Below are 57,671 nucleotides of genomic sequence, written 5' to 3'. Positions count from 1 at the left end.
GCACCCGCGCCACCACGTCGGCACCGCCCGCGGCGGCGGCCTTGGCCTGATTCGCCCGGCGGCGCGCGAACCGCTGCTGCGACCAACCGCCCGCGGCGGTGCGGCCCTGCACGTAGTGGGTGTCCACCTTGGACGCAAGCAGCCGCGAGCCGTCCGCGACGCCCACCGCAACCGCGGCCTTGCGGGCCAGCAGCAGGCCCAGCCGACGGGGCCGCGCCGCGGTGCGCACCAGATCATCGACCGAATCCACCGGGTCCGCACCGATGGGCGTCTCGAAACGGGCGACGGCACCGTCCGCGGCGGTGACCGTCAACCCCTCGCTCCGGTACGCGCCGTGGCGTACCGCGAAGTTCTCCAGCCAGCGCGGCAGACGGTCCGGGGCGACGTCCACCCAGCGCCCGCCGCCCGCGGCCGGCCGTCCCTTCACCGTGACTCCCCGATCGTGGTCCGTGCCCTCGCCCACTCTCGTGGTGGCCGTTCCTCATCGTGGCACAACGCCCCGCGCGGTCCGCGCACCTCACAACAAGCCGATGCCGAGCGCGGCGATCACCGCGCTGGACACCAGGGCCGTGATCAGTCTGCCCCGCGGACCGACCAGCAACCGCCCGACGAGCGACCCACCGCCGGCGAGGAACAACTGCCAGCTCGCCGATGCCAGGAACGCACCGGTCACGAACCAGGCGCCGCCCCCGCCGAACCGGCCGCCCCGGCCCAGCACCAGGGCCGCGAAATAGACCACCGTCGCGGGGTTCAGCAAGGTCAGCGCGAGGATGCCGGAATAGGCCGCCCCGGGCGACACGGGACGCGAGCGGTCCTCCGGTGGCCGGGCGCGCCGCCGGATCGCACCGACCGCGGTGACCACGGCCAGCGCCACCAGGGTCACCGCGGCGACCATCCGCAACGGCCCGGCGAACGGCGCGACGATGCCCGCCACGGCCGCGCCGCCCAGCACCGCGGCCAGCGCGTACAGCCCGTCCGCGGTGGCCGCTCCCAACCCCGCCGCGGCACCGACCCGCAACGAGTGCCGCGCGCTGAGACCGGCGATCAAGACCCCGATCGCCCCGACGGGCATCGCGATGCCGTATCCGGCCGCGGCGCCGGCCAGGAATGCCCCCATCACCTCGACATCGTCCTGGCATGCCGTTCGGTGCGACCACCGAATTTCCGGCGACCCGGCCGGGATAGGGTCGCGATCATGGATGTCGTCGCGGAACTCGTCCTCGTCCGGCACGGGCAGAGCGCGGCCAACGTGGCCTTCCCCCGGGCGGACGCGGCCGGTCGGGAAGAGTCGGGGCTCACCGGCCGGGACACCGATGTCCCCCTCACCGATGTCGGCGTGCGGCAGGCCGAGGCGGTCGGCCGGTGGCTGGCCACCCTGCCCGGCGAGCGGCTGCCGCAGGTGGCCGTCACCTCGCCGTACGTGCGTGCCCGTGAGACGTGGCGCATCGCCGCCGAGGCGTCCGGCCGGGAGCTACCCCCGCCGTCCACCGACGACCGCCTGGTCGACCGGCTGCTCGGCGAGCTGGAGATGCTCACCCGCGCCGCCATCCGGCGCCGTTACCCGGACGAGGCGGCACGCCGGAGCGAGGCGGGCGAATTCGACTATCGGCCGCCCGGCGGGGAGTCCTTCACGGACATCAGCCGACGGCTCACGTCGTTTCTCGACGATCTCAACCGGGAGCACGCCGGGCAGCGCGTCGTCGTGGTCGCGCACGACGCGGTGGTGCTGATGACCCGGTTCGTCATCGAGCAACTGGCGTGGGATGACGTGATGCGCATCACCGCGAGCGGCGGGGTGCGCAACGCTTCGCTCACCCGGTTCGACGGCTCGTCCGGCACGCTCGTGCTGCAGGAATACAACACGGTCGACCACCTGCCGTGAGTACGGCAGGCGATCAGACGTTGAACCCCAGCGCGCGCAACTGTTCCCGGCCCTCGTCGGTGATCTTGTCCGGTCCCCACGGCGGCAGCCACACCCAGTTGATGCGGAAGTCCTTGACCAGGCCGCCGCCCGGACCCTGGGTGAGCGCCTGCCGCGTCTGGTCCTCGATCACGTCGGTCAGCGGGCACGCCGCGGACGTCAGCGTCATGTCCAGCGTCGCCACGTTGTCGTCATCCACGTGCGTGTCGTAGACCAGACCCAAATCCACCACGTTGATGCCGAGCTCGGGGTCGACGACGTCCTTCATCGCCTCCTCGACGTCGGCCACGCTCGCCGTCGCGCCGGCCTGCGCGGTGCCGACGACCGGCGCGGCCTCGGCGACCGGCGCGGCCTCCGGAGCCGCCGTCGTCGCTGCGTCGGTGACGACGTCGTCCACAGTCCTGTCGGTCATGAGTTTGCTCCCTTCGACGTCCCCGCCGTCTGCCTGTCCCCCGACTCCGCCAGTGCACCGGCGCGCGCCGCGGCGTCCTTGAACGCCATCCACGGCAGCAGCGCGCACTTCACCCGCGCCGGGTAGCGCGCCACACCGGCGAACGCCACGCCGTCGCCGAGCACGTCCTCGTCCGGCTCGACCTGCCCGCGGCCCTGCATGAGGGCGACGAATGCCTCCTCGATGACGCGCACCTGCTCGGGCGTGCGCCCGGTGAGCAGCTCGTGCATCACCGAAGCGGACGCCTGGCTGATCGAGCAGCCCACACCGTCGTACGAGATGTCGGACAGGTCCGGCGTGACGCGGATGGTGATCTCGTCACCGCAGGTCGGGTTGACGTGGTGCGCCTCACCCGCGAACGGTTCCCGCAGGCCGCGGCCGTGCGGGTTCTTGTAATGGTCCAGGATGATCTCCTGGTACAGCTGATCCGTCATGGGTTGAACACCTTCTTGACCTGCTCGATGCCCTGTGCCAGCGCGTCGATCTCGGCCGTCGTCGTATACAGGTAGAACGAGGCGCGGGTCATGGCGGGCACCCCGAAGCGTGCGCACACCGGCCGCGCGCAGTGATGTCCCACCCGCACCTCGACACCGAGATCGTCCAAGATCTGCCCCACGTCGTGCGGGTGCACACCGTCGACCGCGAAGGACACCGTGCCGCCGCGCCCCTCCGGCGTGGCCGGGCCGAAGATCCGCACGCCGTCGATGTCCGCGAGCGACTTCAGCGCGTACGCGGCGATCTCCCGCTCGTGGCGATGCACCGCGTCCATGCCCAGGGCGGACAGGTAATCCACCGCGGCGCCCAGTCCGACCGCCTCGGCGATCGGCGGCGTGCCCGCCTCGAACCGGGCCGGCGGCATCGCGTACGTGGTCCGCTCCATCGTCACCGTCTCGATCATCGAGCCGCCGGACAGGAACGGTGGCATCGCTTCCAGCACCGCGGACCGGCCCCAGAGCACGCCGATGCCGGTCGGCCCGAGCATCTTGTGCCCGGTGAACGCGATCAGGTCGACGCCCAGCGCGGCCACGTCGACCGGCATGTGCGGCACGGACTGGGAACAGTCCAGCAGCATGCGCGCGCCCACCTGACGGGCTCGGTCGGCGATCCGCGCCACGTCGTTGACGGTGCCCAGGATGTTCGACACGTGCACCACGGACACGATCTTGGTGCGCTCGTTGACCAGGTCGTGCAGGCGTGACTCGTCCAGCCGGCCCTCGTCGGTGACGCCGAACCAGCGCAGCGTGGCGCCGGTGCGCTCGCAGAGCATCTGCCACGGCACGATGTTCGAGTGATGCTCCATCTCGGAGATCACGATCTCGTCCCCGGGCCCGATCTCCAGCATCCGGCCCACGCTGTGCGCGGCCAGATTGATCGCCTCGGTGGAGTTCTTGGTGAAGACCACCTCGTCGGCCGACGCCGCGCCGATGAACGCGGCGACTTTGGCGCGCGCATGCTCGTACGCCGACGTGGCCTCGGTGCCCAGGGTGTGCACCGAGCGCGACACGTTGCCGTTGTGCCGTTCCTGCAACTCGCGCATCGCGTCCAGCACCTGGCGGGGCTTCTGCGAGGTGTTGGCGCTGTCCAGATAGACCAGCGGGTGCCCGTTCACCTCCCGGGAAAGAATCGGGAAGTCGGCACGCACCTTGGCCACGTCGAAGCTCACGGCGTTCTCCCGACCGTCAGACCTGAGCGCTCACGTAGCGCTCGTAACCCTCGGCTTCGAGCTGCTCGGCCAGCTCCGGGCCGCCCTCCTGAACGATCTTGCCGGCCACGAAGACGTGCACGAAGTCCGGCTTGATGTAGCGCAGGATCCGCGTGTAGTGGGTGATCAGCAGCAGGCCGCTGTCGCCGCCCGCGCGGACCCGGTTGACGCCCTCGCTCACCACGCGCAGCGCGTCGATGTCCAGGCCCGAGTCGGTCTCGTCGAGGATCGCCATCTTCGGCTTCAGCAGCTCAAGCTGCATGATCTCGTGCCGCTTCTTCTCCCCGCCGGAGAAGCCCTCGTTCACGTTGCGCTGAGCGAACGCCGGGTCCATGTGCAGCCGCTCCATCGCGCCGCGCAGCTCACCGGACCAGGTGCGCAGCTTGGGCGCCTCGCCGTCGATGGCGGTCTTGGCGGTACGCAGGAAGTTGGCCACCGACACGCCGGGCACCTCGACCGGGTACTGCATGGCCAGGAACAGCCCGGCCCGCGCCCGCTCGTCGACCGTCATGGCCAGCACGTCGTCGCCGTCCAGGGTCACCTGGCCGCCGGTGATCTCGTACTTCGGGTGACCGGCGATGGAGTAGGCCAGAGTGGACTTGCCGGAGCCGTTCGGGCCCATGATCGCGTGCGTCTCGCCCGACTTCACGGTCAGGTCCACGCCGGCCAGGATGGGCTTGAGCTCGCCCTCCGGCAGCTTGACCGAAACCTGCAGGTCACGGATCTCCAGGGTGCTCACGGGTTCACTCCATTGCTCGGTGTCGTCGAAACATAGATGTCTCCGTCGCGGATCTCGACGGGGAAGGTCGCCACCGGCTCGGTGGCGGGCAGGCCGGTGGGTTCCCCGGTACGCAGGTCGAAGCGCGATCCGTGCAGCCAGCACTCCAGGGTGCAGCCGTCCAGTTCGCCCTCGGACAGCGCGATCGCCGCATGGCTGCACTCGTCGCGCACCGCGTACAGCTCGCCGTCGTCGGCGCGGACCACGGCGATCTCGACGCCGTCGACCTCGACGCTGCGCACCGAGCCCTTGGCGACGTCGTCCGCCGGGCCGACCAGGTGGAAGCTCACGTCCGTTACGCTCCCGCCTTGGCCAGCCGGGCCTCGATCGCGTCGCCGAGGCGCTCGCGCAGCTCCGGCCACGGAATCTTGTTGATCAGCTCGGCGAAGAAGCCGCGCACCACGAGCTTGCGCGCCTCGTCTTCGGGGATGCCACGGGCCATCAGGTAGAACAGTTGCTCGTCGTCGAACCGACCGGTGGCGCTCGCGTGCCCGGCACCGGCCACCTCGCCGGTTTCGATCTCCAGGTTCGGCACCGAGTCGGCCCGCGCGCCGTCGGTCAGCACCAGGTTCCGGTTGATCTCGTAGGTGTCGGTGCCGGTCGCCGCGGCCCGGATCAGCACGTCGCCGACCCAGACGGTGTGCGCCGACGCGCCCTGCAACGCGCCACGGTATCCGACGTAGCTGCGACAGTCCGGCACCCCGTGGTCGACGAACTGACGGTGCTCCAGGTGCTGGCCGGCGTCGGCGAAGTACAGCCCGTGCAGCTCCGCCTCGCCGCCCCGTCCGGCGTACTCGACGCTGGTGAACTGGCGAACCAGGTCGCCACCCAGCGCGACCTGCACGTGGTTGACGCGGGCGTCGCGGCCGACCCGGAACCGGAGGTGCTGGGCCTGCACCGCGCCCAGATCCCATTCGGCAAGCGTGACGAAGGTGAGCTGGGCGTTGTCGGCCAGCACGACCTCCAGGTTGTCCGCCACGGTGGCCGTGCCGAGCTGCTCCAGGATCAGCGTGACCCGGGCGAACGCCCCGACCCGGACCACGGTCCGCGCGGCGGCCGCGGTCACGCCCTGCCCGGTCACCCGGATCACCACCGGTTCGGCACTCTCGGTCTCCGGCGCCACCTCGATCAGGCTGACCGCCGCGGCCGAGCCGTGCGCCAGCGCGCTGATCCGGTCGAACGGGGTCAGCAGCGGCTCGACCTTGCCCGGGTGCACTTCGGACACGGTGACGCCGGCGGGCAGGTCGCCCATCGGCTGCACGGTCGGCGCGGCACCGTTCAGCGACGTGGCCGTGGCCAGCTCGCCCAGCCGCTTCAGCGGGGTGAAGCGCCAGTCCTCCTCCAGCCCGGTGAGGGCCGGGAAGTCGGCGACGTCGAACGAACGCAGCACCTGCGACTTGGTGCTGGGCGGTGCCATGGCCTCGGTACTCATCTCGTCCTTGCTCTGCGATTGCGCGGATTGGTTCCGGTGGGTGGACGCGGTCAGCCGACCGCGCCCTCCATCTGCAGCTCGATCAGGCGGTTCAGTTCCAGCGCGTACTCCATCGGCAGCTCCTTGGCGATCGGCTCGATGAAGCCGCGCACGATCATCGCCATCGCCTCGTCCTCGGTCAGGCCGCGGCTCATCAGGTAGAAGAGCTGGTCCTCGCTGACCTTGGACACGGTCGCCTCGTGGCCCATCGCCACGTCGTCCTCGCGGATGTCGACGTACGGATAGGTGTCGCTGCGGGAGATGGTGTCGACCAGCAACGCGTCGCACTTGACCGTGCTGGCGCTGCGGTTGGCCCCGTCCAGCACCTGCACCAGCCCGCGGTACGAGGTGCGGCCGCCGCCCCGGGCGATCGACTTGGACACGATGGTCGAGGAGGTGTGCGGCGCCGCGTGCACCATCTTCGCGCCGGCATCCTGGTGCTGGCCCTCGCCGGCCATGGCGACCGAGAGCACCTCGCCCTTGGCGTGCGGCCCGGTCATGTAGACCGCCGGGTACTTCATCGTCACCTTGGAGCCGATGTTGCCGTCGATCCACTCCATCGTCGCGCCCGCTTCGCAGGTCGCGCGCTTGGTGACCAGGTTGTAGACGTTGTTCGACCAGTTCTGGATCGTGGTGTAGCGGCAGCGCGCGTTCTTCTTCACCACGATCTCCACCACCGCGGAGTGCAACGAGTCGGAGGAGTAGATCGGCGCGGTGCAGCCCTCGACGTAGTGCACGTACGCGCCCTCGTCGACGATGATCAGCGTGCGCTCGAACTGGCCCATGTTCTCGGTGTTGATCCGGAAGTAGGCCTGCAGCGGGATCTCGACGTGAACGCCCTTGGGCACATAGATGAACGACCCGCCGGACCACACCGAGGTGTTCAGCGCGGCGAACTTGTTGTCGCCCACCGGGATGACCGTGCCGAAGTACTCCTTGAACAGGTCCTCGTGCTCGCGCAACCCGGTGTCGGTGTCCAGGAACAGGACGCCCTGCTCCTCCAGGTCCTCACGGATCTTGTGGTAGACCACCTCGGACTCGTACTGCGCGGCCACACCGGCGATCAGGCGCTGCTTCTCCGCCTCCGGGATGCCCAACCTGTCGTACGTCGCCTTGATGTCCGCGGGCAGGTCGTCCCACGAGGCCGCCTGCTTCTCGGTGGACCGCACGAAGTACTTGATGTTGTCGAAGTCGATGCCGGTGAGGTCCGCGCCCCAGTTCGGCATCGGCTTGCGGTCGAACAGGCGCAGGCCCTTGAGCCGACGCTCCAGCATCCACTCCGGCTCGCTCTTCTTGGCCGAGATATCGCGCACCACGGCCTCGGACAGCCCGCGCTGGGCGGACGCGCCGGCGACGTCCGAGTCGGCCCACCCGTACTCGTACTTGCCCAGGGCGGCGAGATGCTCTTCCTGAGTGACGATCTGGTCGGTCATGTGTCTGTCCTCACCGTGGTGTTCTGGACCGTGGTCTCTGGCGCGGTCGTCGGTCCGGTCATGGGTAGCGTGGGGATGTGCGTCGTGCACACCCCGTCACCGTGCGCGATGGTGGCGAGCCGCTGCACGTGGGTGCCGATGAGCCGGGAGATGACCTCCGTCTCGGCGTCGCACAGCTGCGGGAATTCGGCGGCCACATGTGCCACCGGGCAGTGGTGCTGGCATAGCTGCCCACCGGACGCGATCGTGGTCGCGTTCGCAGCGTAGCCCTCGTCGGTCAGGGCCTCGGCGAGCGCCTCCGCCCGCGCGATCGGGTCGCGCCCGGCCTCGCGCAACGCACCGCGACAACTCTCCTCCAGCGCCGCGACCTGGGTGGCGGCGAACGCGCTGACCGCCTCCGGGCCGCCGTGCTCGGCGATCCACCGCAGCGCGGCGGTGGCGATGTCGTCGTAGAAGTGCGGGAATGTCTCCCGGGCGGCGGCGGTCAGCACGAACGCCTTGGCCGGGCGGCCCCGGCCGCGCCGGCCGGCGACGCGCAACTCGCGCGTCTCCACCAGCCGCTCGGCGAACATCGCGTCCAGATGCTTGCGGATCGCCGCCGGGCTCAGGCCCAGTTGCGCGCCGAGCTCGGCCGCGGTGGCCGCACCCCGCTCCAGCAGCAGCCGCGCCACGCGATCGCGGGTGCGACCGTCCGTCGTGGCGGTCGCCGCCACGCCGGTCCGGACACGCACCTCTTTTTTCACTACGACAACGTTACGTATTTCGCGGGGTCCCTGCAAACCGCCGACGCGGTGATCCAGGACACCGGACACCGGACGGTGCCGCCGCCGAGCGGCCGCAGGGCCCACGCGTACGATCCGTGACGTGAGGTTCGGTCTGCTGCGTCCCCTTGCCCTGGCATCTCTGATCGCCAACGCCGCTCTGGTGGTGACCGGCGCCGCGGTCCGGCTGACCGGCTCCGGCCTGGGGTGTCCGACGTGGCCGCGGTGCACCGCCGACTCCTACACCACCACCGCCGCGATGGGCGCGCACGGGGTGATCGAGTTCGGCAACCGGGTGCTCGGCGTGGCCCTGGCCCTGATCGCGCTGGCCTGTTTCGTCGTCGCGCTGCTGCGGCCGCGCCGCCGCTCGCTGGTGCTGCTCGCGCTCGCGGTCGGCCTGGGCATCCCGGGCCAGGGCGTGATCGGCGGCATCACCGTGCTGACCGGCCTCAACCCGTGGGTGGTCGGCCTGCATTTCCTGCTCTCCATGGCGCTGATCGCCGGGGCGTACGCACTGTGGCGCCGCACCGGCGAGGGCGACGGCCCGGCGCGGGCGCTGGTGCCCGCGCACGTCCGGACGTTGGCCCGGCTCACCGCCGTGGCCAGCGCGGCCGTCCTGGTGGCCGGGGTGATCGTCACCGGCAGCGGCCCGCACGCGGGCGACCAGAATGCCCGGCGCACCGGCCTGGACCCGGCCACCGTCGCCCAGGCGCACGCCGACCTGGTCTTCCTGCTCATCGGGCTGTCCGCGGCGCTGTGGTTCGCGCTGCGCGCGGTGCAGGCGCCGCCGGCCGCGGCGCGGGCGGCGGCCGTGCTGGTCGGGATCGAGCTGGCGCAGGGGCTGATCGGCTTCGTGCAGTACTTCACCCACCTGCCGGTGCTGCTGGTGGGTGCCCACATGCTGGGCGCGACGCTGGTGTGGATCGGCACGCTGGCGATGCTGTGGAGCCTGCGAGAGCGGGCGCACGCCGTCGCCGTGCCGTCCGCCGTCGACGCGCCCGCGGCGAGCGCGCCCGCGCCGGAGACACCGATCTCCGCGTCCCCGGCGCCGGCCGGTCACGCGCGTGCCAGCACCGCGTCCGCCATCCGGTCGGCCGCGCCCGGCGCGTGATCGAAGAACAGTGACGGCTCGGTGAGCTCCAGCTCCAGCAGCAGCGGCTCGCCGTCCGGACCGGGGATCAGGTCGACCCGGGCATAGAGCAACTGTCCGGTCCCGCCGGGCACCGCGGCCAGCACCCGTTCGGCCACCGCCAGCTCGGCGGGGGCGGGGGTGCACGCGGCGATGCGCTCCCGCGCCCACGGCTCCGGGTCGCCGCCATCCGGGCCGGTCAGCATCGCGGGCTTGCGGACGCCGTGGCTGTATGCGAGCGCACCGGTGGCGTCCGGGAAGCACAGCACCGTCGTCTCCCCCACGGTGTCCACTGCCTCCAGGTAGGGCTGCACCATGACGGTCCGCCCGGCCGCGGTGAGCCGGTCCACATGTGCCGTGGCGGCGTGCGACGCGCCGGGCATCTCGTACCGGCCGGTGTCCAGGCTGCCCGCGCTGACCGCCGGCTTGACCACCCAGACGCCGGAGTCCGGCGCCGTCCACCGCTGTCCCGGTTCCACGAAGGTGGTCGGCGTGACCGGCAGCCCGGCCGCGGCGAGGTCGCGCAGATAGTGCTTGTCGGTGTTCCAGGCGACGATTGGCGCCGGGTTGGCCAGGCGGGGCACCCGGCTCGCCCAGGCCACGAATTCGTCGCGCCGTTGGGTGTAGTCCCACGTCGAGCGCAGCACCGCGAGGTCGTAACCGGCCCAGTCCACGGCCGGGTCGTCCCAGCTCACCGCGTCCACCCGGGCGCCGCGGGCGCGCAACGCCGCGCGCAAGCCCTGGTCGTCGGGGTGCAGGTCGGGCATCCGGGTGCAGGTGACAAGAGCGACCCGGGAGGTTTCCCGGGTCGCTGCGACATGGGTGGTGGAAGGGGAGTGCGCTGAGGTCATGGGTGAGAAGCTAGCCGGGCTGCGTCATCGGGCCATGCTCCGTCGGGCCATCGAGCGCCAGAGGTCGTTGCTGGGACGCATCTGCTCCATGAGCTCGCGCTCCCACTCGTTCTCCACTTGGACACCCGCCTCGTCGCAAGCCCGGCGGGCCACGTCGGTGCCGCCGGCGACGAACTGGTCAGACCACTCGCCGTCTTCGCCGACCAGGACGATGCGTGCGCCCCGCTTGCCGACGTATTCGATGACCGCACGCGCGCCGCCGTGCTGGCCGGCGAACGACTTGATGTCGGCGGTCAATGTGCCGGAACCTTCTGCCATGGGGGGCAGCCTAAGCAACCTTGGCCCCATCGCAAGTAACTTCACCCCTGTTGTGTGATGCCAATTACCAGGGAGTTTAGCCGTTCCTCACCCTGCTTTGACCGTATTGCGCCTGAATTGCGGGGTGACCGCAATCCGCCGAATGAGCTACGCCCGGTTCATCGACAAATGGGGCAAAACGGCGGGCGGTTCACTCAGAGGAGAGCGTCGCACGCCACCGCGATGAACAGCAGCGTCAAGTATGTCGTGGACAGGTGGAAGAGCCGCATCGCGTGCAGCGGCTCACCGCGTCGCGACCGCGACACCAGACGCACCGCCTCGGCGAGGAACAGACCGCCGGTGAGCACCGCCGCCACGCCGTAGACCGGGCCCATGCCCAGCGGCCACGCGGCCAGCGACGCGACCACCGTGAGCACGGTGAACACCAGGATCTCCCGGTTCACCCGGGCGGCGGACCGCACCACCGGGAGCATCGGGATGCCCGCGCGGGCATAGTCGGCCTTGTACTTGATGGCGAGCGCATAGAAATGCGGCATCTGCCAAAAGAAGACAACAGCAAAAAGCGCCCAGCCCAGCGGGGCCACCGAGCCGGTCACCGCGGCCCATCCGATGATCACCGGGGCGGCGCCGCAAATCCCGCCCCAGAACGTGTTCTGCGGCGTGCGGCGCTTCAGCCACATCGTATAGACCACGTCGTAGTACACGATCGCGGCGGCGGTCAGGACGGTGGCCAGCACGTTGGTGAAGACGCCCATGAGCACCAGCGAAACGGCCGCCAGCGCCAAGCCGAAGATCAGCACCGCCCGCGGAGTCACGCTGTGCGCGGGAAGCGGGCGCCGCTTGGTGCGCCGCATCAACTGGTCGATGTCACGGTCGATGTAGCAGTTCAGCGCGCTCGCGGCACCCGCGGCCAGCGACCCACCGATCAGCACGACCACCGCCGTGACCAGGTCGGGAAGCCCGCCCGCGGCGAGCATCATGGCGGGCACCGTGGTGACCAGCAGCAGCTCGACGATGCGCGGTTTGGTCAGCGCCACGTACGCCTTGATCACGCCGGCCAGGTCACGCCGCACCGGGGCCGCCTCTTGCCGAGGGCGGTCCGGAAGGCCGGGCTTCCCGTAGACGGGACGCTCGGTGATCATGCTCACGGACAGCCACCTTCCGGCTTCGGCACGGCCTGACACACGGGCCCTTGCCGGCCAGGGCCGGCGGCACGCTCGGACAGACTACGCGCAGCGCGGCACGCAGCCGGGGCGACCCGTCGCGGGTGCACGGCGTCACATCGGTGATCCCCGGCAGCGGACCGTCCGTGAACCATCGTGTCCGCTCTCAGCGTATGGGCCTCCCCCGTTCCCCGGGCGGGGGTTTAGCCCATGTAGATAGGGTCAAGTGCAAAAGGATTCGAACATTCCATGCCCGAGGAGCTCACCGACGTGGCTGCCAAACATCCTGCTCTCAACTGGTCCGACCTCGACCGCAAGGCGGTAGACACCGTCCGGGTGCTGGCCATGGACGCCGTGGAGAAGGCCGGCAACGGCCACCCCGGCACGGCGATGAGCCTGGCTCCCGCCGCATATCTGCTGTTCAACAAGGTGATGCGGCACGACCCGACCGACCCGAACTGGGTCGGCCGGGACCGCTTCGTACTCTCCTGTGGGCACTCCAGCCTCACCCTGTACATCCAGCTCTACCTGGCCGGCTACGGCCTGAGCCTGGATGACCTGGCCGCGCTGCGCCAGTGGGACTCGCTGACGCCCGGCCACCCCGAGTACGGCCACACGCCCGGCGTCGAGGTCACCACCGGCCCGCTCGGTCAGGGCATCGGCAACGCCGTCGGCATGGCCATGGCCGCTCGCCGCGAACGCGGCCTGTTCGACCCGGCCGCCGAGCCCGGCGCCTCGCCGTTCGACCACCACGTCTACGCGTTCTGCTCGGACGGTGACATCGAGGAGGGCGTCAGCCACGAGGCCAGCGCGCTGGCCTCGGTGCAGAAGCTGGGCAACCTCACGCTGATCTACGACGACAACGAGATCTCCATCGAGGACGACACCCGGATCGCCAAGAACGAGGACGCCGGGGCCCGCTATGCCGCGTACGGCTGGCACGTGCAGACCGTCGACTGGCGCACCGGCGACCCGGCCAAGGGCGACTACCACGAGGACGTCGAGGCGCTGCACCAGGCGATCATGGAGGCCCAGTCGGTCACCGACCGCCCCTCCTTCATCGTGCTGCGCACCATCATCGGCTGGCCCGCGCCGAACAAGCAGAACACCGGCAAGGCGCACGGCTCGGCGCTGGGCGCCGACGAGGTGGCGGCCACCAAGACCATCCTCGGCTTCGACCCGAACGAGACCTTCGCCGTCGACGCGGAGGTGATCGAGCACGCCCGCCAGGTGTCCGCCCGCGGCGCGCAGGCGCACGCGGAGTGGCAGAAGTCCTACGACGCCTGGGCCGGGGCAAACCCGGACGCCAAGAAGCTGCACGACCGGATGGCCACCCGCACGCTGCCCGACGGCTGGGCCGCCGCGCTGCCGGAGTTCCCCGCCGATGCCAAGGGCATCGCGTCACGCGCCGCCTCGGCCAAGGTACTGGAGGCCCTCGCCCCGGTCCTGCCGGAGCTGTGGGGCGGCTCGGCCGACCTGGCGGAGAGCAACAACACCACCATGAAGGGCGAGCCGTCGTTCATCCCGTCGGAGTACGCGACCAAGTCGTTCCCGGGTAACGAATACGGCCGCACGCTGCACTTCGGCATCCGCGAGCACGGCATGGGCGCGATCCTCAACGGCATCGCGCTGCACGGCGGCACCCGCCCGTACGGCGGCACGTTCCTGGTGTTCAGCGACTACATGCGTCCCGCGGTGCGGCTGGCCGCCCTGATGAAGCTGCCGGTCACCTACGTCTGGACGCACGACTCCATCGGCCTGGGCGAGGACGGCCCGACGCACCAGCCCATCGAGACGCTGTCCGCGCTGCGGGCCATCGTCGGCCTGGACGTGGTGCGCCCGGCGGACGCCAACGAGACCGCCTGGGCCTGGCGCGGCGCGCTGGAGCACACCGACCGCCCGACCGCACTGGCGCTCAGCCGCCAGGGCCTGCCGACCATCGACCGGAGCACGTACGCCTCGGCCGAGGGCGTGCTCCGTGGCGGCTACATCCTGTCCGAGGCGTCCAGCGGCACGCCCGAGGTCATCCTCATCGGCACCGGCTCCGAGGTGCAGCACTGCCTCACCGCCCAGGAACGCCTGGAGGCGCAGGGCACGCCCACCCGCGTGGTCTCCATGCCCTGCCAGGAGTGGTTCTTCGAGCAGGACACCGCGTACCAGCAGCGGGTACTGCCGCGGGGCGTCAAGGCCCGGGTGAGCGTCGAGGCGGGCATCCGGATGAGCTGGGACCGGCTGCTCGGCGAGGCCGGCGAGGCGGTCAGCATCGAGCACTACGGTGCCAGCGCCCCGGCCAAGACCCTGTTCGAGCAGTTCGGGTTCACCGCGGACAACGTGGTGGCCAAGGCCAACGCCGCGCTCGCCAAGGTCGGCGAGATCACCGGCGGAACCACCGGCAACTGAGCCACACTGCACAAGACGACTGAGGAGCGATCGCGATGACCGATAGGCTGGCCGAGCTCTCCGCCGCAGGGGTGGCGGTGTGGCTCGATGACCTCTCCCGTGTGCGCCTGTCCAGCGGCGGGCTGGACCAGATGCGCCGTGAGCAGCATCTGGTGGGCGTCACCACCAACCCGACCATCTTCGCCAAGGCGCTGGCCGACGCCGACGCCTACGACGCGCAGGTGCGCGAGCTGGCCGCGCAGGGCGTCACGGTCGAGGAGGCCGTGCGGCTGATGACCGGCTACGACGTACGCTGGGCGTGCGACGTGATGCGTCCGGCGTACGATGCGTCCGGCGGCGTGGACGGGAGGATCTCCATCGAGGTGGACCCGCGCAAGGCCCACCAGACCGAGAAGACCATCGCCGAGGCCAAGACTCTGTGGTGGCTGGTCGACCGGCCGAACCTGTTCATCAAGATCCCGGCCACCAAGGCCGGGCTGCCCGCGATCACCGCCACCCTGGCGGCCGGAATCAGCGTGAACGTGACGCTGATCTTCTCGCTGGAGCGCTACCGCGCGGTGATGGACGCGTTCATGTCCGGTCTGGAGCAGGCCAAGGAGAACGGACACGACCTGACCAAGATCGGCTCGGTGGCGTCCTTCTTCGTCTCCCGTGTCGACACCGAGGTCGACAAGCGCCTCGACAAGATCGGCAGCGACGAGGCCAAGGCGCTCAAGGGCAAGGCGGCGATCGCCAACGCCCAGCTCGCGTACGAGGCGTACACCGAGGCGTTCGCCACCGACCGCTGGCAGGCGCTGGCCGACGCGGGTGCGCACCCGCAGCGTCCGCTGTGGGCGTCCACGTCCACCAAGAACCCCGACTTCCCGGACACCATCTACGTGGAGCAGCTCATCGCCCCCGGCACGGTGAACACCATGCCGGAGTCGGTGATCACCGCGTACGCCGACCACGGCGAGACCAAGGGCGACACCGTCACCACCGCGTACGACGCGGCCCGCCAGGCCATGTCCGATCTGGCCGCCGTCGGCGTCGACATGGCCGACGTGGTGCAGGTCCTGGAGGACGAGGGCGTGGAGAAGTTCGAGAGTAGCTGGGTGGAGCTGCTCGAGGACGTCGACAAGTCGTTGAAGGCCGCCGCCCAGGGTGCGGGCAACCCGAGCGACGCCGCCGCGAAGTAACCCGCGCCACCGGCGCACTGACTGCCGGGCCCGTCGTCACACGGCGGGCCCGGCGGTGCGTCCACGCCCCAGCAATCGAGTCGACGCGGGCAATCGCGGCGACTCTTCGACGTAACCCTGCATGACCGCAGGAAACTGGCAGGATGGCAGACGTGGGTAATCCGCTGCGCAGCGCACAGGACCGTCGGCTACCCCGGATCCCCGAGCCGTGTGCTCTGGTGATCTTCGGAGTCACGGGCGACCTGTCCCGAAAGAAACTCATCCCGGCCGTCTACGATCTGGCCAACCGCGGCCTGTTACCCCCCGGTTTCGTGGTGCTCGGCTTCGCCCGGCGCGACTGGGGCGACGGCGACTTCGAGTCGCTGGCCTACGAGGCCGCCAAGAAGGGCGCCCGCACGCCCTGGCGTGAGGACGTCTGGCAGCGGCTGGCCAGCCAGTTCCAGTTCGTGCCCGGCTCCTTCGACGACGACGCGGCCTTCGACCACTTGGCCGCCACGCTGGACGATCTGCGCGAACGCAACGGCATCGCGGGCAACGCCGCATTCTATTTCTCCATCCCGCCCGCCGCGTTCCCGCTGGTGCTCAACCAGCTCAACCGCACCGGGATGGCGGACAACGCCAAGTCCGGCGGCTGGCGCCGGGTGGTGGTGGAGAAGCCGTTCGGCAACGACCTGAAGACCGCCAAGGCGCTGAACCAGCTCGTCGACGAGGTGTTCACCCCGGAGGACGTCTTCCGCATCGACCACTATCTGGGCAAGGAGACGGTCCAGAACATCCTCGCGCTGCGCTTCGCGAACAGCCTGTTCGAGCCGGTGTGGAACTCCAAGTACGTCGACTCGGTGCAGATCACCATGGCGGAGGACGTCGGCATCGGCACCCGGGCCGCGTTCTACGACGCGGCGGGCGCCGCCCGTGACGTGTTGCAGAACCACCTGCTGCAGTTGCTGGCCCTGGTGGGCATGGAAGAGCCGACGAGCTTCGACCCCAACGAGATCCGGGCCGAGAAGCTGAAGGTGCTCAAGGCGATCAGCATCCCCGACGACATCGCCACGGGCACCGTACGCGGCCAGTACCTGCAAGGCTGGGTGGCCGGCGAGCGTGCGGTGGGCTACCTGGAGGAGAAGGGCGTGCCGGACGACTCCACCACGGAGACGTACGTGGCGGTGCGCCTCGGCATTCAGAACCGCCGCTGGGCCGGCGTGCCGTTCTTCGTGCGGGTCGGCAAGCGCATGCCGCGCCGGGTGACCGAGATCGCGATCATGTTCAAGCGGGCGCCGCACCTGCCCTTCGACCCGGCCGACGTGGAGATGCTGGGCAACAACCAGCTCGTCATCCGGGTCCAGCCGGACGAGGGCGTGGTGCTCAAGTTCGGCTCCAAGGTGCCCGGCACCACGATGGAGGTCCGCGACATCGCGATGGACTTCCAGTACGGCGAGGCGTTCACCGAGTCCAGCCCGGAGGCGTACGAACGTCTCGTGCTGGACGTGCTGGTCGGCGACCGGACGTTGTTCCCGGACGCGGCCGAAGTGGAGCAGAGCTGGCGCGTCATCGACCCGTTGGAGACGGGGTGGGCGGGCACCAAGCCGGAACGCTACCGCGCGGGCGAATGGGGACCGCGCGCATCCGACGAAATGCTGGCCCGCGAGGGCCGCGCGTGGCGGCGAGCCTGATGGCAGGGGGAACGAAGTGATCGGCTTGTGGGACACCACCGGCAACGAGGTCGTCAAGGCCCTGGCGGCCGAGCGGCGCAGCGCGGGCGGTGTGGCCTCCGGCCTCGCGCTGACGCTTGTCGCAGTGGTCGAGGAGAAGAAGGTCCGGGAGGCGGAGGCAGCCGCCACCATCGCCGCGGCCGCACACCCGTGCCGCCTGCTCATCGTGGTCCGCTCCGATCTGGAGGGGCGCAGCAGGCTGGACGCGGAGATCGTGGTCGGCGGGCGCCTGGGACCGGCCGAGGCGGTGGTGATGCGGATGTACGGGCGTCTGGCGCTGCACGCCGAGTCCGTGGTGATGCCGCTGCTGGCGCCGGACGTGCCGGTGGTGACCTGGTGGCACGACACGCCCCCGGACGTGATCGCCAACGACTTCCTGGGCGTGGTGGCGGACCGCCGGATCACCGACAGCAAGCTGGCCGACGACCCGGTCGCCGCGCTGCGTCGGCGGGCGGACGACTACGCGCCCGGCGACACGGACCTCACGTGGACCCGGATCACCCTGTGGCGCACGCTCGTCGCGGGCGCATTCGACACCACCGAGGAGCGGGTCACCGGGGCGACGATCGTGGCGCCGCCGAACGACCCCACCGCCGCCCTGATGAAGGGCTGGCTGCAGTCCCGGCTGGGCGTCGAGCCGGTGTGGGAGCCGACCGACCGCGCCCCGCGCATGCATTCGGTGCAGTTGCAGTGCGCCAACGGTGACTGCGTCACGGTCACCCGGGATGAGGGCACGGCGCTGTTCAGCCGCAGCGGTCAGGAGGACCGGTACATGCCGCTGCCGAAGCGGCCGGTCGGCGACGAGCTGGCGGAGGAACTGCGCCGGCTGGACCCCGACCAGATCTACGGCGACGCGCTGGGCGCGATGGCCGGCGTGCCCGGCTTGAATGCCCGCTCCCCGATGCGGGTACACGTCTGGAAGGACCCGGCGCTGGCGGCCCGGTCAGGAGACGCGACCGGTGCCTTCGCCGGACCGGGCGGCAGCGCGGCCTGAGACCGCCACCCCTTTTGCGTACGGATGAGGAGATCATGAGCGAGACCACCGTAGTTGTCGTGCCGGACGCCGACGTGTTGGCGTCCTCGGTCGCGGCCCGGTTGGTGACCAGAATCGTCGACGCGCAGGCCGAGCGGGGCACCGCCGCCGTGGTGCTGACCGGCGGACAGATCGCGGCCAAGGTGCTGGCCGCGGTGGCCGAGACGCCGGCCGCCCGCGCCGTGGACTGGTCCCGCGTCGACCTCTATTGGGGCGACGAGCGGTTCCTGCCGGCCGGCGACCCGGAACGCAACGAAACCCAGGCGCGCGCCGCGCTGCTGGACCAGTTGCCGCTGGATCCCCGGCGGGTGCATGCCATGCCGGCGTCGGACGGTCCGGACGGCGACGACGCGGAGGCTGCGGCTCGCCGGTACGCGGCGGAGCTCACCAGTGGCGGCTCGGCCGTGCCGCGGCTGGACGTGTTGATGCTCGGCGTGGGCGAGGACGGCCACGTGGCGTCGATCTTCCCGGGCCACCCGGTGCGGGACGCCACCGGAATCACCGCGGCGGTGCACGACAGCCCGAAACCACCGCCGGTGCGAGTGACCCTGACCATGCCGGTGATCCGCGGTGCCGACGAGGTGTGGCTGATCGCCGCCGGCGACGGCAAGGCGGACGTGGTCGGCGCGGCCCTGTCCGGCGCCGACCTGCCGGCCGCGCACGCCACCGGCGGCCGACGGACGCTCTGGATGCTGGACGAGGCGGCCGCGGCCAAGCGCTGAGCCGCCCGGCTCCGGTCCGCGGCCGGATCATCGCGGGCTCCTAGACTGCGACGCGTGCAACCGATGATCCGGACCTACCGCCCCGCCGACCTCGACACCGTCTACGACATCTGCGTGCGCACCGCCGACAGCGGCGGTGACGCCCGTGGGATGTACTCCGACGACAGGTTGATGGGTGACCTGTTCGCCGCGCCGTACGTGACGCTCGAACCGGAACGCGCCCGGATCCTCGACGACGGGGACGGCACCCCCGTCGGTTATGTCGTCGGCACGGCCGACAGCGCCGGATTCGCCCGTCGTTACCGCGACGAGTGGATTCCGGCGCTGCGTCGGCCGCTGCCGCCCGACCCGCCCGTCACCCGGGAGCACCGCATGCTCTGGATGCACCACCACCCGGAACGGATGGCGGTTCCGGAGCTCGCCGATTATCCGGCGCACCTGCACATCGATCTGCTGCCGCCGTGGCAGGGACGGGGGCTCGGGCGCAAGCTGATGGCGTCGTTCCTGGCCGGCCTGCACGACGCCGGCGTCGCGCGGGTTCACCTGGGCATGGCCCCGGACAACACCGGCGCCCGCACGTTCTATCACCGGCTCGGATTCACCGAGTTGCCGGTCGGCGATTCCGGCGTGATCTATCTCGGCCGGGACACGCGCCCGCTCTGAGCCGCCGCCGTCACTCGCCCCGGCGCTGGCGGCACCCTACTCGCCTCGGCGCTGGCGCACCTTGGCCAGCGCCTCGGCCAGGATGGCCTCGGCATCGGCGTCGGAGCGGCGCTCCTTCACATAGGCCAGATGCGACTTGTACGGCTCGGCCCGCAACCGGCCGGGCGGGTTCTGCTGGTCGAGGCCGGCGGGCTGGCCGCAGCGCGGGCAGTCCCAGGTCTCCGGCGCGGCCACGTCGGCGGCAAACCGCACCTCCGCCTGGTGACCGGCGGAGCAGAAATAGGTGACTTCTCGCCGCGGGGCGGGCTCGCTGCGCTCGTCGGGGCGCATGGGGCTGGAGCCGATGCGGCTGCCACGAATCGCGCTGCCACTGGACACCGTTGTCACTCCTTGAAGGAGGCGGGCACGAAGGGGTGAAACCTGTGCAAGAAAAGCGCCGCGCGACCCGGGGTGGCCGGACCGCGCGGCAGAGTATAGGGGCTTCAGGATGTCTGGGCCAGCTTCAACCACAGTCCGAGGCCGACGATGCAGGCGAACCACACGACACCCACCAGGACCGTGTAGCGATCGAGGTTCTTCTCCGCCACCGACGAACCGGCCAGGCTGGACGACACGCCACCGCCGAACATGCTCGACATGCCGCCGCCCTTGCCACGGTGCAGCAGGATCAGCAGGGTCAGCAGAACGCTGGTGATGATCAGCAACACGATCAACGTGTATGCGAACGCGATCGGCATGGTCGGGTTCGTTCCTCTCGAAGGGGCAGATCCGCGGACCCACAATAGCCGTACCCGGCCGCCGTCGGACGGCCGGGTACGTCAAACACACCCTTAGCGCGCCACGTGCTCCCGGAAACGCGCGATCGACGCGAACTGTTCGGCGTCCAGGCTGGCGCCGCCGACCAGAGCACCGTCGACGTCCGGCTGAGCCATGATCGACGCGATGTTCGCCGCCTTCACCGAACCGCCGTACTGGATGCGTACCGCGTCGGCGACCTCCTTGCCGTGCCGCTCGGCGATGCGAGCCCGCAGCGCGCCGCAGACCTCCTGCGCATCCTCCGGGGTGGCGGTCTTGCCGGTGCCGATCGCCCAGACCGGCTCGTACGCGACCACGATCTGCTTGATCTGCTCCGGCTTGAGGCCGTCCAGCCCGGCGTCGAGCTGAGCGGTGCAGTGTGCCACCTGCCCGCTCTCCTCCCGGACCGGCAGTCCCTCGCCGACGCAGAAGATCGGCGTCAGCCCGGCCGCGAACGCCGCCTTGATCTTGGCGTTCACCAGCGCGTCGTCCTCGTGGTGGTACTCGCGACGCTCGGAGTGGCCGACCACCACGTACGTGCAGCCCAGCTTGGCGAGCATGGCGCCGGAGATGTCCCCGGTGTACGCCCCGCCCGCATGCGGAGACAGGTCCTGCGCGCCGTACACGAGGTGCAGCTTGTCCCCGTCCACCGCGGTCTGCACACTGCGCAGGTCGGTGAACGGCGGCAGCACCGCCACCTCGACGTCGGCGAGCTGCTGCTCGGTGAGACCGGCAGCGAGTTTCTGCACCAGGAGGATGGCCTCGAAGTGGTTGAGGTTCATCTTCCAGTTGCCGGCCATGATCGGCCGGCGGGTCTGGTCGCTCATGCCTCAGCTCTCCAACGCCGCGACGCCGGGCAGCGTCTTGCCCTCAAGGTATTCCAGGGACGCGCCGCCACCGGTTGAGATGTGCCCGAAGGCGGACTCGTCCAGGCCGAGGACGCGCACGGCGGCGGCCGAGTCGCCCCCGCCGACCACCGAGAACCCGTCGATCTTGGTGATCGCCTCGGCGACGCCCCGGGTGCCGGCCGCGAACGGGGCAAGCTCGAACACGCCCATCGGGCCGTTCCAGAACACCGTCCGGGCCGAGCCGACGGCGTCCGCGAACAGCGCCACCGACTCCGGACCGATGTCCAGACCCAGCCGGTCGGCGGGGATCTGGTCGGCGGGCACGGTCACCGCGTCCGCCTCGGCGGAGAACTCGGTGGCCGCCACCACGTCCACCGGCAGCACGATCCGGCCCTGCGCCTGCGCGAGCAGGTCGCGGCAGGTGGCCACCATCTCCTCTTCGAGCAGCGACTTGCCCACCTCGTGTCCGCGGGCCTTGAGGAAGGTGAAGCACATCCCGCCGCCCACGAGCAGCTTGTCGACCTTCGGCAGCAGCGCCTGGATGACGGCGAGCTTGTCCGAGACCTTGGAGCCGCCGAGCACCACCACGTAGGGCTGATCCGGGGCCTGCGACACGCGCCGGAGCACCTCGACCTCGGTGAGGACGAGACCGCCGGCGTAGTGCGGCAGGCGAGCAGGCACGTCGTACACCGATGCGTGTTTGCGGTGCACCGCGCCGAACGCGTCGTCGACGTAGACGTCGGCGAACGCGGCGAGCTGGTCCGCAAAGGCGCCGCGGGTGGCGTCGTCCTTGCTTGTCTCACCCTCGTTGAAGCGGAGGTTCTCCAGCAGCAGCACCTGGCCGCCGTCCAGCGCGCCGGCCTTGGCCTGCGCATCCGGGCCGACGGTGTCCGCGGCAAACGCGACCGGCGAGCCGAGCAGCTCACCGAGCCGGGTCGCCACCGGGGCGAGGGTGTATCGCGGGTCCGGCGCACCCTTGGGACGGCCCAGGTGCGAGCACACGATCACCTTCGCGCCCGCGTCGCGCAGCGCCACCAGGGTGGGCAGCACCGCACGGGCACGGCCGTCGTCGCTGATGGTGCCGGGATTCGTCTTGTCGAACGGGACGTTCAGGTCGGCGCGCACGAGCACGCGCCGACCCGAGACCCCCTCGCCGAGCAGGTCGTCGAGAGTCTTCACGGCAGGATCAGGCCCCGACCAGCTTGACCAGGTCGACGAGGCGGTTGGAGTAGCCCCACTCGTTGTCGTACCAGCCGACCACCTTCACCTGGTTGCCGATGACCTTGGTCAGGCCGGCGTCGAAGATGCAGGAGGCCGGGTCGGTGACGATGTCGGCCGACACGATCGGCTCGTCGGTGTAGGTCAGGATGCCCTTGAGAGCACCCTCGGACGCGGCCTTGATGGCGGCGTTGACCTCGTCCACCGAGGTCTCCTTCTTGGCGGTGAAGGTCAGGTCGGTCGCCGAGCCGGTGGGGATCGGCACCCGCATCGCGAAACCGTCCAGCTTGCCCTTCAGCTCCGGCAGCACCAGGCTGACGGCCTTGGCCGCGCCGGTCGAGGTCGGCACGACGTTGAGCGCGGCGGCGCGGGCACGGCGCAGGTCCTTGTGCGGGCCGTCCTGCAGGTTCTGGTCCTGCGTGTACGCGTGGATGGTGGTCATCAGACCCTTGTCGATCCCGATCGCGTCGTTCAGGACCTTCGCCATCGGCGCCAGGCAGTTGGTGGTGCAGGAGGCGTTCGAGATGACCGTGTGCTGGGCGGCGTCGTAGAGGTTGTCGTTGACGCCCATCACGACGGTGATGTCCTCGTTCTTGGCGGGCGCCGAAATGATGACCTTCTTCGCGCCGTTGTCGGCGTGCACCTTCGCCTTGGTCGCGTCGGTGAAGAAGCCGGTCGACTCGATGACGACGTCGGCGCCCAGGTCGCCCCACTTCAGGTTGCCCGGGTCGCGGTCGGCGAAGGCCTTGAAGGTGCTGCCGCCCACGGTGATCTCGTCGGCGGTGGCCTTCACCTCAAGCGGCAGACGGCCCAGGATCGAGTCGTACTTGAGCAGGTGCGCCAGCGTGGCGTTGTCGGTGAGGTCGTTCACACCGACGATCTGGATGTCCGCGCCGGAGGCGAGCACCGCGCGGAAGAAGTTACGGCCGATACGGCCGAAGCCGTTGATGCCAACCCGGATGGTCACAGGTGGGTCTCCTCGTTTCGGTCCGCCGGAATCGGGACCGGCGGAGGTCTGTGTGCCGACCTGTATGCGAGGGCCGGCGTCATGATCGGGCCGCCGCGCCCGGACGGACCGCCGCGGCCAGTCGGCGGGTCACGGCGCGGGCGGCCATGCTCCGGCAACGTCGCCGTCACAGCGACCCTATCCGAGTGACCTTCCCGGCATGCCATCGGGGCCGCAACCTGACCGTTACCTCAGGCGCGGCCCTCCGGAAACCCTCGGGAGCCTGGTCAGCAGGCCATCATCTCCGGGGTGACGGCCGCTTCGGTGTCCGGGATGCCCAGGTCCCGGGCGCGCTTGTCGGCCAGTGCGAGCAGCCGCCGGATGCGCCCGGCGATCGCGTCCTTGGTCAACGGCGGATCGGCCAGGGCGCCCAGTTCCTCCAGCGAGGCCTGCCGGTGCTCCAGGCGCAGCCGCCCGGCCGAGGTCAGATGGTTCGGCGCCTCGTCGGCGAGGATCTCCAGCGCGCGGGTGACCCGGGCCGCGGCCGCGACCGCCGCACGCGCCGAACGGCGCAGGTTCGCGTCGTCGAAGTTGGCCAGCCGGTTCGCGGTCGCCCGCACCTCACGGCGTACCCGCCGCTCCTCCCAGGCCAGCACGCTGGAGTGCGCGCCGATGCGGGTGAGCAACGCCGCGATCGCGTCGCCGTCCTTGATCACCACCCGGTCGACGCCGCGCACCTCGCGGTCCTTGGCGGTGATGCCGATGCGGCGCGCCGAGCCGCGCAGCGCCAGCGCCGCCTCCGGGCCGGGGCAGGTGATCTCCAAGGCGCTGGAGCGGCCCGGCTCGGTCAGCGAACCGTGCGCCATGAACGCCCCTCGCCATGCGGCGACGGCGCAGCACACGTTGGCCGAGACCACGTGCGGCGGCAGGCCGCGGACCGGGCGGCCACGCACGTCCAGCAGGCCGGTCTGGCGCGCCAGCGCCTCGCCGTCCTTGACGATCCGGACGATGTAGTGGCTGCCCTTGCGCAGGCCGCCGGAGGCCAGCACGTGGATCTCGCTGGGGTAGCCGTAGACATCGGCGATCTCGCGGCGCAGCCGGCGGGCCACTGAACCGGTGTCCAGTTCCGCCTCGACCACGACGCGGCCGGACACGATGTGCAAGCCGCCCGCGAAGCGTAGAAGGGCAGCCATCTCGGCCCGGCGACAGCAGGGCTTGGGAACGTCCACGCGGCTCAGCTCGTCCTTGACCGCTGCCGTCATCGCCATTGTGTTGTCACCTCGTGCGTACAGATGTGAAAAAAGTGTGACTTGGTATGCCTGATGCTTAACGAACGGCGCCCAGCAGGGGAACCAGTGCAACGCTCAACGACTCAGGATCATGCCTGGGACTGCCGTCCGCAACGGCCAAGGATGCCAGAATCAGGCGCGCACCCAGGGCTTTCGCAGCGTCACGCACGGGCTCCGGCTCCGGCACCCAGCGGGCGTCGGCCAGCACCGCGTCGGCGCGCAGTCCCGGCAGATACCAGTGCAGCGCCGCCAGATGGTCGGCCACCGACAAGCCGGCCGTCTCGTTGTCCGAGCCGAGGTTGAGGGTGATCAGCCTGCGTGCCGGGCTGGCCACGATCGCCGCGGCCAGTTCCGGCACCAACAGGTGCGGAAGGACGCTGGTGTACCAACTACCCGGCCCGAAGATCAGCCAGTCGGCATCGGCGATCGCGGCGAGCGCGGCCTCGCAGGCGGGCGGCTCCGCGGGGGTCAGCCGAACCGCCTCCACATGGCCCTGAGTGACCGCGACGGCGTGCTGGCCGCGCACCGTCACCGTCTCCCCCGGCCGGGACGGGTCTCCGCCGAACACGTCCGCTTCGATGCCCACGGCGTGCGTGGCCATGGGCAACACCCGCCCCCGCGCTTGGACCATCGCCGCGGCATGGTCGAGGGCGAGCACCGGATCGCCGACCAGTTCCATCAGACCGAGCAGGAGCAGGTTGCCCACCGCGTGCCCGGTGAGCGGATCGGCCGCGTCGAGGCCGGCGACCCGGCCGATCGGCGCGAACCGATGCTGCAGCAGGGCCGCCGTGCGCTGCGCCACCGGATCGTCGTCGGCCAGCGCGGCGAGCGCCTGCCGCAGGTCACCGGGCGGCAGCAACGCGTCCCGCTCGGCCCGGAGCCGGCCGCTGGATCCGCCGTCGTCACCGACCGTAACCACGGCGGTGATGTCCAGTTCCACGGACGACGCGCTGCGCCGCAGCGCCCGCAGCGACGCGCCGAGGCCGTGGCCGCCACCGAACGCCACCACCCGGATCGGCCGCCGGGCGGTCACTCCCGCCCCAGGTCGCGGTGCGAGGAGTGCGCGGACAGCCGGATGTCGCGCAACCGGGCGGCGAGTTCCTCGGCGATCGCCACGCTGCGGTGCTTGCCGCCGGTGCAGCCGACCGCAACGGTCAGATAGCGCTTGCCCTCGCGTTCGAAGCCGGGCGCGGTGGCGGCGATCAGGGAGGCGTAGGTGGTGACGAAGTCGGCGGCACCCTCCTGACCCAGCACGTAACCGCTGACGCCCTCCTCCAAGCCGGTGTGGTCGCGCAGTTCCGGCACCCAGAACGGGTTGGGCAGGAACCGGGCGTCCAGCACGTAGTCGGCGTCCGGCGGGAGGCCGTACTTGAAGCCGAAGGACAGCACGGTGATGCGCAGCTTGCGCGCGTCCTCGCCGCCGAACAGCTCCTCCACCCGGCGGCGTAGCTGATTGACGTTCAGATGACTGGTGTCGATGATCACATCGGCCTGGTCGCGCGCCTCCTCGAGCAGCTTGCGCTCGGCGGCGATCCCGTCGGCCAGCCGGCCGTCGCCCTGCAGCGGATGCGACCGGCGCACCGATTCGAAGCGGCGGATCAGCACCTCGTCGTCGGCGTCGACGAAGACCACGCGAGGCGAGAAGCCGCGGTCCCTGAGCTCGCGCACCGCGCCGGCCAGGTCGGTGGAGAACGCCCGGCTGCGGACGTCCAGGACCATGGCGGTGCGCCGGGCCGCTCCACCGGCGGCGAAGGCCAACTGTGCCATGTCGAGCATCAGCGCCTGAGGCAGGTTGTCGACCACGTAGAAGCCGACGTTCTCCAGGGCGCGCGCCACGGTGCTGCGCCCGCCGCCGGACAATCCCGTGACCACCACCAGGTCGGTGTCCACCTCACCCGGCTCGGGAGTGAACCCGGGCATCGCCTCGGTCACACGTGCCTCCTGATCTCGCCGTCGTCCGTGGTCGCGCCGCCGGTCTGCTCGCGCGGCGGCGGACACCGCATCCTAGGCCGACGGCGCACGCCGCGGCCCCCGGACACGATGTCGGCACCCGATCCGGTCGGGTCCGGCCCGCGGCGCGCATCCGATGTGGCCACCGCTCGTTCACCGGAGGTCGGTGCCCTCTTCCGCGACCAACGGTGCCTCTTCCGAAGCCGGCTGGGCCCCTTCCGGGGCCGACGGGGCGGGCCGCGCGACGCGGGAACGGTTCGCCCCGGCCCGGGTCCGGCCGGCACCGCCGGGCGACACTGCCGGGCCGTTCTCCTCGGCGCCGCCGGCCGCCGCCGCGCCGGCTTCGGCCGCAGGCGCCGGGTTCAGCGCCGCGAGCACCGCCTCCGCGGTACGGCGTCCCACCCCCGGCACCTCGGTGACCTCGTCCACGGAGGCCGCGCCCAGCCTCTTCATCGAGCCGAAGTGCCGCAGCAGCGCCTTGCGCCGGGTCTCCCCCAGTCCCGGAATGTTGTCCAGCCCGGATGCCGTCATCCGCTTGGAACGGCGCTGCCGGTGGAAGGTGATCGCGAATCGGTGCGCTTCGTCGCGCACCCGCTGCAACAGATAAAGCGCCTCCGACGTGCGCGGCAGGATCACCGGGAAGTCGTCGCCGGGCAACCACACCTCTTCCAGCCGCTTCGCCAGCCCGCACAGGGCGACATCGGTGATGCCCAGGTCGGACAGCACCGCAGCCACCGCGTTCACCTGCGGCGCCCCGCCGTCCACCACGACCAGTTGCGGCGGGTAGGCGAACCGGCGCGGCCGGCCGGTCATCGGGTCGATGCCCGGCAGATCGCTCGTCGCGACGTCGTCCGGGGCCGAGCCCGCGGTCTCCGGGCCGGTCTCCGGGGCGGTCTCCGGGCCGGTCTCCGGGGCGGTCTCCGACACGGCCTCGGCTTCGGGCTCGGCCCCGGCTTCGGGCTCGGCTTCGGGCTCGGGCCCGGCTTCGGGCTCGGGCCCGGCCCCGGCTTCGGGCTCGGCCTGTGCTCGGTAGCGGGCGAACCGTCGCCGGAGCACCTCGCTCATCGCGGCCAGGTCGTCGGTGCCGCCTCCGTCGGCGGTGCCGCGCACCGCGAAACGCCGGTATTCGCTCTTGCGCGGCAGGCCGTCCTCGAAGACCACCATGCTGGCCACCACGTCGGTGCCCTGGATCTGCGACACGTCGAAACACTCGATGCGCAGCGGCGCCGAGTCCATGCCGAGCGCCTCGGCTATCTCGTCCAACGCCTTGCTGCGGGTGGTCAGGTCGCCGGCGCGGCGCAGCTTGTGACGCGCCAGGGCCTCGCCCGCGTTGCGGGCCACGGTGTCCAGCAGGGACCGCTTGTCTCCGCGCTGCGGCACGCGCAGATGCACCCGGGTGCCGCGGTGCTCGGTGAGCCAGCTCTCCAGCGCCTCCGCGTCCGGCGGCAGCGCGGGCACCAGCAGCTCGCGGGGGACGTCGCCCTCGCCGTGCTCGGCACCATAGACCTGGCTGCAGAAGTGATGCACCAGATCCCCGGTGGTCAGGTCCTCCACCTTTTCCACCACCCAGCCCCGCTGGCCGCGCACCCGGCCGTCACGGACGTGGAACACCTGGACGGCGGCCTCCAGCGGGTCCTCCGCGAACGCCACCACGTCGGCGTCCGTGCCGTCGCCGAACACCACCGTCTGCTTCTCCATCGCCTTGCGTAGCGCCGCGATGTCGTCCCGCAGCCGCGCGGCCCGCTCGAACTCCAGGTCCTCGGACGCCTGCAGCATGTCGTGTTCGAGCCGCTTCACGAAGGTGTCGGTGCGCCCGGCCATGAAATCGCAGAAGTCGTCGACGATGGCCCGGTGCTGCTCGGCAGTGACCGAACCGACGCACGGCGCCGAGCATTTGCCGATGTAACCCAGCAGGCAGGGCCGGCCGATTTGGCCGGCGCGCTTGAACACCCCGGTCGAACAGGTCCGCGCAGGGAAGACGCGTAGCAGCAGATCCAGCGTCTCCCGGATGGCCCAGGCATGGGAGTAAGGCCCGAAGTAGCGCACACCCTTGCGCTTGGCGCCGCGCATCACCTGCAGCCGCGGGAACTCCTCATTGAGGGTGACCGCCAGGAAGGGATAGGACTTGTCGTCGCGATATTTGACGTTGAACCGGGGGTCGAACTCCTTGATCCAGGAGAACTCCAACTGGAGCGCCTCGACCTCGGAAGCCACCGTCACCCAGTCGACCGCGGCGGCCGTGGTGACCATCTGTTGCGTGCGCGCGTGCAGGCTCCACGTGTCGGCGAAGTAGGAATTCAGCCGGTTGCGAAGGCTTTTCGCCTTCCCCACGTAGATGACGCGACCCGAGGGGTCACGGAAACGGTAGACACCCGGAGCGTCGGGAACGGTCCCCGGCGCTGGCCGGTAGCTCGACGGGTCAGGCACGGTTCAAAGCCTAGTGCGACCCCCTGACATGATTGTCCGGCCGGAGGCCCGTGGCCGCCGCCACGGTTGCGGGCTTCCGGCGTCATCCCGGCCGGCGGACTCGGACGGCTCAGGCCGCCACGATGTTGTCGCCGTCCACTTTGACCTTGGTCTCGGGCAGCGCGCGGGTGGCCGGCCCGCCGGTCGGCGACCCGTCCTCGATGGAGAACGTGCTGTTGTGACAGGGGCAGATGATCACCCCGTTGTCCACCCGGCTCACGTCACAGCCCTGGTGCGTGCACACCTTGCTGAACGCCCGGAACTGTCCCTTGGCGGGCTGGGTGATCACGTAGTCGCCCTTGATGACGCCGCCGCCCGAGGGAACGTCGCCCACCGCCGCCAGCGTCCCATTCGACGCGCCGCTGTCGCTGCCGGGGTCCTGCTGCTGACCGTCGGTGCCGGCGCTGCCCGCGGGCGCGGGGTCATTGGTGAACTCGCCTCCGTTGTAGTTGCCCGAGGTGTTGTTGGTGCCGCACGCGGCCAGCACACAGGTCGCGCCGAGGGCCCCGGCGCCGGCCAGCACGACTCTCCGGGTGGGCGCCGTCGCGCCCGCGGTCCCCTCGGCCCGATCCTCAGTGCCGGGCCTGGTCTGCATGTCTGTCATCGCTCGGAACCTTTCCGGTAACCCCTCGTCGGCTCGCCCCGCGCGGTCATCACGCGGCGTCGCCACTGAATACGCAGCGCCCCCTCGATCGGGTTCATGCGCGGCGCCCAAATTACCGCCGGATTCTGTTTCACAAATCTACTCATATCCGGCGCGGAATCCGACAGTACGCCAACAATCAGCGCCCCGACCTGGGCCGCGGGGCCGCGGCCTCGCCACCGGCGACCGTTGCTGTGCGTTACCTGTGGATCAAACGCCCGCCCGGCTGCGGGTTCGCGCCGCGGTGCCGGACTTGGCCGGCGCGGCGGCAGCCTTGGTCTGTTTCGCCGCGCCCGTCGACTTGGCCGGCGCGGACTTGGCCGGCGTGGACTTGGCCGGCGTGGACTTAGCCGCCGGCGACTTGGCCGCGGTCGACTTGGCCGCGGTCGACTTGGCCGCGCCCGTTGCCTTGGCTGCCCCGGCCGGCTTGGCCGCGCCGTTGCCCCGGTTCCCGCCGGTCCGCGCCTTGCCGGCGCCGTTGGCCTTGGCCGCCCGGGCCACCGCCGCGTCCGATCCGGACGGATCGCCGCTCAGCCCCAGCACCGGCCGCAGGAACTGCCCGGTGTAGCTGTCCGGAACCTCCGCGACCTCCTCCGGGGTACCCGCCGCGATCATCATGCCGCCCTTGTTGCCACCCTCGGGACCCATGTCGATCAACCAGTCCGCCGTCTTGATGACGTCCAGGTTGTGCTCGATCACGACGACCGTGTTGCCCTTGTCCACCAGGCCGTTGAGGACCATGAGAAGCTTGCGGATGTCCTCGAAGTGCAGCCCCGTGGTCGGCTCGTCCAGCACGTACACGGTGCGCCCGGTGGAGCGCTTCTGCAGCTCGGAGGCCAGCTTGACGCGCTGCGCCTCGCCGCCGGACAGGGTCGGTGCTGGCTGGCCCAGCCGGACGTATCCCAGTCCCACGTCCACCAGCGTCTTGAGGTGGCGGTGGATCGCTGGGATCGCCTCGAAGAAGTGCGCCGCCTCCTCGATCGGCATCTCCAGCACCTGGGAGATCGTCTTGCCCTTGTAGTGCACCTCAAGCGTCTCCCGGTTGTACCGGGCGCCCCGGCACACCTCACACGGGACATAGACGTCCGGCAGGAAGTTCATCTCGATCTTGATGGTGCCGTCCCCGGCGCAGTTCTCGCAGCGCCCGCCCTTGACGTTGAACGAGAAGCGGCCCGGCCCATACCCGCGGACCTTGGCCTCGGTCGTCTCGGCGAACAGCTTGCGGACGTTGTCGAACACCCCCGTGTAGGTGGCGGGGTTGGACCGCGGGGTGCGCCCGATCGGCGACTGGTCGACGCCGACCACCTTGTCCACGTGGTCCATGCCGGAGATGCGGGTGTGCCGGCCCGGCACCATCCGCGCGCCGTTGATGGTGTTTGCGAGCACCGTGTAAAGGATGTCGTTGACCAGGGTCGACTTGCCCGACCCGCTCACCCCGGTGACCGCGACGAACTGACCGAGCGGGAACTCCACGGTCAGGTTGCGCAGGTTGTGCTCGCGGGCGCCCTGCACCACCAGCTCACGGCCGGACGAGCGAGGTCGCCGTGTGGACGGCGTCGGGATCGCGCGACGACCGGACAGATAGGCGCCGGTGGGCGACGCCTTGCTGCTCAGCAGCCCCTTGACCGGTCCGCTGTGCACGATCCTGCCGCCGTGCTCGCCGGCGCCCGGGCCGATGTCGACCACCCAGTCCGCGGTGCGGATGGTGTCCTCGTCGTGCTCCACCACGATCAGCGTGTTGCCCAGCTTCTTCAGCCGCACCAGGGTCTCGATCAGCCGGTGGTTGTCCCGCTGATGCAGCCCGATCGACGGCTCATCCAGCACGTAGAGCACGCCCACCAGCCCGGAGCCGATCTGGGTGGCCAGCCGGATGCGCTGCGCCTCCCCACCGGAGAGAGTGCCGGCCGGCCGGTCCAGGGACAGGTAGTCCAAGCCCACGTCGACCAGGAAGCGCAACCGCGCGTTGACCTCCTTGAGCACCCGCTCGGCGATCATCTTCTGCCGATCGTCCAGCTCGATCGTGGCGAGCAACTCGGCGCACTCGCCCACGGACAGGTTGCACACCTCGGCGATGCTGCGCCCGGCGATGGTCACCGCCAGCACTTCGGGCTTGAGCCGCGCGCCGCCGCACGTCGGGCACGGCACGTCACGCATGTAGCCCTCGTATTTGTCGCGTGACCAGTCGCTCTCGGTGTCCGAGTGGCGCCGCTCGATCCACTGCACCACACCCTCGAAGCCGGTGTAGTAGGAGCGCTCCCGGCCGTACTTGTTGCGATAGCGGACGTGGACCTGGTCCTCCGACCCGTACAGGATGGTCTTCTGCGCACGGTTCGGTAGCTGCCGCCACGGCGTGTCCAGGCTGAAGCGCTCGGACTCGGCCAGCGCCCCGAGCAGTCGCAGGAAGTACTCCAGCGTGGACCCGCCGGACCAGGGCTGGATCGCGCCCTCCCGCAGGCTGCGCTCCTCGTCCGGAACGATCAGCTCCGGGTCGACCTCCTTCTTGATGCCCAGGCCGGTGCACTCCGGACAGGCGCCGTAAGGCGCGTTGAACGAGAAGACCCGCGGTTCCAGGTCCTCGATCGCCAGCGGATGGTCGTTGGGGCAGGCCAGATGCTCGGAGAAACGGCGCTCGCGCTGCGGGTCGTCCTCCGGCTGGTCGACGAAGTCGAGCAGAACGAGCCCACCGGACAGTGCCAGCGCGGACTCCACCGAGTCGGTGAGCCGTTGCTTGCTGCTCGCCTTCACGCTGAGCCGGTCGACCACCACCTCGATGGTGTGCTTCTCCTGCTTCTTCAGCTTCGGCGGGTCGGTCAGCGGATGCACCACGCCGTCCACCCGGGCGCGGGCGTAGCCCTTGGCCTGCAACTCGCCGAAGAGGTCGAGGTATTCGCCCTTGCGCCCGCGCACCACCGGCGCCAGCACCATGAATCGGACGCCGTCCTCCATGGCCAGCACCCGGTCGACGATCTGCTGCGGGCTCTGCTTGCTGATCCGCTCGCCGCACACCGGACAGTGCGGCACACCGGTGCGGGCGAACAGCAACCGCAGATAGTCGTAGACCTCGGTGATGGTGCCCACGGTCGAGCGCGGGTTGCGCGAGGTCGACTTCTGGTCGATCGAGACGGCCGGCGAGAGTCCCTCGATGAAGTCGACGTCGGGCTTGTCCATCTGCCCGAGAAACTGCCGAGCGTACGAAGACAGTGACTCAACGTATCGACGCTGGCCCTCGGCGAAGATCGTGTCGAAGGCGAGGCTGGACTTGCCCGAACCGGACAGGCCGGTGAACACGATCAGGGCGTCGCGGGGCAGGTCAAGGCTCACGTCGCGCAGGTTGTGCTCCCGCGCGCCGCGGATGATCAATCGGTCGGCCACAGCCAGCCACTCCGTACGTGTGTATGAGGTCCGGGCAGAGTCGCGGCAACTCTAGCCACGGGGTGTGACAAAAACAGGCGACGCTAGTGCAGCGCCGTCCGCGGACTGCGAATTCCCGCAGAACCGGCAACTCATGTCACCCGGCCGGAGGAAGATCGCGGACATCCCAGAGCAGCACGCCGCCGACCCGCTGCGGCCCGCGGCCCACCAGGTCCGTGACGGTGGCCTGCAGCACGGCGCCGTTGCGGCCGTCCGGCACCAGCACCACCACGGCCGCCCGCCAGTACGCCAGATCACGCCGCGCGGCCCGACGGTCCGCCGCGCCGAGCACCGGCTCCCGGCCGTACTCGCCGACCTGCCGCAACAGATCCGAGGTGAACCGGCGGGGCGCGCTCCACGATCCGGTGCGGTCCTCCGGCGGATTCACCGGCCCCATGAAATAGCCGCGCGGCGAGCGATAGTCCAACCCGGACAGCGCGGCCCAGCGCATCCCGGTCCGCCCGGTGGTGACCTCCGGCAACGGAACGGTGACCAGGGTGCGGTCCTCCGGGACGTACGCGCGCCACATCCCGTCGGCGAGGAACGGCGGCAGCGGATCAGCCGCCACCACCGGCAGCGGTTTGGGCGCCACCGGCACCAGCGCCACCACGAGGCCCACCCAGAACGCCGTACGCCGCCGGTCCGGCAGCCGCCGCGCGGCATCCACCGCCAGCGCCAGCAGCACCCCGGCCACGGTCGCCGGCACCATCGCGAACCGGGTCACGCTCACCAGGTCGATCACCGGCAGATGACTGATCAGTGCGAACGGCAGCGGGATCGGCGTGGTCACGCCCGCCGCCTGCAGGCGCGGGCCCAACGAGACCACCAGCAGCACCAGCCCGGCGATCGCGGTCGCCGTCGCCGCCGCCGCCGCCGAGCGCCGCAACATGATCACCGCGACCACCAACATCACCAGCATGCCCGGACCGAAGAACGTGTCGTCCTCGGTGGCGCTGACGCTGAGCGCACGGGCGACGGCGCCGTTGCCGGCCAGCGACTGCCGCGCGTACGCACCGACGGCCAGCAGGTCGGTGACGTACTTGCCGGCCGTGAACGGCTGCCCCGAATAGCTGCCCGGGCCGGCGAACTGCCACCACAACGGGTACGCCAGCAGCGCCGCCGCGGTCAGCACGGCGACGCCCAGACCCGCGGCGAACCGGCCCGCCGCGTCCCGGGCCTCGCGGCGCCGCAACGCCGCGTACGCCATCACGAACACCCCCATGGTCAGGGCGGTGAACAGCAGGATCTCCTCGTTGATGAAGACCTGCACGGTCACCAGCACGCCGACGGCCACACCGGACCGCCAGACCCGTCCGGGTTCGCGCAGCCGCAGCACCTGCCAGACCAGGAACGGCACCACGAAGTTGCTGACGAAGTTGATGTGCCCGTTGGCGTGCGCCACCATCGCCGGGCAGAAGCCGCACCACAGCCCGCCTATCCAGGCGGCCAGCCGACGGCGGACCAGATGCCGTGACAGCACCCCGTACCAGGCCGCGGCGGTGCCGGCCAGGCCCACCGTGAGCAGCAGCACGACGGAGACGCCCGGGCCGAACAGGTGAGTGATCGGGGCCACCGGCACGCTCAACGCGAGCACCGAGGTGTTCGCCATCATGTTGATCCCGTCCGGCACGTTCATCCGGTCCGAGAAGAACGGGTTGGCGCCGTGGAACAGCACGCGTTCGCCGTGCGCCATGACGAACAGGAAGAAGCCGTGATCGTCGTCGTTGCTGGCGAGCACGCGACGGCCGGGAGCGATCCACAACTGGATCAGCACCAGCACCGCCAAGACCAGATAACTGCCGTAGGCCGCGCCCGCCACCCACCAGCGTCCCCGTGGTGCAGACGCGGCGGGCGGCGACGACGGGGCCGCCGGCTCCGCCGGCTGATCGACCTGAACCGCGCGCACCGGTGCATTCTGCCAGCACCCGCGCCGGCCTCCGCCGGGACCGGCTGCGCGGGTCAGGACGGGCGTTGCCGCCGGTCCGCCGACCGCAACCGCACCGCCTGCCGGGAGCTCTGCACCGCGACCTCATGTTGCAGCTTGCGCCAGCTCTCCAGCCGCCGCACCGACAGCGAACCGTCGTGCACCGCAGCCCGCACCGCACATCCCGGCTCGGCGCCGTGCCGGCAGTCCGCGAACCGGCACAGCGCGGCCAGATCGGCGATGTCGGCGAACGTGCGATCCAGGCCGCTGCCGGTGTCCAGCAGGCCCACCCCGCGGATGCCCGGGGTGTCCAGCACGGCGCCACCGCCAGGCACCGGCACCAGATTGCGGTACGCGGTGGTGTGCCGCCCCTTGCCGTCGGCGCGGATCTGCCGCACCGGCATCACGTCACCGCCTGCCAGCATGTTCACCAGGGTCGACTTGCCCGCGCCGGAGCGGCCCAGCAGCGCCAGCGTGCGGCCCGGCGCCACCCGTTCGCGCAAGCCCGCGAGGCCGGTCCCGGCCGGCACGCTGACCGGCAGCACCGGCACGCCCGGGGCGAGCCCGGCGAACTGCCCGGCGATCGCCTCGGGGTCGGCGCAGGTGTCGCTCTTCGACAGCACCAGCAGCGGCGCCGCGCCGGAATCGAAGGCGAGCGACAGCAACCGTTCGACGCGTGCGTCATCCGGCGCCGGATGCATCGGCTCGACCACGGCGACGGTGTCCATGTTCGCCGCCAGCACCTGGCCGCTGGAATCCTTGTCGGCGGTACGGCGGATCAGGGTGGTACGCCGCGGCAGCACGCTCTCGACGGTCACCCGGCGGTCCGGCCAGTGCCGGATCACCACCCAGTCGCCGGCGCACGGCAGCCGGGCCGGATCGCCGGAGCTGTCCAGCAGGACGCCGCCGGCCAGCGTGGCGCGCAGCGTGCCGGACGCGCCGAACACCGTGCACACACCCCGGTCGGCGCGCAACACCCGGGCGGCGGCGGTGTCGGTCCGGCTGCGTGGCCGGTACGCGGATGCGAAGAACTCGTCCCAGCCGAGCCGGGACAGATCGTGGGTCATGCGGGGCCCCTTGGGGAGGGGAGGCGTTGGCGGGCCGGGCGGGCCTCAGCCGCACACCTCCACGCGACGGGATGCAGCAACGACGAACGGCACGCTTCCCACCCCCTGCATGGCTCGATCGATGCGTACGTCTCAGACGGTACGGTCGTGGCGTCGGCCGGGGAAAGCGAATTCTTGTCCGCCCGCTGCCGTAGGGTCGACGGCGTGACGATCGACCCTCTCGTTCTGCTCACCGACGTCGACACGGCGACCGAGCGCCTGCTGCACGCCGTCGAGGATCTCGATCCCGCCGCGGTGTCCGCCCCGTCCCGTCTGCCCGGCTGGTCGATCGGCCACCTGCTGACCCACGTGGCGCGCAACGCCGACGCTTATACCAACCTGCTGACCTGGGCCCGCACCGGCGTGGAGACCTTGCCGTACGCCTCGGCCGACGCCCGCGCCGAGGGGATCGAGGCGGGCGCCCGCCGTCCGCTGCGGGAGCAGATCGCGGACATCCGCGCGGCGCACGAGAGGTTCGCCGACGCGGGCGCCGCGATGCCGGCGCAGGCGTGGGCGTTTCCGCTGCCCGCGCTCGGCCAGCCCGCGGCCGTGGTGCCGTGGGCGCGGCTGCGTGAAGTCGAGGTGCATCACGTCGACGTGGGCCGGGGATACACGCCTGGGGACTGGACCGACGCCTTCGCCCTGCGCCTGGTCCGCGAGATCGCCGGCGGCGCGCCGGAGGATTTCGCCGTGGTGCTGCGCCCGCACGGACTCGACCATGCGATCACCATCGGGGATGATCCGAGCGCACCGGTGATCGGCGGCTCCACCCGCTCGATCGCCGCCTGGCTGTCCGGCCGCGGCGACGGCGCCGACCTGACCGTCTCGCCGGACGGCGAGCTACCCCGACCCCCGAGGTGGAAATGACGACCGCATACACCGGAGAGGTGACGCCCGGCGGCCCCGCGGCGGTCCGCGAACTGCGCGACCTGACCATCACCAAGGTGTCGGTCGGTCCGATGGACAACAACGCCTATCTGTTGCGCTGCCGCGCGGACGGCAGCCGGGTGCTGATCGACGCCGCGAACGACGCCGGCGCACTGCTCGCGCTCGTCGGCGACGGCGGGCTGGCGTCCGTGGTGACCACCCATCGCCACCCCGACCATTGGCAGGCGCTGTCGCAGGTGGTCCGGCGGACCGGCGCGGCGTCGCTGGCCCACGCCGAGGACGCACCGCAGATACCCGTGACGACCGGCACTCTGCGCGACGGCGACACCGTGCCGGTGGGCGCCTGCACCGTGGAGGTGATCCACGTCGTCGGGCACACGCCTGGGTCGATCGTGCTGGCCTACCGCGACCCGGCGGGGACGGCGCACCTGTTCACCGGCGACTCGCTGTTCCCCGGCGGCCCGGGCCGCCGGGGAACCGGCGAGATTTCACCAGCCTGATGAACGACCTGGAAGAGGAGATCTTCGGTCGGTTCCCGGACGACACGTGGTTCTATCCGGGCCACGGCAACGATTCCACGCTCGGTGCGGAGCGCCCCGCCCTGTCGCAGTGGCGGGCACGCGGCTGGTAGCCGGCTCCCCTGCTAGCCCGGCTCGGCCGGTAGCCCGGCTCCCCTGGATGTTCAGTCGAACGGGTTGACCACCGAGACACCCGTGCGGTCGACGTCCGCGACGTTGCGGGTGACGAGCGTCAGGCCGTGCACGCTTGCCGTCGCCGCCATCAGCCCGTCGATGACTGGCGGGGGCTGAGCCGTCGCGCTCAGCCGGCCCCACTCCGCGGCGACCTGGTGCGTCACCGGCAGGAGCTTTTCCCGGTAGGAGGCCGTCAGCCCGGCCAGCCAGCGCTCCAAGAGGTCCGCCTGCTTCACGTCCCGCAGCCGCAGCCGGTCGATGCCGCGCCTGATCTCCCCGATCACGAGGGTGCTGAGGTAGACGACCGCCTCGGAGTTGGCGGCGTGCCACCGCGCGACCTGCGGATGCGGGACGCTCTTACGCAGTTCCGAGACGACGTTCGTGTCGAGCAGGAAGGCCACGTCAGTCGGCCAGCTCGATGTGGCGCGGCGGCTGCCGCGGGCGGTCGATCTCGGCGTCGAGGTCGACGTCGTCGACGGGGTCGGCGCGCAGATAGTCCATGAGCCCGACATGGTCGCCGTGGAGCCGTCGGTACTCCGCGATGTCGATGATGACCGCCACCTCCGCACCATGCTTGGTCACGATTTGCGGTTCGCCGGCCTCGGCGGCACGCAGCACCTCACTGAAGCGCTGCTTCACCTCTTGCACCTGCCAATGCACGGTAGCCCCTTTCACGCGAAGCAGATTACCAACGCACTCCACCTCCTGTCTAGACAGACTAGATTTTCTCCGGAGACCACCGGGTGGGGTGAGGTGTCCGCGCTGCGCCGGATGGACGTGACCGCGGTCAAGTGCCGAACGCTCGCAGCCGCCCGACGTACGGCTTGGCCGGCGGCGTCGCGTACTCGCCCCGTTTCGACGTCGGCGCACCGATCCGCACCAGCGCCTCCGCCAGCGCCACGCCCGCCGCCACCCCGTCGATGACCGGCACGCCCAGTTCCGCCGACACCGCGGCCCCGAGGTCCGCCATGCCCGCGCAGCCGAGCACGATCACCTCCGATCCGTCCTGCTCCAGCGCCGCCCGGCCCAGCGCCACCACACGCATGCGCACGCTCGGATCGTTCTCCAGATCCAGCACCGGAATGTCGCACGCGTGCACGCCACGGCACGCGTCGGCGGCCACGTAGCGGGCAGCCAGGTCACGGGCCCGCCCGCGGGTGCGGTCCAGGGTGGTGACCACGCTGAAGCCGCGCCCGACCAGCGTCGCCGCATGCATGGCGGCCTCCGCGATACCGATCACCGGACCGGTCGCCAGCTCCCGGGCGGCGTCCAGTCCCGGATCGCCGAAGCAGGCCAGCACGTACCCGTCGGCGCCGTCCCGTTCGCCCTCGGCCACCGCAGCGAGGACGCCGGGCACCGCGAGCGCCTCGTCGTAATGGCTCTCGATGGAAGCGGGACCCATCGGCGCGGTGATCGCTTCGACGCGCACGCCCGGACCGGCGGCGGCCCGGGCGCTGGCGGCGATCACTGCGGTCATCGACGCCGTGGTGTTCGGGTTGATGACGCGCAGCAGCATCAGACCGGCTCGGCGGCGGGCACCGGCTCGGCGGCGTCACCCGCTCCCTCGTTCGCCGTGGGCTCACCGACTCGGGACTGCTCGGCCACGCCGGTACGCCGGGCCAGCAGGAGGTACGCCAGGAAGCCCAGCCCGCACCCGATGAACCAGCTATATTGCGCGGTCGTGTGCATGCCCGGCCCGCCGGTCCACAGCACCGGCACCACGGCGATGACCGCGCCCACCGCGGTCGCGGCGACCGCCGCCGGGTTGTAGCCCTTGCGATACCAGTACCGCCCGCTGTGCGACATGGTGAACATCTCGTCCACCACCACCTGCCGGTGGCGAACCAGGTAGAAGTCGGCGATCAGCACACCGAACAGCGGGCCGATGAACGCGCCGAGCGTCTCCAGGGTGTAGTGGATGACGTCCGGATTGTTGTAGAGGTTCCACGGCGTGATCAGCACCGACCCGACCGCGGCGATCATGCCTCCGGTACGCCAACTGACCCGTTGCGGGCTGACGTTGGAGAAGTCGAACGCGGGCGAGATGAAGTTCGCCACGATGTTGATGCCGATGGTGGCGATGGTGAACGTCAGGGCGCCGAGCAGGATCGCGAACGTGCTGTCGATGCGCGACACGGTGGTCACCGGGTCGGTGATCAGCTCGCCGAAGACCGGGACGGTCAGCGACGCGGTCACCACGACCAGCAGCGAGAACAGCAGGAAGTTCACCGGCAGCCCGAGCAGGTTGCCCCGCCGCACCGCGCGGAACGACTTGCCGTACCGGGAGAAGTCGCCGAAGTTGAGCATCGGCCCGGAGAAGTACGACACGACGAGGGCGATCGCGCCCAGCATGATCGGGATCGCGGAGGCCCCGGTGTATTCGACCTCGCCGAGGTTCAGGTCGATCTCGCCCCAGCCGGCCCGGTAGATCAGGTAGCCGCAGAGCAGGAACATGACCACGTAGACGGCCGGACCGCAGAAGTCGATGAACTTGCGGATGGTTTCCATGCCGGTCCAGAACACCGCCGCCTGCAAGACCCAGAGCAACGCGTACGTGCACCAGCCGAGCAGCGGCAATCCGAGGAAGCCGTGCTGGTCGACGTCGGCGTACGGCATCAACGACGGGAACAGTTTCAGGACGACCACGTCCAGCGCCGCCGAGGCGAGGTACGTCTGGATGCCGTACCAGGCGACCGCGATCAGGCCCCGGATCACCGCCGGGATGTTCGCGCCGAGCACGCCGAACGCGGATCGGTTGATCACCGGGTACGGCACGCCGGTGGCCTGGCTGGGCCGCGCGACCAGGTTGCAGAAGAAGTAGACGATGGTGATGCCGACCAGCAGCGAGATCAGCACCTGCCAGCTCGACAAGCCGAGCGCGAACAGGCTGCCCGCGGTCACGTACCCACCGACGCTGTGCACGTCCGACATCCAGAACGCGAAGATGTTGTAGGAGCCCCACGACTGATGCCTCAGCGGGGCCAGGTCCTCGTTGGTGAGCCGGGTGTCGTACCCCGGCTTGATCTCGCCGATGCCGACCGGCTGACCGGCCGCCTCGACGACGTCTTCGTGCCCCTCGGGCGGAAGTGTGTCGGCCATGGACACACGCTAGGAACGTCCTGTTTCCGGCCGATGAGCCGAACGGTATATCTTCGCTTGCCGGGCCAGCCGGTGGTCTACCCGGGCTCGGCGAACAAGCCGGTGTCGCGGGGCAACGCGTCGATGAACGACTGCAGCCGGTGGTGATGGTCCGCGAAGACGGCGATCAGGCGCGGCTCGTCCCGGGCGATGAACGCGGCAAGCATCTGGGCGTGATCGGAGTGCAGCCGGTGACGTTCGTCCTCGCCCAGGTGCGCCATCGGCTGCAACGGCTCGGTCATGTTCCAGGCCGCGTCCAGCATGCGCAGCAGCCGCCGCATCCGGCACGGCCCGATCAGTGCCAGATGGAAGCGCCGGCTCTCCCGGTGGTGGGCGCGGGCGTCCCCCTCGGACACCGCCCGGTCCAGCGCGGCGTGCGCGGCACGCGCCCGGTCGTCGTCGTCCGGCCCGGCGAGCGCCACCGCGGCCTTCAGCGCCGCCGTTTCCAGCGCCTCGCGCACCAGGTAGAACTCGGCGAACTCGCGGGCGGTCATCATCGCCACCCGGTAGCCGCCGTTCGGCCGGTGATCCACCAAGCCCTCCCCGATCAGCGTCATCAACGCCTCGCGGACCGGGATGCGGCTCACCCCGAACGCGGCGGCCACACCGTCCACCGGGATGGGTGAACCCGGCGGCACCTCGCCGTCCAGAATGCACCGGCGCAGCTCATCCAGGATGACGCCCTGCGGGCTGCCCACCGGGCGGTCCGCGAGCCGCGAGATCAGAATCGATCGGCGGCGCGGTCCCGGCATGGTTGACGACCCTATGCCGTACGGGTGGCGGCCGGATGCCGAGCCCGTTATCGGCGTGTTACCGACGCTCGCGCGTCCGCCCTCAGCGGATGCCGGAGCCGAGCCGCGCCACCCGTGGATAGGCTTGCGGAACCCGATGGGGAGGCGGAGGTTGCCCGTGGATCCGCGACATGACCCGATGCGCTGGAGACCCAACCCGGCGCGACCGCCCGAGCCGTGGCAACCCGAGCCGTGGCAACCCGGACCGGTCCCGCCGACGCCCGGCGACGGGGGCCCCGGCATGCCCGGATGGCTGGAGGAGCGGCTCTTCGACCAGCGGATCGTCATGCTGCGTGGAACGCTCACCCCGTCGACCGCCTCCGGGATAGCCGCGGCCCTGCTCACCCTCGACGGCGGCGCGCACACCGGCGACCCCGCCCCGGTGCAACTGCACATCGCCAGCCCCGGCGGTGATCTCGTCGCCGCGCACACGATCATCGACGTGATCGATGCGATGACCGGTCAGGTGCACGCGGTGGTGACCTCCGAGGCCGGCGGGGCGGTGCTCGCCGTCCTGGCCGCGGCGGACCGGCGCGCGGCGTACCGGCATGCCCGGTTCACCCTGGCCGAGCCGCGCGCTGCGGGGTTGACCGGCACCGCCGACGAGGTGGCCGCAGCCGCCGGCCAGCATCTACGCGAGCTGGAAGAGGTCGTGCTGCGGCTGGTCGAGGCCACCGGGCAGACGCGCAGCCGGATCGAGGACGACCTGGCCGCGGGACGCCGGCTGTCGGCGGCCGAGGCGAAGGACTACGGGCTCATCGACCGGATCATCGGCACCGATTGACGGTGGCTCGCACAGCGAAACCGGCCCGGGTGCGTCGCACCCGGGCCGGTTCACCTGTCGCACGTCACTCAGCGATCTTGACGCCCATCGATCGCGCGGTGCCAGCGATGACCTTGATCGCGCCGTCCACGTCGTTCGCGTTGAGGTCGGGCAGCTTGCGCTCCGCGATCTGCTTGATCTGGTCCGCGCTCAGCGTGCCCACGGTCTGCGTCAGCGGGTTCGACGCGCCCGACTGAATGCCCAGAGCCTTGCGGATCAGGAAGCTGGTCGGCGGCGTCTTATATGTCAGCTTGTGACTGCGGTCCTCGAAGACGCTGACCACGACCGGGATGATCTCACCGCGGTTCTTGGCGGTGGCCTCGTCGTACTCCATCTTCACGGCACGCATGTTGGCGCCGGTCGGGCCGAGCATCTTACCGAGGTCGACCATCGCGGCGTTACCCGCCTCAAGCGCGAGGGTTACCTCATGAGTCTTCTTCTTGGGCGGCATTGCTTCAGGGCTCCTTCGTGTGTGCTGCACGGGCCGAAAGTGGGAGCGCCGCCAGCAACTGAACGCACAACAACCCCGGAACTCTACAGCGCCGCCGCGAACAGGGTCAAAACGGCGGCGTGAGTCCCGGGTTCCGCCCCAGTGTAGCCCGCGCTCGCCGGGCGTCGGCGTCCGGCCACCGGCGTGCGCGGCGCCTCCGGCGTCAGTAGCGGTCGCAGTAGCAGGACTCCATCAGCGAGCGCACCGAATCAACGTATTCCGGATTTGGCAGGCGCTTTTCCGCGTACGCCTCGTCGACCGCGCCGCGCCCGGCGTTGTACCCGGCGATGACCAGGTTGAGCAGGCACCGAGACCCGTGACTCGGGCACTTCGACGGGCTCAGATCGTAGTCACCGTCGAAGTGATCGTCCCCGAGGGCCTTGGTCAGCCAGGCCAGATAATTGGCGCCGAGCACCGCGTTCTCCCGGTAGTCGCGCACGTCGTACGACTGGCCGAAGCGCTGATTGATGAACGCCTCCGTGTCCGGCATGACCTGCATCAGCCCGCGCCCGCCGTCGCAGTTGACGATGTTCGACTGCCAGCCGCTCTCATGCCAGGCGACGCTCTTGACCAGATCCTTGGAGATCTTGATGCCGGGCGCCGACGTCGGCCAGTAGCGCTTGCCGGCCGCGGCGACAAGCGCGGACTTCGCCTTGGCCTTGGACACTTTGGTGCCCTCATGCTCGGCGCACGCCGGCTCCTGGAAGAAGTTCGGATCCTGCGTCGGCGTCGGCGACGATGTCGCGTGCGAACGGGCCGTCCGGGACGGTTTCGGGGATGCCGACGAGGGTGACGGCGACGCCGAACTGGTCTCCGGAACGGCCTCGATGGGGAACGTCTCCTCCGGCGTCGCCACCGGCCGCGCGGCCACCCCGCCGGAGCCGCCGGTGTCGTCGCCACCGGGCCGGACCAGCCCGCAACCACCGGTCAGCACCAGCATCGCCACCGCGGCGGCGACCATCCACGCGGGGGCGCCTCGTCCCCGCACCGGCCGAGGTCCTCGTCGCACGCGCATACCTCCCCGTCAGGCGAGGCGGCACCGTAACACCGATGATCGTCATCGCGCTGCCCCGGCCGCGGCCGGGGCCGGGTGACGCACCTCAACTCACCCCGGAACCACGGCAGCGGCACCGACCGGCGAGAATGAACCCATGCAGACCCGCACCGACCTCCGCAACGTCGCCATCATCGCGCACGTCGACCACGGAAAGACCACCCTGGTCGATGCCATGCTCCGACAGGGCGGACAGTCGCACGCGCGGGGCGAGATGGCCGATCGCGTCATGGACTCCATGGACCTGGAGCGCGAAAAGGGCATCACCATTCTCGCCAAGAACACCGCGATCAGCTACCAGCCGTCCGACGGCTCGCCCGTGACCATCAACATCATTGACACGCCCGGCCACGCCGACTTCGGCGGCGAGGTGGAACGCGGCCTCACCATGGTCGACGGCGTGCTGCTGCTGGTGGACGCGTCCGAGGGCCCCCTGCCGCAGACGAGGTTCGTGCTGCGCAAGGCGCTGCAGGCCCGGCTGCCGATCATCCTCGTGATCAACAAGGTGGACCGCTCGGACGCGCGCATCAAGGACGTCGTCGACGACACGTACGAACTCTTCCTCGACCTGGACGCCGACGAGGACCAGATCGACTTCCCGATCATCTACGCCTGCGCCCGCGACGGCATCGCGTCCCTCACCCAGCCGGCCGACGGCGCCGTGCCCGCCGACAGCGCCAACCTGGACCCGCTGTTCACCACCATCCTGCGGACCATTCCGGCGCCCACCTACACCGAGGGCGCGCCGCTGCAGGCGCACGTGGTCAACCTCGACGCCTCGCCGTTCCTGGGCCGGCTCGCACTGTGCCGGGTGCACGAGGGCACCATCCGCAAGGGGCAGACGGTCGCCTGGTGCCGCACCGACGGAACCCTCGACCGGGTGCGCATCTCGGAGCTGCTGATCACCGAGGGCCTGGAACGCAAGCCCGCCGAGAGCGCCGGTCCGGGCGACATCATGGCGGTGGCCGGCATCCCCGAGATCATGATCGGCGAGACCCTGGCCGACGCGGAAGACCCGAAGCCGCTGCCGCTGATCAGCGTCGACGAGCCGGCCATCTCGATGGTCCTGGGCACCAACACCTCGCCGCTCGTGGGCCGGGTCAAGGGCGCCAAGGTCACCGCCCGCATGGTGAAGGAACGCCTGGACCGGGAGCTGATCGGCAACGTGTCGCTGCGCGTGCTGCCCACCGAGCGCCCCGATGCGTGGGAGGTGCAGGGCCGCGGCGAGCTGGCGCTGGCCATCCTGGTCGAGCAGATGCGCCGGGAGTCCTACGAACTGACCGTGGGTAAGCCTCAGGTGGTCACCAGGACCATCGACGGCAAGGTGCACGAGCCGGTCGAGCGCCTCACCATCGACGCCCCGGACGAGTTCATGGGCGCCATCACCACGCTGCTGGCCACCCGCAAGGGACGCATGGAGCAACTGACCAACCACGGCACCGGCTGGCTGCGCATGGAGTGGCTGGTGCCGGCCCGCGGCCTGATCGGCTTCCGCACCGAGTTCCTCACCGAGACCCGCGGCACGGGGATCCTGCACCACCTGTTCGAGGGATACGAGCCCTGGTTCGGGGAGCTGCGCACCCGCGGCACCGGATCACTTGTCGCCGACCGCACGGGCGCGGTGACCGCGTTCGCGATGACCAACCTCCAGGAGCGCGGTCAGCTCTTCGTCGAGCCGGGCACCGAGGTCTACGAAGGCATGATCGTCGGTGAGAACTCGCGCGCCGACGACATGGACGTGAACATCACCAAGGAGAAGAAGCTCACCAACATGCGCTCGTCCACCGCGGACGAGACGGAGAAGCTGATCCCGCCGCGCAAACTGTCCCTGGAGCAGGCTCTGGAGTTCTGCCGCGAGGACGAGTGCGTGGAGGTCACCCCGGCGGCGGTGCGGATCCGGAAGGTGATGCTGGACCAGCACACGCGGGGACGGGCCGCGGCACGCCGCAAGCACCAGTAAACCCGCAGGGGCGCGGGCTCCTCAGACCCTGCTCAGCTCGCGGCGACGGTCGACGGCCGCCTTCACCAGGCTCGCCACCGTCGCCACGCCGAGGGCGCCGACGATCACCAGAAGCGACATCCAGATGGGGATCTCCGGCGCCCAATGCAGGCCCTCGCCGCCGTTGAGGAACGGCAACTGGTTGGTGTGCAACGCCTCCAGGACCAGCTTCACGCCGATGAAGGCGAGCACCACCGCCAGCCCGTAGTTGAGATAGACCAGCCGCTCCAGCAGCCCACCGAGCAGGAAGTAAAGCTGCCGCAGCCCCATCAGCGCGAACACGTTCGCGGTGAAGACGAGGTACGGCTCCTTGGTGATGCCGAAGATCGCTGGGATCGAGTCCAGCGCGAAGATCAGGTCGGTGGTGCCGATCGCGATCATGACGATCAGCATCGGGGTGAACAGTCGCCGGCCGGTCGAGGTGACAAGCGTCAGGCGCCCGCTGTCGAACGACGAGGAGACCGGCAACGCCCGCTTGGACCACCGGATGAGGATGTTCTCCTTGAACTCGTCCCCGTCCTCGTCGCCGTGCCGCAGCAGGGTGACGGCGGTGTACACGAGGAAGCCGCCGAACAGGTAGAACACCCAGTTGAACTGCGCGATCAGGGCGGCCCCGGCGGCGATGAAGGCCCCGCGCATGACGAGCGCGAGCACGATGCCGATCAGCAGCACCTTCTGCTGGAACTTCCGCGGCACGGCGAACCGGCTCATGATGATCAAGAAGACGAAGAGGTTGTCCACCGACAGGCTGTACTCGGTGAGCCAACCGGTGTAGAACTCGCCCGCCGCGGTGCCGCCCACGAACACCCACAGGCCGGCGCCGAACAACAGGGCGAAGCCGACGTAGAAGACCACCCATCCACTGGCTTCGCGCATGCTCGGCTCGTGCGGCCGACGGCCGATGATCAGCAGATCGATCGCCAACACCACGACCAGGGCGATGAGGGTGGCGGTCCACGCCCAGCCAGTCACGTTCAAGAGGTCCTCCGGCAGACACGGTCAGTCGTCGCACCTCGATGGAGGTGCGACGACGCACGGCTGTCAGAGGTCTCTTCCGCCGCGACACCTGGCCGGCCCCGCAACCGCCGGCCCCGGGCCCCAAAAGGAGCCGTGTTGACGAGACCGGCGCAGAGGAATACTCCCCTCCCACTGCTGGCCATTCTGGCCCATCCCCGTCGACGCGTGAAACGCAGGCGGCGAAAAGGTGTGCCGCCTCTCGGCAAGAGGCGGCATCAATGCGACATTTAGCGCATCATGCCCCTCACCATCCCCAGGCATCCTAGGAGGCTAGCCGACTTGCTCCGGGCGCTCCGCCCCAAACGCTCCGCCCCAAACGCTCCGCCCAGCCGAGGTGAGGCGGCCTCGGGGCCGGCCGGGGTTTCGCGCGTCCGGCCCCGGCTCCCGATCACCGCACGCCGGCCACGTCCATCCCCCGCAGCTCCTTCTTCAGGTCCGCCACCTCGTCGCGGATCCGCGCCGCCAACTCGAACTGAAGCTCGCGGGCCGCGGCCAGCATCTGATCGTTGAGGTCCTGGATGAGCTGAGCGAGTTCGGCCCGTGCCATGCCCTCGCGCGCCGGGGTCGCTGCCGCGCGGCCGCTCTTGGAGCGGGTCTCCGGGACCGGTCCCTTGCCGCGTGACATCTGCCTGCCGCCGCCACCGACGAGCTGGCCACCGACCGCCGTGTCGGTGTCCTCCGCCTCGCGGTAGATGTCGTCCAGGATGTCGTGGATCTTCTTGCGCAGCGCCTGCGGTTTGATGCCGTTCGCCTCGTTGTGCGCGATCTGCTTCGCACGACGGCGGTCCGTCTCGTCGATGGCATCCCGCATCGACGGCGTGATCTTGTCCGCATACATGTGGACCTCGCCGGAGACGTTCCGTGCGGCGCGACCGATCGTCTGAATCAGCGAGCGCCCGCTGCGCAGGAAGCCCTCCTTGTCCGCATCGAGGATCGCCACCAGCGACACCTCGGGCAGGTCCAGACCCTCACGGAGAAGGTTGATGCCGACCAGCACGTCGTAGTCGCCCTTGCGCAGCTCCTTGAGCAGCTCCACCCGGCGCAGCGTGTCCACCTCGGAGTGCAGGTAGCGCACTCGGATGCCGTTCTCCAACAGGTAATCGGTGAGGTCTTCGGCCATCTTCTTGGTCAGCGTGGTCACCAGGACTCGCTCGTCGCGCTCGGTGCGCTGCTGGATCTCGTGCATCAGGTCGTCGATCTGACCCTTGGTCGGCTTCACCACCACCTCGGGATCGACCAGGCCGGTGGGGCGGATGATCTGCTCCACGAACTCGCCGGCGGCCTGCTGCTTCTCCCAGGGCCCCGGCGTCGCCGACAGAAACACCATCTGGCCGACCCGCTCAAGGAATTCGTCGAAGCGCAACGGCCGGTTGTCCGCGGCGCTGGGCAGCCGGAAACCGTGCTCGATGAGGATGCGCTTGCGCGAGGCGTCACCCTCATACATCCCGCCGATCTGCGGAATCGACACGTGCGACTCGTCGATCACCGTCACGAAGTCGTCCGGGAAGTAGTCCAGCAAGGTGTAGGCCGGGTCACCGGGACTGCGGCCGTCGATGTGCATCGAGTAGTTCTCGATGCCGTTGCAGAAGCCGACCTGACGCATCATCTCGATGTCGTACGTGGTGCGCATGCGCAGCCGCTGCGCCTCCAGAAGCTTGTTCTGCCGTTCCAGTTCGGCCAGCCGCTCGGCCAGTTCTGCCTCGATGTCCCAGATGGCGCGCTCCATGCGCTCCGGGCCGGCCGCGTAGTGCGTCGCCGGGAAGATCGCCAGCTCGGTGACCTCGCGCACGACCTCGCCGGTCAACGGGTGCAGGTAGTAGAGCCTCTCCACCTCGTCGCCGAACAGCTCGATGCGCACGGCCAGTTCCTCATAAGCCGGGATGATCTCCAGGGTGTCGCCCCGGACCCGGAAGGTGCCGCGTTGGAAGGCCACGTCGTTGCGGGCGTACTGAATGTCGACAAGCCGACGCAACAGCTTGTCGCGGTCGACCTCCTCACCGACCTTCACCCGGACCGCGCGCTCCAGGTATTCCTGCGGGGTGCCCAAGCCGTAGATGGCGCTGACGGTGGCCACCACGACCGTGTCCCGCCGGGTGAGCAGCGACATGGTCGCCGAGTGCCGCAGACGCTCGACCTCTTCGTTGACCGACGAATCCTTTTCGATATAGGTGTCCGTCTGCGCGATGTAGGCCTCAGGCTGGTAGTAGTCGTAGTAGCTGACGAAGTATTCCACCGCGTTGTGCGGCAGCAGCTCGCGGAACTCCTTGGCGAGCTGCGCGCAGAGCGTCTTGTTGGGGGCGAGCACCAGCGCCGGGCGCTGCAACCGCTCGATCAGCCAGGCTGTTGTGGCGCTCTTGCCCGTGCCGGTCGCGCCGAGCAGCACGGTGTGCCGGTTGCCGGCACGCACGCGCCGCTCCAGATCCGCGATCGCCGTGGGCTGGTCACCGGCGGGCTGGTAGTCGCTGACGACCTCGAAACGGCCGTCCAGACGTGGGATGTCGAGCGCCATGGCACCCAACCTACGTCGGGGGTACGACAAGTTTCGCCCGGCCGCGGCGCGCGCCCGGCGGCGCTGTGCGGTAGGTGCACATTCGGTCCCGCATCCGGACGTTGTCGGCGCATTCCGGCCGCCCTACCCTGATCAGGTAGGCCGCTCGCGGCGGCCGTCGGCGGTCTGCCGGACCGGTTCACGGTCCGCGCCGCCGGCCCGGTGATTTGCAGCCCCGGCAGTGAGTCGGCGTGCGCATCGCCCGGGGGTCGTGCCCAGCGCCGACCGGCCGCCGCGGGCGCCCTTTCGCGCCACCATGGCAGCGGACACGGGTCACGCCGGCTGCCAGCCGACCGCCTCGGCCCAGTCGTCCGCCGCACGCGCTTCGGCGTCGAACCACGGCTCCTTCGCCTGTGCGTAGGCATCGACCTCCGGGTGTTCCTCCCGCCACGTCTGCTTGCTCGTGGCATAGTCCGCGCGGGCCTGCGGCACCGCCCGCAGGTGGTCACGCATCAGCAACGCGAATCGCCAGCCCGGCGAGCCGATCACCCGCAGGTGCAGGTTCACCGGACGAGCCGGGTCGGCGCTGCCGTGCAGCCTCTTGGGCCACGTCTCGCCGGGCATGCCCCGGGCGTTGTCGAACCACTCCCCCGCGCGCGGCGGGAACCCGGCGCGCGTCAGCCGGTCCGCCAGCGCGTCGGCATCCGCCAGCGTGCGCACGCCCAGCATGAGGTCGATGACGTTCTTGGCAAGCAGCCCCGGTACGGCGGTCGAGCCGATGTGGTGCACCGGGGCACCGGTGGCCTGCCGGATCCGCCCGGCGAGCCGGCACGCCTCCTGCGGCCACCGCGGGTCGTACGGGACCAGCCGCAGCCATGCGCCACGCGGAGGTACCCGCGCGTGGCGCAGATTCCGCTCGAACGGCCGCAGCCGCTCGTCCCACAGCCGGTCCACCGCCTCCTCCAGATCGGCCCGGCTGCCCGCGTTGTCCATCAGCACGTCCGCGGCGGCGCGGCGCTCCGCGTCCCCGGCCTGCGCGGCGATCCGGGCGGTGGCCTGCTCCGCGGTGATGTCCCGGGTGTGCACCAGGCGGCGCACCCGCGTCTGCTGGTCGGCGTGCACCACGACGACCAGGTGATGGTGCGGGGCGAGGCCCGTCTCGACCAGCAGTGGCACGTCGTGGACGACGATCGCGTCCGGGCCGGCCCGCCCGGTTAGTTCGTCGCGGCGGGCCTGCACCCGCGGGTGGATGATGGATTCCAGGTCGCGGCGTGCCGTCTCTTCGGAGAACACGAGCGAGCCCAGGGCGGGCCGGTCCAGCGCGCCGTCCGCCCGCAGCACGTCCCGACCGAAGCGGGCAACCACCTCGGCGAGCCCCGCGGTGCCGGGAGCCACCGCCTCCCGCGCCAGCACGTCGGCGTCGATGACGATCGCGCCCCGAAGCGCCAGCCGGGCCGACACCGTGCTCTTGCCCGCACCGATGCCGCCGGTCAGCCCCACACTCAGCACGAGGATCAGTATCCCCGACGACGGGGGCAAAAGAGCCCGCCCCGGACGGCGAACCGTCCGGGGCGGGCTCGTGCTTGATGCGTAGCGATCAGCCCTTGCCGCCGGCGAGCTTCTCGCGCAGCGCGGCGAGGGCCTCGTCGGTGGCCAGGGTGCCGGCCGGCTCCTCGGCACGCGCCGGGGCCGGCGCGCTGGAGGAGGAGGCGGACGACGACGACGCGCTGGCCGCCGGTGCCGGGCTGAGTGCCGCGTCGGCCTCCGCCTCGCGCGACGCCTGCACCTGCTTGGTGTGCGCCTCCCAACGCTCGCGGGCCTCGGCGTACTGCCGCTCCCACGTCTCGCGCTGCTTCTCGTACCCTTCGAGCCACTCGCCCGTCTCCGGGTCGAAGCCCTCCGGGTAGATGTAGTTGCCCTCGGCGTCGTACGTCGCGGTCATGCCGTAGAGGGTCGGGTCGAAGTGCTCCTCGCCCTCGACGAAGCCCTCGTTGGCCTGCTTGAGCGACAGCGAGATCCGGCGCCGCTCCAGGTCGATGTCGATGACCTTGACCAGCACGTCGGAGCCGACCTGGACGACCTGCTCGGGCAGCTCGACGTGACGCTCGGCCAGTTCGGAGATGTGCACCAGGCCCTCGATGCCGTCGTCGACGCGGACGAACGCGCCGAACGGCACCAGCTTGGTGACCTTGCCCGGGACGATCTGGTTGATCGCGTGGGTGCGGGCGAACTGACGCCACGGGTCTTCCTGGGTCGCCTTCAGCGACAGCGAGACGCGCTCGCGGTCCAGGTCGACATCGAGCACCTCGACCTCGACCTCCTGGCCGACCTCGACGACCTCGGACGGGTGGTCGATGTGCTTCCAGGAGAGCTCGGAGACGTGCACCAGGCCGTCCACGCCGCCCAAGTCGACGAAGGCGCCGAAGTTGACGATCGAGGACACGACGCCCTTGCGGACCTGGCCCTTCTGCAGCTTGTTGAGGAACTCGGTGCGGACCTCGGACTGCGTCTGCTCCAGCCAGGCGCGGCGGGACAGGACCACGTTGTTGCGGTTCTTGTCCAGCTCGATGATCTTCGCCTCGAGCTCGCGGCCGACGTAAGGCTGCAGGTCGCGCACGCGGCGCATCTCGACCAGGGACGCGGGAAGGAAGCCGCGCAGGCCGATGTCGAGGATGAGACCGCCCTTGACGACCTCGATGACGGAGCCGCGCACGACGCCGTCGTCCTCCTTGATCTTCTCGATCGTGCCCCACGCCCGCTCGTACTGCGCGCGTTTCTTCGAGAGGATCAGGCGACCTTCCTTGTCCTCCTTGGTGAGGACGAGGGCTTCGATGTGGTCACCGACCGACACCACTTCCGCGGGGTCCACGTCATGCTTGATCGACAACTCACGCGAGGGGATCACGCCCTCGGTCTTGTAGCCGATGTCGAGCAGGACCTCGTCCCGATCGACCTTGACGACGGTGCCTTCGACGATGTCGCCGTCGTTGAAGTACTTGATGGTCTCGTCGATGGCCGCGAGGAATGCTTCCTCCGAGCCGAAATCGTCGACGGTGACCTTGCTTGCGCTCGAGGTGGCCTCGATGCTGCTCGTCATGTGGACTGTTGCTCCGAACGGATGGATTCGTGGTGTCTCTCGCGCCCGGCGGACCTGCCGGCGGGCGCAACACGAACACCCGGCGTGATCATGACGGGTAAGTCTGACCGTTCGAGCCTGATCATGCTGCGACCGACGACCGCGGAGCCTTCTCCCTGCCGAGGCACACGATTCCGCGAGCGCATCGACTAGCTTACCGTGCGCATTACCACAGGTTGCAAGCCCTCCGGACGACCCAGGCACATTGTTCTCGCACGGTCCGCCACCAGGGGAGATATGTCCGTTTCTAGGGCGTGATCCGGACTCCCGTACCGTTGCTTCGTGATCGAAATGGAATCGAGCGGCTCGGTCGGCCGCCGTCCGGTGACCGATGCCGAAAGCCGTCATGCGGGTCGCCGCTGGTGGGACGGCGACGCGGACGCCTATCAGGCGGAACACGGCACGTTCCTGGGCGATGCGGACTTCGTCTGGTGTCCGGAAGGACTGCGCGAGGCCGACGCCGGCCTGCTCGGCGACCTGTCGGGCAAGCGGATCCTGGAGCTGGGCTGCGGCGCTGCCTCCTGCGCACGCTGGCTGCGCGGACGCGGCGCGCACCCGGTCGCCCTCGACCTGTCGGCGGGCATGCTGCGGCACGCCGCGGCGGCCAGCGCCCGCTGCGGCGTGCCGGTGCCGCTGGTGCAGGCCGACGCGATGGCGCTGCCCTTCCCCGACGGCGCGTTCGACATCGTGTGCACCGCGTTCGGGGCGATCCCGTTCGTGGCCGACTCCGCGGCTGTCATGCGGGAGGTGGCGCGGGTACTCATCCCCGGCGGCCTCTGGGTGTTCTCCGTCACCCACCCCATCCGGTGGATTTTCCTCGACGACCCGGGGGAAGCCGGTCTCACCGCGGTGCATCCCTACTTCGACCGCAGGCCGTACGTCGAGCAGGATGTGTCCGGCGTCCCCACGTACGTGGAACAGCACCGCACCCTGGGCGACCGGATCCGCGAGCTGGTCGCTGCCGGTTTCGTGCTGCGCGATCTGGTGGAACCGGAATGGCCGGAGGGACACGAGCAGATCTGGGGCCAGTGGAGCCCGCTGCGCGGCCGGCTCTTCCCCGGCACCGCGATCTTCGTCGCCGACCGGCCGTGACGCACGCCCCGGCTCAGCTCGCGGGCACCGGGCGGCCCGCCTCCAGCAACGCGCCGAGCACCGCCAGCGAACGCGGCACCAGGCGGTAATAGACCCAGGTGCCGCGCCGGTCGCCGGCCACCAGCCCCGCCTCCCGCAGCACCCGCAGGTGGTGCGAGATGGTCGGTCCGGACAGCGGGAAGCAGTCGGTCATGTCGCAGACGCAGACCTCACCACCGCCGGCCGATGCGATCATCGACAGCAGGCGCAACCGCACGGGGTCGCCCAGAGCCTTGAACATCGGGGCGAACAGGCTCGCCTGCTCCGGGTCCAGCGCCGCCCGCGTCAGCGGCACACGCAGCGTCTCAGTCCCGGTGATCTCCGGCAGTCTCCTCGGCACCGGCCCAGCGTGACAGGGCCCCGCAACCACCCCGGCCCCGCAGGCGCCGGGGCCTGTCGAGCCCCAGGCCGGCGGTTCAGTGGTCGGCGCTGTTCCAGTCCTGTCCGGAGCCCACCGACACCTCCAGCGGCACCGACAGCGGGAAGGCCCCGCCCATCTCCCGGCGGACCAGTTCCTCCAACGGCTCCCGCTCCCCCTGCGCCACGTCGAAGACCAGCTCGTCGTGCACCTGCAGCAGCATGCGCGAACGCAAGCCGGAGTCCCGCAATGCCTGGTCGACGCGGAGCATGGCGATCTTGATGATGTCCGCGGCGGAACCCTGGATGGGCGCGTTCAACGCCATCCGCTCAGCCATTTCGCGGCGCTGCCGGTTGTCGCTGGTCAGGTCGGGCAGATAACGACGCCGGCCGAGAATGGTCGCGGTGTAGCCGTCCTGCACCGCGCGCCGCACCACGGCCTGCAGATAGTCGCGGACGCCGCCGAAGCGCTCGAAGTATTCCTCCATCAGCCCGCGCGCCTCCTCGGTCGAGATGCCGAGCTGGTGGGACAGGCCGAAGGCGCTCAGCCCGTACGCGAGGCCGTAGTTCATTGCCTTGATCTTGCGCCGCTGATCGGGGACGACCTCCTCGACCGGCACGTGGAACACCGACGAGGCGGTGGCCGCGTGGAAATCGAAGGCGGAGTTGAAGGCGTCGATCAGTGCCTGGTCGCCGGACAGGTGCGCCATGATGCGCATCTCGATCTGGCTGTAGTCGGCGGTCATGAGCTGGTCGAAGGCCGGTCCGACGACGAAGGCGCGACGGATGCGCCGGCCCTCGGCGGTGCGGATCGGGATGTTCTGCAGGTTCGGGTCGGTGGACGACAGGCGGCCCGTGGCGGCCACCGTCTGGTTGAACGTGGTGTGGATGCGGCCGTCATCGGACACCGACTTGAGCAGACCGTCCACGGTGGACTTCAGTTTGGCCACGTCACGGTGGCGCAACAGGTGCTCCAGCAGTGGGTCGCCGGTCTGCGCGAAGAGTCCCTGAAGGGCGTCCGCATCGGTGGTGTAACCCGACTTGATCCGCTTGGTCTTGGGCAGGTTCCGCTCGGTGAACAGGATTTCCTGGAGCTGTTTCGGTGATCCGAGGTTGAACTCCCGCCCGACCACCGCGTGCGCCGCCTGCTGTGCCGCCTTGACCTCGGCCGCGAAGTGCGCCTCCAACTCGGACAGATAGTCGGTGTCGGCGGCGATGCCCACCTGCTCCATCTCGCCGAGCACCACCGACAGCGGCTGCTCGACCTCGGTGAGGAGCCGCTGCGAGGCGTCGTCGTCGCGGGAGAGCTCGGCGGTGATGGTGTCGGCCAGGTCCAGGGTGGCGCGGGCACGCAGCATCACGCCCTGCTCCACGGCCTCCGTCTCCTCCTCGCCGAGACCGTCGAGGGTGAGCTGGCCGTCCTGCGGTGGCGGTTCGACGCGCAACTCCCGCTTGAGATAGCGCAGCGCGAGGTCGGTCAGGTCGTAGGAGCGCTGGTCGGGCTTGGCCAGATAGGCCGCCAGGGCGGTGTCCACCCGCACCCCGGCCAGCGCCCATCCGTGCGCCCGGAACGCCAGCGTCGCCGGTTTCGCGTCGTGGATCACCTTGGGGCGGTCCGGGTCGGCCAGCCAGGCCGCCACCGCGCGTTCGTCGTTCTCGTCCAGGGCGGCCGGGTCGAACCAGGCGGCCGGTCCGTCACCGGTGGCCACCGCGATGCCGGTCAGTTCGCCGGTGCCACGGCCGAACCGCCCGGTGACCGCGACGCCGACCGGGGCCTGGGCGACATGCTCGGCCAGCCAGGCCGCCACCGCCCCGCCGGCCAGCACCGAACCGTCGAGGTCGAACCCCGACTCCGCCTCCGGCTCGACCGCGTCCAGGTAGGAGTAGAGACGCTCGCGCAGCACCCGGAACTCCAGCGCGTCGAAGACCTGGTGCACGGCCTCCCGGTCCCAGCCGTGCCATCGCAGATCGGGCGGGGCGAGCGGCAACTCGAGGTCGCAGACCAGGGCGTTGAGGTCGTAGTTGCGCATCACCTCGGACAGGTGGGCGCGCAGGTTGTCGCCGGCCTTGCCCTTGATCTGGTCGGCGTGTGCGACCACGCCCTCCAGCCCGCCGTATTGCACGATCCACTTGGCGGCGGTCTTGTCCCCCACGCCCGGCACGCCGGTCAGGTTGTCGCTGGTCTCACCGACCAGCGCGGCCTTGTCCCGGTAGCGACCGGGCGGCACGCCGTATTTCTGCTCGATCGCGTCCGGCGTCATGCGCCACACCTCGGAGACGCCACGCACCGGGTAGAGGATCGTGACGCGGTCGCCGGCGAGCTGGAAGGCGTCCCGGTCTCCGGTGGACACCACGACCTCCATGCCCGCCTCGCGCGCCTGGCAGGCCAGCGTGCCGATGACGTCGTCCGCCTCGTAGCCGGCCTTTTCCACCACCGGGATGCGCAACGCTTCGAGTACCTCCTTGACCAGACTCACCTGGCCCAGGAAGGGCTTCGGGGTCTCCGCGCGGCCCGCCTTGTAGTCGGCGTATTTCTCGGTGCGGAAGGACTTGCGCGACACGTCGAAGGCCACCGCGATGTGCGTCGGCTTCTCGTCGCGCAGCATGTTGATCAGCATCGAGGTGAAGCCGAACACGGCGTTGGTGTGCTGGCCGGTCTGCGTCGAGAAGTTGTCCACCGGCAGGGCGTAATAGGCCCGGTAGGCCAGCGAGTGGCCGTCCAGCAGCAGCAAGCGGGGGGTCTGGGCGTCGGCGTTCACGGGGGTGAACTCTAGTCCGGGGGTCCGACAACGACGCCCACCGCCCCGCCCGCTTTACAGCACTTTGCCGAGAAACGCCTTAGTTCGTTCCTGCTGCGGATTCGCGATGACCTCGCGCGGCGGGCCCTGCTCGACCACCACGCCGCCGTCCATGAAGATCAGTTTGTCGCCCACCTCCCGGGCGAACCCGATCTCGTGGGTGACCACCACCATGGTCATGCCGTCGCGCGCCAGGTCCTTCATCACGTCCAGCACCTCACCCACCAACTCCGGGTCGAGCGCGCTGGTCGGCTCGTCGAACAGCATCAACTTCGGCCGCATGGCCAGCGCCCGGGCGATAGCGACCCGCTGCTGCTGTCCGCCGGACAACTGACCCGGATAGCTGTCCACCTTCGCAGCCAGGCCCACGCGGTCCAGCAGCGCCGCGGCCCGCTCACGGACCTCGCCCTTGTTCTCGCGTTTCACCCGGCAGGGCGCCTCCATGACGTTGTCCAAGACCGTCATGTGCGGGAAGAGGTTGAACCGCTGGAACACCATGCCGATGGACCGGCGCTGCTCGGCGACCTCCTTCTCCTTGAGCTCATGCAGCTTGCCGCCGCGCTCGCGGTACCCGATCAGGTCGCCGTCCA

At 70.3% G+C, this 57,671-nt stretch carries 51 protein-coding genes and 2 pseudogenes (2 of these 53 only partly in view); 13 read left to right on the top strand and 40 right to left on the bottom strand.

Going from position 1 to position 57,671, the window contains the following annotated elements; all coding sequences use genetic code 11:
- Together IEY73_RS00865 and IEY73_RS00860 are read right to left on the bottom strand one after the other, a co-directional pair.
- Window positions 1-427: the 5' portion of an acVLRF1 family peptidyl-tRNA hydrolase gene (locus tag IEY73_RS00865; RefSeq protein WP_189077071.1), read on the bottom strand. Its footprint begins 206 nt before the window's first position; only the first 427 of its 633 coding nucleotides appear in the window; it begins with the start codon at window positions 425-427; its stop codon lies off the left edge, out of view.
- A 90-nt stretch (window positions 428-517) separates the two neighbouring features.
- Window positions 518-1,117: a LysE family transporter gene (locus tag IEY73_RS00860; protein WP_189077762.1), complete on the bottom strand. Its 600-nt coding sequence runs from the start codon at window positions 1,115-1,117 to the stop codon at window positions 518-520.
- A gap of 78 nt (window positions 1,118-1,195) precedes the next feature.
- On the opposite strand from IEY73_RS00860, the gene IEY73_RS00855 reads away from it, so the two are divergent.
- Window positions 1,196-1,882, top strand: coding sequence for a histidine phosphatase family protein (locus tag IEY73_RS00855; protein WP_189077070.1), 687 nt, complete (start codon window positions 1,196-1,198; stop codon window positions 1,880-1,882).
- A 13-nt stretch (window positions 1,883-1,895) separates the two neighbouring features.
- Here IEY73_RS00855 and IEY73_RS00850 read toward each other — a convergent pair whose 3' ends face one another.
- The 8 genes from IEY73_RS00850 to IEY73_RS00815 are packed head-to-tail and all read right to left on the bottom strand — an operon-like array spanning window position 1,896 to window position 8,517.
- Window positions 1,896-2,333 carry a metal-sulfur cluster assembly factor gene (locus tag IEY73_RS00850; RefSeq protein ID WP_189077069.1) on the bottom strand — a complete coding sequence of 146 codons (438 nt, stop codon included), beginning with the start codon at window positions 2,331-2,333 and terminating at the stop codon, window positions 1,896-1,898.
- Window positions 2,330-2,806 (bottom strand): Fe-S cluster assembly sulfur transfer protein SufU, encoded by a 477-nt coding sequence (gene sufU / locus IEY73_RS00845; RefSeq protein WP_189077068.1) that lies wholly within the window; start codon window positions 2,804-2,806, stop codon window positions 2,330-2,332. Before sufU ends, IEY73_RS00850 begins: the two co-directional genes overlap by 4 nt.
- Complete coding sequence (locus tag IEY73_RS00840; RefSeq protein WP_189077067.1) at window positions 2,803-4,035, bottom strand: cysteine desulfurase; 1,233 nt, start codon at window positions 4,033-4,035, stop codon at window positions 2,803-2,805. The genes sufU and IEY73_RS00840 overlap by 4 nt, the downstream gene beginning before the upstream one ends.
- 16 nt (window positions 4,036-4,051) lie before the next feature.
- Window positions 4,052-4,813, bottom strand: coding sequence for a Fe-S cluster assembly ATPase SufC (gene sufC, locus IEY73_RS00835; protein WP_189077066.1), 762 nt, complete (start codon window positions 4,811-4,813; stop codon window positions 4,052-4,054).
- Window positions 4,810-5,142: a non-heme iron oxygenase ferredoxin subunit gene (locus IEY73_RS00830; RefSeq protein WP_189077065.1), complete on the bottom strand. Its 333-nt coding sequence runs from the start codon at window positions 5,140-5,142 to the stop codon at window positions 4,810-4,812. The genes sufC and IEY73_RS00830 overlap by 4 nt, the downstream gene beginning before the upstream one ends.
- 5 nt (window positions 5,143-5,147) lie before the next feature.
- A complete protein-coding gene (gene sufD / locus IEY73_RS00825) occupies window positions 5,148-6,284 on the bottom strand; it encodes a Fe-S cluster assembly protein SufD (RefSeq protein WP_189077064.1) in 1,137 nt (378 codons plus the stop codon).
- A 50-nt stretch (window positions 6,285-6,334) separates the two neighbouring features.
- Window positions 6,335-7,756, bottom strand: coding sequence for a Fe-S cluster assembly protein SufB (gene sufB, locus IEY73_RS00820; protein ID WP_189077063.1), 1,422 nt, complete (start codon window positions 7,754-7,756; stop codon window positions 6,335-6,337).
- The gene (locus tag IEY73_RS00815; protein ID WP_373292733.1) at window positions 7,753-8,517 is read right to left on the bottom strand and encodes a helix-turn-helix transcriptional regulator; all 765 of its coding nucleotides are present in this window, start codon (window positions 8,515-8,517) and stop codon (window positions 7,753-7,755) included. Before IEY73_RS00815 ends, sufB begins: the two co-directional genes overlap by 4 nt.
- A 94-nt stretch (window positions 8,518-8,611) precedes the next feature.
- Between IEY73_RS00815 and IEY73_RS00810 the strand changes: the two genes are divergently transcribed.
- Complete coding sequence (locus IEY73_RS00810) at window positions 8,612-9,628, top strand: COX15/CtaA family protein (protein WP_373292732.1); 1,017 nt, start codon at window positions 8,612-8,614, stop codon at window positions 9,626-9,628.
- Here IEY73_RS00810 and IEY73_RS00805 read toward each other — a convergent pair.
- The 3 genes from IEY73_RS00805 to IEY73_RS00795 all read right to left on the bottom strand — a co-directional run bounded on the left by IEY73_RS00805 (window position 9,574) and on the right by IEY73_RS00795 (window position 11,963).
- Entirely contained in the window at window positions 9,574-10,497 is a 924-nt protein-coding gene (locus tag IEY73_RS00805; protein ID WP_189077062.1) for a DcsG N-terminal domain-containing protein, read from the bottom strand. The two genes, IEY73_RS00810 and IEY73_RS00805, sit on opposite strands and share 55 nt — an antisense overlap.
- A gap of 24 nt (window positions 10,498-10,521) precedes the next feature.
- The gene (locus tag IEY73_RS00800) at window positions 10,522-10,845 is read right to left on the bottom strand and encodes a hypothetical protein (protein WP_373292730.1); all 324 of its coding nucleotides are present in this window, start codon (window positions 10,843-10,845) and stop codon (window positions 10,522-10,524) included.
- 164 nt (window positions 10,846-11,009) lie between these two features.
- Window positions 11,010-11,963, bottom strand: a complete 954-nt coding sequence (locus IEY73_RS00795) for a heme o synthase (RefSeq protein WP_373292717.1) — start codon at window positions 11,961-11,963, stop codon at window positions 11,010-11,012.
- 264 nt (window positions 11,964-12,227) lie between these two features.
- On the opposite strand from IEY73_RS00795, the gene tkt reads away from it, so the two are divergent.
- The 6 genes from tkt (at window position 12,228) to IEY73_RS00765 (ending at window position 19,683) form a co-directional block, all read left to right on the top strand.
- A complete protein-coding gene (gene tkt, locus IEY73_RS00790; protein ID WP_189077060.1) occupies window positions 12,228-14,378 on the top strand; it encodes a transketolase in 2,151 nt (716 codons plus the stop codon).
- A gap of 35 nt (window positions 14,379-14,413) precedes the next feature.
- Entirely contained in the window at window positions 14,414-15,556 is a 1,143-nt protein-coding gene (tal, locus tag IEY73_RS00785; protein WP_189077059.1) for a transaldolase, read from the top strand.
- Between the two features lie 152 nt (window positions 15,557-15,708).
- On the top strand, window positions 15,709-17,226 hold the full coding sequence (gene zwf / locus IEY73_RS00780; protein WP_189077759.1) for a glucose-6-phosphate dehydrogenase: 1,518 nt from the start codon (window positions 15,709-15,711) through the stop codon (window positions 17,224-17,226).
- 16 nt (window positions 17,227-17,242) lie between these two features.
- On the top strand, window positions 17,243-18,259 hold the full coding sequence (locus tag IEY73_RS00775; RefSeq protein WP_189077058.1) for a glucose-6-phosphate dehydrogenase assembly protein OpcA: 1,017 nt from the start codon (window positions 17,243-17,245) through the stop codon (window positions 18,257-18,259).
- Window positions 18,260-18,294: 35 nt separating this feature from the next.
- Window positions 18,295-19,020 (top strand): 6-phosphogluconolactonase, encoded by a 726-nt coding sequence (gene pgl / locus IEY73_RS00770; protein ID WP_189077057.1) that lies wholly within the window; start codon window positions 18,295-18,297, stop codon window positions 19,018-19,020.
- Between the two features lie 63 nt (window positions 19,021-19,083).
- Window positions 19,084-19,683, top strand: coding sequence for a GNAT family N-acetyltransferase (locus IEY73_RS00765; RefSeq protein WP_189077758.1), 600 nt, complete (start codon window positions 19,084-19,086; stop codon window positions 19,681-19,683).
- A gap of 36 nt (window positions 19,684-19,719) precedes the next feature.
- Here the strand turns inward: IEY73_RS00765 and IEY73_RS00760 are convergent, their stop codons facing one another.
- The 13 genes and pseudogenes from IEY73_RS00760 to rsgA all read right to left on the bottom strand — a co-directional run bounded on the left by IEY73_RS00760 (window position 19,720) and on the right by rsgA (window position 36,240).
- Complete coding sequence (locus IEY73_RS00760) at window positions 19,720-20,061, bottom strand: RNA polymerase-binding protein RbpA (protein ID WP_189077056.1); 342 nt, start codon at window positions 20,059-20,061, stop codon at window positions 19,720-19,722.
- 104 nt (window positions 20,062-20,165) lie between these two features.
- The gene (gene secG / locus IEY73_RS00755; RefSeq protein ID WP_189077055.1) at window positions 20,166-20,420 is read right to left on the bottom strand and encodes a preprotein translocase subunit SecG; all 255 of its coding nucleotides are present in this window, start codon (window positions 20,418-20,420) and stop codon (window positions 20,166-20,168) included.
- A gap of 93 nt (window positions 20,421-20,513) precedes the next feature.
- Window positions 20,514-21,305 (bottom strand): triose-phosphate isomerase, encoded by a 792-nt coding sequence (tpiA, locus tag IEY73_RS00750; RefSeq protein ID WP_189077054.1) that lies wholly within the window; start codon window positions 21,303-21,305, stop codon window positions 20,514-20,516.
- A 3-nt stretch (window positions 21,306-21,308) separates the two neighbouring features.
- Complete coding sequence (locus IEY73_RS00745; RefSeq protein WP_189077053.1) at window positions 21,309-22,505, bottom strand: phosphoglycerate kinase; 1,197 nt, start codon at window positions 22,503-22,505, stop codon at window positions 21,309-21,311.
- A 7-nt stretch (window positions 22,506-22,512) separates the two neighbouring features.
- Window positions 22,513-23,511 carry a type I glyceraldehyde-3-phosphate dehydrogenase gene (gene gap, locus IEY73_RS00740; RefSeq protein WP_189077052.1) on the bottom strand — a complete coding sequence of 333 codons (999 nt, stop codon included), beginning with the start codon at window positions 23,509-23,511 and terminating at the stop codon, window positions 22,513-22,515.
- Window positions 23,512-23,777: 266 nt separating this feature from the next.
- A complete protein-coding gene (gene whiA, locus IEY73_RS00735; RefSeq protein ID WP_189077051.1) occupies window positions 23,778-24,758 on the bottom strand; it encodes a DNA-binding protein WhiA in 981 nt (326 codons plus the stop codon).
- Between the two features lie 58 nt (window positions 24,759-24,816).
- Window positions 24,817-25,812, bottom strand: coding sequence for a gluconeogenesis factor YvcK family protein (locus tag IEY73_RS00730; RefSeq protein ID WP_189077050.1), 996 nt, complete (start codon window positions 25,810-25,812; stop codon window positions 24,817-24,819).
- Window positions 25,809-26,699, bottom strand: a complete 891-nt coding sequence (gene rapZ / locus IEY73_RS00725) for an RNase adapter RapZ (RefSeq protein ID WP_189077757.1) — start codon at window positions 26,697-26,699, stop codon at window positions 25,809-25,811. The genes IEY73_RS00730 and rapZ overlap by 4 nt, the downstream gene beginning before the upstream one ends.
- A 183-nt stretch (window positions 26,700-26,882) precedes the next feature.
- Window positions 26,883-29,156: an excinuclease ABC subunit UvrC gene (gene uvrC / locus IEY73_RS00720; protein WP_189077049.1), complete on the bottom strand. Its 2,274-nt coding sequence runs from the start codon at window positions 29,154-29,156 to the stop codon at window positions 26,883-26,885.
- Window positions 29,157-29,265: 109 nt separating this feature from the next.
- A complete protein-coding gene (locus IEY73_RS00715; RefSeq protein WP_189077048.1) occupies window positions 29,266-29,799 on the bottom strand; it encodes a Rieske (2Fe-2S) protein in 534 nt (177 codons plus the stop codon).
- Between the two features lie 447 nt (window positions 29,800-30,246).
- A pseudogene (gene uvrA / locus IEY73_RS00710) lies at window positions 30,247-33,210 on the bottom strand (excinuclease ABC subunit UvrA); the annotation flags it as partial.
- A gap of 136 nt (window positions 33,211-33,346) precedes the next feature.
- Entirely contained in the window at window positions 33,347-35,155 is a 1,809-nt protein-coding gene (locus IEY73_RS00705; protein WP_189077046.1) for a DUF6311 domain-containing protein, read from the bottom strand.
- Window positions 35,156-35,208: 53 nt separating this feature from the next.
- Window positions 35,209-36,240, bottom strand: a complete 1,032-nt coding sequence (gene rsgA / locus IEY73_RS00700) for a ribosome small subunit-dependent GTPase A (RefSeq protein WP_189077045.1) — start codon at window positions 36,238-36,240, stop codon at window positions 35,209-35,211.
- Between the two features lie 204 nt (window positions 36,241-36,444).
- On the opposite strand from rsgA, the gene IEY73_RS00695 reads away from it, so the two are divergent.
- On the top strand, window positions 36,445-37,146 hold the full coding sequence (locus IEY73_RS00695) for a maleylpyruvate isomerase family mycothiol-dependent enzyme (RefSeq protein WP_189077044.1): 702 nt from the start codon (window positions 36,445-36,447) through the stop codon (window positions 37,144-37,146).
- Window positions 37,143-37,798 (top strand): annotated as a pseudogene (locus tag IEY73_RS00690) (MBL fold metallo-hydrolase). Before IEY73_RS00695 ends, IEY73_RS00690 begins: the two are co-directional and overlap by 4 nt.
- A 51-nt stretch (window positions 37,799-37,849) precedes the next feature.
- Here IEY73_RS00690 and IEY73_RS00685 read toward each other — a convergent pair.
- From IEY73_RS00685 to IEY73_RS00665, 5 genes are all read right to left on the bottom strand, one after another.
- Window positions 37,850-38,260, bottom strand: a complete 411-nt coding sequence (locus tag IEY73_RS00685; RefSeq protein ID WP_189077043.1) for a type II toxin-antitoxin system VapC family toxin — start codon at window positions 38,258-38,260, stop codon at window positions 37,850-37,852.
- A gap of 1 nt (window position 38,261) precedes the next feature.
- Window positions 38,262-38,534 carry a type II toxin-antitoxin system Phd/YefM family antitoxin gene (locus IEY73_RS00680; protein WP_229715306.1) on the bottom strand — a complete coding sequence of 91 codons (273 nt, stop codon included), beginning with the start codon at window positions 38,532-38,534 and terminating at the stop codon, window positions 38,262-38,264.
- Between the two features lie 112 nt (window positions 38,535-38,646).
- Window positions 38,647-39,375, bottom strand: a complete 729-nt coding sequence (locus IEY73_RS00675) for an aspartate/glutamate racemase family protein (protein WP_189077042.1) — start codon at window positions 39,373-39,375, stop codon at window positions 38,647-38,649.
- Window positions 39,375-40,958 carry an NCS1 family nucleobase:cation symporter-1 gene (locus IEY73_RS00670; protein WP_189077041.1) on the bottom strand — a complete coding sequence of 528 codons (1,584 nt, stop codon included), beginning with the start codon at window positions 40,956-40,958 and terminating at the stop codon, window positions 39,375-39,377. The genes IEY73_RS00675 and IEY73_RS00670 overlap by 1 nt, the downstream gene beginning before the upstream one ends.
- 77 nt (window positions 40,959-41,035) lie before the next feature.
- Entirely contained in the window at window positions 41,036-41,749 is a 714-nt protein-coding gene (locus IEY73_RS00665; RefSeq protein ID WP_189077040.1) for a GntR family transcriptional regulator, read from the bottom strand.
- Between the two features lie 178 nt (window positions 41,750-41,927).
- On the opposite strand from IEY73_RS00665, the gene IEY73_RS00660 reads away from it, so the two are divergent.
- On the top strand, window positions 41,928-42,572 hold the full coding sequence (locus IEY73_RS00660) for an ATP-dependent Clp protease proteolytic subunit (protein ID WP_189077039.1): 645 nt from the start codon (window positions 41,928-41,930) through the stop codon (window positions 42,570-42,572).
- 64 nt (window positions 42,573-42,636) lie between these two features.
- On the opposite strand, the gene IEY73_RS00655 is transcribed toward IEY73_RS00660, so the two are convergent.
- On the bottom strand, window positions 42,637-43,062 hold the full coding sequence (locus IEY73_RS00655) for an uL11 family ribosomal protein (RefSeq protein ID WP_189077038.1): 426 nt from the start codon (window positions 43,060-43,062) through the stop codon (window positions 42,637-42,639).
- 202 nt (window positions 43,063-43,264) lie between these two features.
- The gene (locus IEY73_RS00650) at window positions 43,265-44,110 is read right to left on the bottom strand and encodes a lytic transglycosylase domain-containing protein (RefSeq protein WP_229715305.1); all 846 of its coding nucleotides are present in this window, start codon (window positions 44,108-44,110) and stop codon (window positions 43,265-43,267) included.
- 142 nt (window positions 44,111-44,252) lie between these two features.
- Between IEY73_RS00650 and typA the strand changes: the two genes are divergently transcribed.
- Window positions 44,253-46,115 (top strand): translational GTPase TypA, encoded by a 1,863-nt coding sequence (gene typA, locus IEY73_RS00645; RefSeq protein WP_189077037.1) that lies wholly within the window; start codon window positions 44,253-44,255, stop codon window positions 46,113-46,115.
- 21 nt (window positions 46,116-46,136) lie between these two features.
- On the opposite strand, the gene IEY73_RS00640 is transcribed toward typA, so the two are convergent.
- The 4 genes from IEY73_RS00640 to rpsA all read right to left on the bottom strand — a co-directional run bounded on the left by IEY73_RS00640 (window position 46,137) and on the right by rpsA (window position 52,756).
- Complete coding sequence (locus tag IEY73_RS00640; protein WP_373292716.1) at window positions 46,137-47,132, bottom strand: TerC family protein; 996 nt, start codon at window positions 47,130-47,132, stop codon at window positions 46,137-46,139.
- Between the two features lie 427 nt (window positions 47,133-47,559).
- Window positions 47,560-49,680 carry an excinuclease ABC subunit UvrB gene (uvrB, locus tag IEY73_RS00635; protein ID WP_189077035.1) on the bottom strand — a complete coding sequence of 707 codons (2,121 nt, stop codon included), beginning with the start codon at window positions 49,678-49,680 and terminating at the stop codon, window positions 47,560-47,562.
- A 312-nt stretch (window positions 49,681-49,992) separates the two neighbouring features.
- Window positions 49,993-51,168 carry a dephospho-CoA kinase gene (coaE, locus tag IEY73_RS00630; RefSeq protein WP_189077034.1) on the bottom strand — a complete coding sequence of 392 codons (1,176 nt, stop codon included), beginning with the start codon at window positions 51,166-51,168 and terminating at the stop codon, window positions 49,993-49,995.
- Between the two features lie 88 nt (window positions 51,169-51,256).
- Entirely contained in the window at window positions 51,257-52,756 is a 1,500-nt protein-coding gene (gene rpsA, locus IEY73_RS00625) for a 30S ribosomal protein S1 (protein WP_189077033.1), read from the bottom strand.
- Window positions 52,757-53,086: 330 nt separating this feature from the next.
- On the opposite strand from rpsA, the gene IEY73_RS00620 reads away from it, so the two are divergent.
- The gene (locus tag IEY73_RS00620) at window positions 53,087-53,887 is read left to right on the top strand and encodes a class I SAM-dependent methyltransferase (RefSeq protein ID WP_189077754.1); all 801 of its coding nucleotides are present in this window, start codon (window positions 53,087-53,089) and stop codon (window positions 53,885-53,887) included.
- Between the two features lie 13 nt (window positions 53,888-53,900).
- Here IEY73_RS00620 and IEY73_RS00615 read toward each other — a convergent pair whose 3' ends face one another.
- The 3 genes from IEY73_RS00615 to IEY73_RS00605 all read right to left on the bottom strand — a co-directional run.
- Entirely contained in the window at window positions 53,901-54,266 is a 366-nt protein-coding gene (locus IEY73_RS00615) for an ArsR/SmtB family transcription factor (protein ID WP_373292715.1), read from the bottom strand.
- A gap of 76 nt (window positions 54,267-54,342) precedes the next feature.
- Entirely contained in the window at window positions 54,343-57,042 is a 2,700-nt protein-coding gene (polA, locus tag IEY73_RS00610) for a DNA polymerase I (protein WP_189077032.1), read from the bottom strand.
- 54 nt (window positions 57,043-57,096) lie between these two features.
- A protein-coding gene (locus IEY73_RS00605) for an amino acid ABC transporter ATP-binding protein (RefSeq protein ID WP_306661458.1) crosses the window boundary here: on the bottom strand, window positions 57,097-57,671 show its 3' portion. The gene runs 193 nt beyond the window's last position; 575 of the gene's 768 nt are visible here — the last part of the coding sequence; its start codon lies beyond the right edge, outside the window; its stop codon occupies window positions 57,097-57,099.

The organism is Mangrovihabitans endophyticus (genome assembly GCF_014646155.1).
Lineage (GTDB): Bacteria > Actinomycetota > Actinomycetes > Mycobacteriales > Micromonosporaceae > Actinoplanes > Actinoplanes endophyticus.
Note: the sequence above shows the minus strand (reverse complement) of the source record. Positions and strands in the feature narration are given on the sequence as shown.

Coding starts and splice junctions, on each gene's coding strand:
- IEY73_RS00860 (WP_189077762.1), bottom strand. CDS start 1,117: ATGGGGGCATTCCTGGCCGGCGCCGCGGCCGGATACGGCATCGCGATG.
- IEY73_RS00855 (WP_189077070.1), top strand. CDS start 1,196: ATGGATGTCGTCGCGGAACTCGTCCTCGTCCGGCACGGGCAGAGCGCG.
- IEY73_RS00850 (WP_189077069.1), bottom strand. CDS start 2,333: ATGACCGACAGGACTGTGGACGACGTCGTCACCGACGCAGCGACGACG.
- sufU (WP_189077068.1), bottom strand. CDS start 2,806: ATGACGGATCAGCTGTACCAGGAGATCATCCTGGACCATTACAAGAAC.
- sufD (WP_189077064.1), bottom strand. CDS start 6,284: ATGAGTACCGAGGCCATGGCACCGCCCAGCACCAAGTCGCAGGTGCTG.
- sufB (WP_189077063.1), bottom strand. CDS start 7,756: ATGACCGACCAGATCGTCACTCAGGAAGAGCATCTCGCCGCCCTGGGC.
- IEY73_RS00805 (WP_189077062.1), bottom strand. CDS start 10,497: ATGACCTCAGCGCACTCCCCTTCCACCACCCATGTCGCAGCGACCCGG.
- IEY73_RS00800 (WP_373292730.1), bottom strand. CDS start 10,845: ATGGGGCCAAGGTTGCTTAGGCTGCCCCCCATGGCAGAAGGTTCCGGC.
- tkt (WP_189077060.1), top strand. CDS start 12,228: ATGCCCGAGGAGCTCACCGACGTGGCTGCCAAACATCCTGCTCTCAAC.
- tal (WP_189077059.1), top strand. CDS start 14,414: ATGACCGATAGGCTGGCCGAGCTCTCCGCCGCAGGGGTGGCGGTGTGG.
- pgl (WP_189077057.1), top strand. CDS start 18,295: ATGAGCGAGACCACCGTAGTTGTCGTGCCGGACGCCGACGTGTTGGCG.
- IEY73_RS00765 (WP_189077758.1), top strand. CDS start 19,084: ATGATCCGGACCTACCGCCCCGCCGACCTCGACACCGTCTACGACATC.
- secG (WP_189077055.1), bottom strand. CDS start 20,420: ATGCCGATCGCGTTCGCATACACGTTGATCGTGTTGCTGATCATCACC.
- tpiA (WP_189077054.1), bottom strand. CDS start 21,305: ATGAGCGACCAGACCCGCCGGCCGATCATGGCCGGCAACTGGAAGATG.
- whiA (WP_189077051.1), bottom strand. CDS start 24,758: ATGGCGATGACGGCAGCGGTCAAGGACGAGCTGAGCCGCGTGGACGTT.
- rapZ (WP_189077757.1), bottom strand. CDS start 26,699: ATGCCCGGGTTCACTCCCGAGCCGGGTGAGGTGGACACCGACCTGGTG.
- IEY73_RS00715 (WP_189077048.1), bottom strand. CDS start 29,799: ATGACAGACATGCAGACCAGGCCCGGCACTGAGGATCGGGCCGAGGGG.
- rsgA (WP_189077045.1), bottom strand. CDS start 36,240: ATGACCCACGATCTGTCCCGGCTCGGCTGGGACGAGTTCTTCGCATCC.
- IEY73_RS00675 (WP_189077042.1), bottom strand. CDS start 39,375: ATGCTGCTGCGCGTCATCAACCCGAACACCACGGCGTCGATGACCGCA.
- IEY73_RS00670 (WP_189077041.1), bottom strand. CDS start 40,958: ATGGCCGACACACTTCCGCCCGAGGGGCACGAAGACGTCGTCGAGGCG.
- IEY73_RS00665 (WP_189077040.1), bottom strand. CDS start 41,749: ATGCCGGGACCGCGCCGCCGATCGATTCTGATCTCGCGGCTCGCGGAC.
- IEY73_RS00660 (WP_189077039.1), top strand. CDS start 41,928: ATGCGCTGGAGACCCAACCCGGCGCGACCGCCCGAGCCGTGGCAACCC.
- IEY73_RS00655 (WP_189077038.1), bottom strand. CDS start 43,062: ATGCCGCCCAAGAAGAAGACTCATGAGGTAACCCTCGCGCTTGAGGCG.
- typA (WP_189077037.1), top strand. CDS start 44,253: ATGCAGACCCGCACCGACCTCCGCAACGTCGCCATCATCGCGCACGTC.
- uvrB (WP_189077035.1), bottom strand. CDS start 49,680: ATGGCGCTCGACATCCCACGTCTGGACGGCCGTTTCGAGGTCGTCAGC.
- rpsA (WP_189077033.1), bottom strand. CDS start 52,756: ATGACGAGCAGCATCGAGGCCACCTCGAGCGCAAGCAAGGTCACCGTC.
- IEY73_RS00620 (WP_189077754.1), top strand. CDS start 53,087: ATGGAATCGAGCGGCTCGGTCGGCCGCCGTCCGGTGACCGATGCCGAA.